The organism is Parviterribacter multiflagellatus, assembly GCF_056863265.1.
The window spans coordinates 112400-166951 of the sequence record NZ_JBXPIZ010000002.1 but is presented as its reverse complement, the minus strand read 5'-3'; the positions used below and the strand labels follow the sequence as shown (position 1 = coordinate 166951).

Annotated in this window: 57 protein-coding genes (2 of these 57 only partly in view); 26 read left to right on the top strand and 31 right to left on the bottom strand. The window is 73.7% G+C overall.

Annotation, left to right across the window (positions count from 1 at the left end; translation table 11 throughout):
• Nucleotides 1–221 carry the start of a hypothetical protein gene (locus AC1UE5_RS04305; protein WP_482920846.1) on the bottom strand. 3181 nt of this gene lie to the left of the window's left edge, so only the first 221 of its 3402 coding nucleotides appear in the window; the start codon lies at nucleotides 219–221; its stop codon lies beyond the left edge, outside the window.
• A gap of 52 nt (nucleotides 222–273) precedes the next feature.
• Entirely contained in the window at nucleotides 274–1071 is a 798-nt protein-coding gene (locus tag AC1UE5_RS04300) for a neutral zinc metallopeptidase (RefSeq protein ID WP_482920845.1), read from the bottom strand.
• Between the two features lie 168 nt (nucleotides 1072–1239).
• Between AC1UE5_RS04300 and AC1UE5_RS04295 the strand changes: the two genes are divergently transcribed.
• Together AC1UE5_RS04295 and AC1UE5_RS04290 are read left to right on the top strand one after the other, a co-directional pair.
• Nucleotides 1240–2796, top strand: coding sequence for an APC family permease (locus tag AC1UE5_RS04295; protein ID WP_482920844.1), 1557 nt, complete (start codon nucleotides 1240–1242; stop codon nucleotides 2794–2796).
• Nucleotides 2793–4763: a primary-amine oxidase gene (locus AC1UE5_RS04290; protein WP_482920843.1), complete on the top strand. Its 1971-nt coding sequence runs from the start codon at nucleotides 2793–2795 to the stop codon at nucleotides 4761–4763. The genes AC1UE5_RS04295 and AC1UE5_RS04290 overlap by 4 nt, the downstream gene beginning before the upstream one ends.
• Before the next feature lie 108 nt (nucleotides 4764–4871).
• On the opposite strand, the gene AC1UE5_RS04285 is transcribed toward AC1UE5_RS04290, so the two are convergent.
• Nucleotides 4872–6008, bottom strand: coding sequence for a PucR family transcriptional regulator (locus AC1UE5_RS04285; protein ID WP_482920842.1), 1137 nt, complete (start codon nucleotides 6006–6008; stop codon nucleotides 4872–4874).
• 93 nt (nucleotides 6009–6101) lie between these two features.
• Between AC1UE5_RS04285 and AC1UE5_RS04280 the strand changes: the two genes are divergently transcribed.
• Nucleotides 6102–7139, top strand: a complete 1038-nt coding sequence (locus tag AC1UE5_RS04280; RefSeq protein ID WP_482920841.1) for an aldo/keto reductase — start codon at nucleotides 6102–6104, stop codon at nucleotides 7137–7139.
• A gap of 17 nt (nucleotides 7140–7156) precedes the next feature.
• On the opposite strand, the gene AC1UE5_RS04275 is transcribed toward AC1UE5_RS04280, so the two are convergent.
• The 4 genes from AC1UE5_RS04275 to AC1UE5_RS04260 are packed head-to-tail and all read right to left on the bottom strand — an operon-like array spanning nucleotide 7157 to nucleotide 9888.
• Nucleotides 7157–7549 (bottom strand): DUF2237 family protein, encoded by a 393-nt coding sequence (locus AC1UE5_RS04275; protein ID WP_482920840.1) that lies wholly within the window; start codon nucleotides 7547–7549, stop codon nucleotides 7157–7159.
• A 37-nt stretch (nucleotides 7550–7586) separates the two neighbouring features.
• Nucleotides 7587–8492 carry a helix-turn-helix domain-containing protein gene (locus AC1UE5_RS04270; protein ID WP_482920839.1) on the bottom strand — a complete coding sequence of 302 codons (906 nt, stop codon included), beginning with the start codon at nucleotides 8490–8492 and terminating at the stop codon, nucleotides 7587–7589.
• A 46-nt stretch (nucleotides 8493–8538) separates the two neighbouring features.
• Entirely contained in the window at nucleotides 8539–9435 is an 897-nt protein-coding gene (locus AC1UE5_RS04265; protein WP_482920838.1) for a GNAT family N-acetyltransferase, read from the bottom strand.
• A gap of 9 nt (nucleotides 9436–9444) precedes the next feature.
• On the bottom strand, nucleotides 9445–9888 hold the full coding sequence (locus AC1UE5_RS04260) for a MarR family winged helix-turn-helix transcriptional regulator (protein WP_482920837.1): 444 nt from the start codon (nucleotides 9886–9888) through the stop codon (nucleotides 9445–9447).
• A 58-nt stretch (nucleotides 9889–9946) separates the two neighbouring features.
• Here AC1UE5_RS04260 and AC1UE5_RS04255 point away from each other — a divergent pair, with 58 nt between their 5' ends.
• On the top strand, nucleotides 9947–10327 hold the full coding sequence (locus AC1UE5_RS04255) for a VOC family protein (protein WP_482920836.1): 381 nt from the start codon (nucleotides 9947–9949) through the stop codon (nucleotides 10325–10327).
• Here AC1UE5_RS04255 and solA read toward each other — a convergent pair.
• The 3 genes from solA to AC1UE5_RS04240 all read right to left on the bottom strand — a co-directional run bounded on the left by solA (nucleotide 10324) and on the right by AC1UE5_RS04240 (nucleotide 12394).
• Nucleotides 10324–11496 (bottom strand): N-methyl-L-tryptophan oxidase, encoded by a 1173-nt coding sequence (gene solA / locus AC1UE5_RS04250; RefSeq protein ID WP_482920835.1) that lies wholly within the window; start codon nucleotides 11494–11496, stop codon nucleotides 10324–10326. The genes AC1UE5_RS04255 and solA overlap by 4 nt on opposite strands.
• 219 nt (nucleotides 11497–11715) lie before the next feature.
• Nucleotides 11716–12168 carry a GAF domain-containing protein gene (locus AC1UE5_RS04245; protein ID WP_482920834.1) on the bottom strand — a complete coding sequence of 151 codons (453 nt, stop codon included), beginning with the start codon at nucleotides 12166–12168 and terminating at the stop codon, nucleotides 11716–11718.
• Between the two features lie 13 nt (nucleotides 12169–12181).
• Nucleotides 12182–12394: a hypothetical protein gene (locus tag AC1UE5_RS04240; protein WP_482920833.1), complete on the bottom strand. Its 213-nt coding sequence runs from the start codon at nucleotides 12392–12394 to the stop codon at nucleotides 12182–12184.
• A 147-nt stretch (nucleotides 12395–12541) separates the two neighbouring features.
• Between AC1UE5_RS04240 and AC1UE5_RS04235 the strand changes: the two genes are divergently transcribed.
• Nucleotides 12542–12742, top strand: coding sequence for a hypothetical protein (locus AC1UE5_RS04235; protein ID WP_482920832.1), 201 nt, complete (start codon nucleotides 12542–12544; stop codon nucleotides 12740–12742).
• Here AC1UE5_RS04235 and AC1UE5_RS04230 read toward each other — a convergent pair.
• From AC1UE5_RS04230 to AC1UE5_RS04215, 4 genes are all read right to left on the bottom strand, one after another.
• Nucleotides 12739–14313 (bottom strand): sensor histidine kinase, encoded by a 1575-nt coding sequence (locus AC1UE5_RS04230; protein WP_482920831.1) that lies wholly within the window; start codon nucleotides 14311–14313, stop codon nucleotides 12739–12741. The genes AC1UE5_RS04235 and AC1UE5_RS04230 overlap by 4 nt on opposite strands.
• Before the next feature lie 92 nt (nucleotides 14314–14405).
• Nucleotides 14406–15116 (bottom strand): alpha/beta fold hydrolase, encoded by a 711-nt coding sequence (locus AC1UE5_RS04225; protein WP_482920830.1) that lies wholly within the window; start codon nucleotides 15114–15116, stop codon nucleotides 14406–14408.
• Nucleotides 15113–15880 (bottom strand): MBL fold metallo-hydrolase, encoded by a 768-nt coding sequence (locus tag AC1UE5_RS04220; protein ID WP_482920829.1) that lies wholly within the window; start codon nucleotides 15878–15880, stop codon nucleotides 15113–15115. Before AC1UE5_RS04220 ends, AC1UE5_RS04225 begins: the two co-directional genes overlap by 4 nt.
• On the bottom strand, nucleotides 15880–17484 hold the full coding sequence (locus tag AC1UE5_RS04215; RefSeq protein ID WP_482920828.1) for a fatty acyl-CoA synthetase: 1605 nt from the start codon (nucleotides 17482–17484) through the stop codon (nucleotides 15880–15882). Before AC1UE5_RS04215 ends, AC1UE5_RS04220 begins: the two co-directional genes overlap by 1 nt.
• Before the next feature lie 284 nt (nucleotides 17485–17768).
• Between AC1UE5_RS04215 and AC1UE5_RS04210 the strand changes: the two genes are divergently transcribed.
• On the top strand, nucleotides 17769–18116 hold the full coding sequence (locus AC1UE5_RS04210; RefSeq protein ID WP_482920827.1) for a cupin domain-containing protein: 348 nt from the start codon (nucleotides 17769–17771) through the stop codon (nucleotides 18114–18116).
• A gap of 9 nt (nucleotides 18117–18125) precedes the next feature.
• Here AC1UE5_RS04210 and AC1UE5_RS04205 read toward each other — a convergent pair whose 3' ends face one another.
• A complete protein-coding gene (locus AC1UE5_RS04205) occupies nucleotides 18126–18476 on the bottom strand; it encodes a hypothetical protein (RefSeq protein ID WP_482920826.1) in 351 nt (116 codons plus the stop codon).
• Between the two features lie 74 nt (nucleotides 18477–18550).
• Nucleotides 18551–20023 (bottom strand): helix-turn-helix domain-containing protein, encoded by a 1473-nt coding sequence (locus AC1UE5_RS04200; RefSeq protein WP_482920825.1) that lies wholly within the window; start codon nucleotides 20021–20023, stop codon nucleotides 18551–18553.
• A 165-nt stretch (nucleotides 20024–20188) separates the two neighbouring features.
• Between AC1UE5_RS04200 and AC1UE5_RS04195 the strand changes: the two genes are divergently transcribed.
• The 3 genes from AC1UE5_RS04195 (at nucleotide 20189) to AC1UE5_RS04185 (ending at nucleotide 22304) form a co-directional block, all read left to right on the top strand.
• Entirely contained in the window at nucleotides 20189–21682 is a 1494-nt protein-coding gene (locus tag AC1UE5_RS04195) for an aldehyde dehydrogenase family protein (protein WP_482920824.1), read from the top strand.
• Nucleotides 21683–21743: 61 nt separating this feature from the next.
• Entirely contained in the window at nucleotides 21744–21929 is a 186-nt protein-coding gene (locus AC1UE5_RS04190) for a hypothetical protein (protein ID WP_482920823.1), read from the top strand.
• Between the two features lie 42 nt (nucleotides 21930–21971).
• Nucleotides 21972–22304 carry a hypothetical protein gene (locus AC1UE5_RS04185; protein ID WP_482920822.1) on the top strand — a complete coding sequence of 111 codons (333 nt, stop codon included), beginning with the start codon at nucleotides 21972–21974 and terminating at the stop codon, nucleotides 22302–22304.
• Here AC1UE5_RS04185 and AC1UE5_RS04180 read toward each other — a convergent pair.
• On the bottom strand, nucleotides 22291–23748 hold the full coding sequence (locus tag AC1UE5_RS04180) for an MFS transporter (protein ID WP_482920821.1): 1458 nt from the start codon (nucleotides 23746–23748) through the stop codon (nucleotides 22291–22293). The two genes, AC1UE5_RS04185 and AC1UE5_RS04180, sit on opposite strands and share 14 nt — an antisense overlap.
• A 105-nt stretch (nucleotides 23749–23853) precedes the next feature.
• Here AC1UE5_RS04180 and AC1UE5_RS04175 point away from each other — a divergent pair, with 105 nt between their 5' ends.
• Entirely contained in the window at nucleotides 23854–24057 is a 204-nt protein-coding gene (locus AC1UE5_RS04175) for a hypothetical protein (RefSeq protein WP_482920820.1), read from the top strand.
• Here AC1UE5_RS04175 and AC1UE5_RS04170 read toward each other — a convergent pair.
• Nucleotides 24044–24940: a type IV toxin-antitoxin system AbiEi family antitoxin gene (locus AC1UE5_RS04170; protein WP_482920819.1), complete on the bottom strand. Its 897-nt coding sequence runs from the start codon at nucleotides 24938–24940 to the stop codon at nucleotides 24044–24046. The genes AC1UE5_RS04175 and AC1UE5_RS04170 overlap by 14 nt on opposite strands.
• Nucleotides 24941–24976: 36 nt before the next feature.
• Nucleotides 24977–25945, bottom strand: a complete 969-nt coding sequence (locus AC1UE5_RS04165) for a carbohydrate kinase family protein (RefSeq protein ID WP_482920818.1) — start codon at nucleotides 25943–25945, stop codon at nucleotides 24977–24979.
• A 65-nt stretch (nucleotides 25946–26010) separates the two neighbouring features.
• Between AC1UE5_RS04165 and AC1UE5_RS04160 the strand changes: the two genes are divergently transcribed.
• The gene (locus AC1UE5_RS04160; protein WP_482920817.1) at nucleotides 26011–27231 is read left to right on the top strand and encodes an MFS transporter; all 1221 of its coding nucleotides are present in this window, start codon (nucleotides 26011–26013) and stop codon (nucleotides 27229–27231) included.
• The gene (locus AC1UE5_RS04155; protein ID WP_482920816.1) at nucleotides 27228–28076 is read left to right on the top strand and encodes a sugar phosphate isomerase/epimerase family protein; all 849 of its coding nucleotides are present in this window, start codon (nucleotides 27228–27230) and stop codon (nucleotides 28074–28076) included. The genes AC1UE5_RS04160 and AC1UE5_RS04155 overlap by 4 nt, the downstream gene beginning before the upstream one ends.
• Here AC1UE5_RS04155 and AC1UE5_RS04150 read toward each other — a convergent pair.
• From AC1UE5_RS04150 to AC1UE5_RS04125, 6 genes are all read right to left on the bottom strand, one after another.
• Nucleotides 28033–29073: a LacI family DNA-binding transcriptional regulator gene (locus AC1UE5_RS04150; protein ID WP_482920815.1), complete on the bottom strand. Its 1041-nt coding sequence runs from the start codon at nucleotides 29071–29073 to the stop codon at nucleotides 28033–28035. The two genes, AC1UE5_RS04155 and AC1UE5_RS04150, sit on opposite strands and share 44 nt — an antisense overlap.
• A complete protein-coding gene (locus tag AC1UE5_RS04145) occupies nucleotides 29063–29896 on the bottom strand; it encodes an ABC transporter permease (RefSeq protein WP_482920814.1) in 834 nt (277 codons plus the stop codon). Before AC1UE5_RS04145 ends, AC1UE5_RS04150 begins: the two co-directional genes overlap by 11 nt.
• A complete protein-coding gene (locus tag AC1UE5_RS04140; RefSeq protein WP_482920813.1) occupies nucleotides 29889–30755 on the bottom strand; it encodes an ABC transporter permease in 867 nt (288 codons plus the stop codon). The genes AC1UE5_RS04145 and AC1UE5_RS04140 overlap by 8 nt, the downstream gene beginning before the upstream one ends.
• Nucleotides 30752–31993, bottom strand: a complete 1242-nt coding sequence (locus AC1UE5_RS04135; protein WP_482920812.1) for an ABC transporter substrate-binding protein — start codon at nucleotides 31991–31993, stop codon at nucleotides 30752–30754. The genes AC1UE5_RS04140 and AC1UE5_RS04135 overlap by 4 nt, the downstream gene beginning before the upstream one ends.
• A gap of 27 nt (nucleotides 31994–32020) precedes the next feature.
• Entirely contained in the window at nucleotides 32021–33094 is a 1074-nt protein-coding gene (locus tag AC1UE5_RS04130) for an ABC transporter ATP-binding protein (RefSeq protein ID WP_482921480.1), read from the bottom strand.
• A 293-nt stretch (nucleotides 33095–33387) separates the two neighbouring features.
• On the bottom strand, nucleotides 33388–34416 hold the full coding sequence (locus AC1UE5_RS04125) for a LacI family DNA-binding transcriptional regulator (protein ID WP_482920811.1): 1029 nt from the start codon (nucleotides 34414–34416) through the stop codon (nucleotides 33388–33390).
• 221 nt (nucleotides 34417–34637) lie between these two features.
• Between AC1UE5_RS04125 and AC1UE5_RS04120 the strand changes: the two genes are divergently transcribed.
• The 3 genes from AC1UE5_RS04120 to mgrA are packed head-to-tail and all read left to right on the top strand — an operon-like array spanning nucleotide 34638 to nucleotide 37518.
• Complete coding sequence (locus AC1UE5_RS04120) at nucleotides 34638–36098, top strand: NAD(P)/FAD-dependent oxidoreductase (RefSeq protein WP_482920810.1); 1461 nt, start codon at nucleotides 34638–34640, stop codon at nucleotides 36096–36098.
• A 10-nt stretch (nucleotides 36099–36108) separates the two neighbouring features.
• Nucleotides 36109–36471, top strand: a complete 363-nt coding sequence (locus AC1UE5_RS04115) for a cupin domain-containing protein (RefSeq protein WP_482920809.1) — start codon at nucleotides 36109–36111, stop codon at nucleotides 36469–36471.
• Between the two features lie 18 nt (nucleotides 36472–36489).
• Nucleotides 36490–37518: an L-glyceraldehyde 3-phosphate reductase gene (gene mgrA / locus AC1UE5_RS04110; protein ID WP_482920808.1), complete on the top strand. Its 1029-nt coding sequence runs from the start codon at nucleotides 36490–36492 to the stop codon at nucleotides 37516–37518.
• Here the strand turns inward: mgrA and AC1UE5_RS04105 are convergent.
• Nucleotides 37515–39593, bottom strand: a complete 2079-nt coding sequence (locus AC1UE5_RS04105) for a CocE/NonD family hydrolase (protein WP_482920807.1) — start codon at nucleotides 39591–39593, stop codon at nucleotides 37515–37517. The genes mgrA and AC1UE5_RS04105 overlap by 4 nt on opposite strands.
• A 104-nt stretch (nucleotides 39594–39697) precedes the next feature.
• Between AC1UE5_RS04105 and AC1UE5_RS04100 the strand changes: the two genes are divergently transcribed.
• The 4 genes from AC1UE5_RS04100 (at nucleotide 39698) to AC1UE5_RS04085 (ending at nucleotide 43219) form a co-directional block, all read left to right on the top strand.
• A complete protein-coding gene (locus AC1UE5_RS04100; protein ID WP_482920806.1) occupies nucleotides 39698–40531 on the top strand; it encodes an SDR family oxidoreductase in 834 nt (277 codons plus the stop codon).
• 19 nt (nucleotides 40532–40550) lie between these two features.
• Nucleotides 40551–41579 (top strand): GGDEF domain-containing protein, encoded by a 1029-nt coding sequence (locus AC1UE5_RS04095; RefSeq protein ID WP_482920805.1) that lies wholly within the window; start codon nucleotides 40551–40553, stop codon nucleotides 41577–41579.
• Between the two features lie 39 nt (nucleotides 41580–41618).
• Entirely contained in the window at nucleotides 41619–42224 is a 606-nt protein-coding gene (locus tag AC1UE5_RS04090) for a biotin transporter BioY (protein ID WP_482920804.1), read from the top strand.
• Nucleotides 42225–42310: 86 nt separating this feature from the next.
• Nucleotides 42311–43219 carry an alpha/beta fold hydrolase gene (locus AC1UE5_RS04085; protein WP_482920803.1) on the top strand — a complete coding sequence of 303 codons (909 nt, stop codon included), beginning with the start codon at nucleotides 42311–42313 and terminating at the stop codon, nucleotides 43217–43219.
• Here AC1UE5_RS04085 and AC1UE5_RS04080 read toward each other — a convergent pair.
• A complete protein-coding gene (locus AC1UE5_RS04080; protein ID WP_482920802.1) occupies nucleotides 43216–44265 on the bottom strand; it encodes an LLM class flavin-dependent oxidoreductase in 1050 nt (349 codons plus the stop codon). The genes AC1UE5_RS04085 and AC1UE5_RS04080 overlap by 4 nt on opposite strands.
• Before the next feature lie 86 nt (nucleotides 44266–44351).
• Between AC1UE5_RS04080 and AC1UE5_RS04075 the strand changes: the two genes are divergently transcribed.
• Nucleotides 44352–47441: a TolB-like translocation protein gene (locus AC1UE5_RS04075; protein ID WP_482920801.1), complete on the top strand. Its 3090-nt coding sequence runs from the start codon at nucleotides 44352–44354 to the stop codon at nucleotides 47439–47441.
• Here AC1UE5_RS04075 and AC1UE5_RS04070 read toward each other — a convergent pair.
• Nucleotides 47422–47808, bottom strand: coding sequence for a potassium channel family protein (locus tag AC1UE5_RS04070; RefSeq protein WP_482920800.1), 387 nt, complete (start codon nucleotides 47806–47808; stop codon nucleotides 47422–47424). The genes AC1UE5_RS04075 and AC1UE5_RS04070 overlap by 20 nt on opposite strands.
• Before the next feature lie 28 nt (nucleotides 47809–47836).
• Complete coding sequence (locus AC1UE5_RS04065) at nucleotides 47837–48589, bottom strand: lipoate--protein ligase family protein (protein ID WP_482920799.1); 753 nt, start codon at nucleotides 48587–48589, stop codon at nucleotides 47837–47839.
• Between the two features lie 40 nt (nucleotides 48590–48629).
• Here AC1UE5_RS04065 and AC1UE5_RS04060 point away from each other — a divergent pair, with 40 nt between their 5' ends.
• Entirely contained in the window at nucleotides 48630–48899 is a 270-nt protein-coding gene (locus AC1UE5_RS04060; RefSeq protein ID WP_482920798.1) for a DUF7218 family protein, read from the top strand.
• A 61-nt stretch (nucleotides 48900–48960) separates the two neighbouring features.
• Here the strand turns inward: AC1UE5_RS04060 and AC1UE5_RS04055 are convergent, their stop codons facing one another.
• The gene (locus tag AC1UE5_RS04055) at nucleotides 48961–49722 is read right to left on the bottom strand and encodes a universal stress protein (protein WP_482920797.1); all 762 of its coding nucleotides are present in this window, start codon (nucleotides 49720–49722) and stop codon (nucleotides 48961–48963) included.
• Nucleotides 49723–49855: 133 nt separating this feature from the next.
• Between AC1UE5_RS04055 and AC1UE5_RS04050 the strand changes: the two genes are divergently transcribed.
• The 5 genes from AC1UE5_RS04050 (at nucleotide 49856) to AC1UE5_RS04030 (ending at nucleotide 54334) form a co-directional block, all read left to right on the top strand.
• Entirely contained in the window at nucleotides 49856–50896 is a 1041-nt protein-coding gene (locus AC1UE5_RS04050; protein ID WP_482920796.1) for an LLM class flavin-dependent oxidoreductase, read from the top strand.
• A 10-nt stretch (nucleotides 50897–50906) separates the two neighbouring features.
• Complete coding sequence (locus AC1UE5_RS04045) at nucleotides 50907–51263, top strand: response regulator (RefSeq protein WP_482920795.1); 357 nt, start codon at nucleotides 50907–50909, stop codon at nucleotides 51261–51263.
• A gap of 223 nt (nucleotides 51264–51486) precedes the next feature.
• A complete protein-coding gene (locus AC1UE5_RS04040) occupies nucleotides 51487–52359 on the top strand; it encodes an SDR family NAD(P)-dependent oxidoreductase (RefSeq protein ID WP_482920794.1) in 873 nt (290 codons plus the stop codon).
• Nucleotides 52356–53714, top strand: coding sequence for a cytochrome P450 (locus AC1UE5_RS04035; protein WP_482920793.1), 1359 nt, complete (start codon nucleotides 52356–52358; stop codon nucleotides 53712–53714). The genes AC1UE5_RS04040 and AC1UE5_RS04035 overlap by 4 nt, the downstream gene beginning before the upstream one ends.
• Nucleotides 53711–54334, top strand: coding sequence for a TetR/AcrR family transcriptional regulator (locus tag AC1UE5_RS04030; protein WP_482920792.1), 624 nt, complete (start codon nucleotides 53711–53713; stop codon nucleotides 54332–54334). Before AC1UE5_RS04035 ends, AC1UE5_RS04030 begins: the two co-directional genes overlap by 4 nt.
• On the opposite strand, the gene AC1UE5_RS04025 is transcribed toward AC1UE5_RS04030, so the two are convergent.
• Nucleotides 54300–54552, bottom strand: partial view of an alpha/beta hydrolase gene (locus AC1UE5_RS04025; protein WP_482920791.1) — the final stretch only. The gene runs 791 nt beyond the window's last position; the window shows 253 of its 1044 coding nt (coding positions 792–1044); its start codon lies off the right edge, out of view; its stop codon occupies nucleotides 54300–54302. The two genes, AC1UE5_RS04030 and AC1UE5_RS04025, sit on opposite strands and share 35 nt — an antisense overlap.

Here is a 54552-nt window from a genome sequence, read left to right as displayed (position 1 = left end):
GCGCAGTGCTCGGTGCCGGGCGCCACCCGGCAGTAGTGCGCGGTGTGGCGGGACGGGGAGCCGCCCGTGAACTCGGTCCACACGACGTGGACGGTGCCGTCGGGCGCCGCGACGGCCGACGGGGCGCCGCCGGTGCCGACACGCGTCTTGGCCTGGGCCGTGGCGGCAGGGGCGAGCACCACCGCAGCGATCAGCGCCGCGACGGCGCTCCGGGTCGTCATGACGAGCGACCCTATGTCGCCGTCGTCACAAAACGCAAGTCGCAGGTGTGCGTCAGCGCAGCGCGCCCGCGGCGAACGCCTGGCAGTCCGCCGGGCGGAGCGTGTCGCGGCCGGTCGCGAACCAGCGCTCCTGCTGACCGGCCGAGCCGTGGGTGTCGCTGCCGGTGAACGCGCCGGGCGGCGCGTCGAGTCCGGCCGCGCCGGCCCAGATGCCCGCCAGGCACTCGGCCTGCAGCTCGACCCGGACGTCGAGGTCCTCCGCGTGGCCGGGCGCGCGGAGCGCCTCCCGGTCGACCTCGGTGAACGTGCCGCGCAGCGCCTGGACGTGGTGGCCGATCTCGTGCGCGACGACGAGCGCCCAGATCGTCCGCGCGTCCTCGGCGCCCCAGTCCTCCTCCATCGCGGCGAAGTCCTCGTCGAGCAGGAACACGCCCTCCGAGCAGTAGTAGCCGATGACGTCCTCGTCGTCGTCGCCCGGGCACGTGCTCGTGTCGCCGAACGCCACCTCCGTCGGCTCGTACTCGGCGCCCGCCTCCGCGAACGTCCGCGCCCACATCGCCTGCGCCGACTCGGCCACCCGCCGCGCGATCGTCCGCGCGTCGCCCTCCAGCAGGTCACCCGGTGGCGCGAGGTCCGGTGCCACGACGTCCTCCGCCAGCACCGGCTCGATCGCGTACCCGCGGCCGTCGTCGCCGCCACCGAGCGCGGCCCAGGTGATCCACGCGGCCACGAGCGCCGCGAGCGCGGCCGCCATCGCGATCTGCGTGCGCCGGCGGTCGGCGGACTGCGGCAGGGGCGCGGGCCGGGCAGGAGCCCGAGCGGGGTCTGGTCGCTCGGGGAACTCCAGCACGGGCAGGGATCCTCGCGCGTCGTGCCGCGGACGGCAACTCGGCTCTTCGTCCGTTGCCCGCGACGGCAGCGCCGGCGGGTCGTCCCGCCCGCCTGTCGAACGCCGGCCGCGCCGGTGTGGACCGCGGATCCATCGAAGCGGCCGCGCCGCTGGCGTTGTCTGCCCGGCATGGCCGTCACCGCCGAACCCCCGGCGGGGCGTGCGCCCGGCACCACCGCCGACGCGACCACCCCCGCCGCGAGCCACAAGACGCTCGCGCCCAACGCCCTCGGCCTCTCGGCCGTGCTCTTCTGCATCGTCACCGGCGCCGCGCCGCTGGCGGCGATGATGTTCAACGTCCCCGTCACGGTCCTGGGCGCCGGCTCAGGCGCGCCGGTCGCGTTCGCGATCGCGACGGTGGTGCTGACGATCTTCAGCGTCGGCTACATCGAGATGAGCCGCCGCGTCACCGCCGCCGGCGGCTTCTACACGTTCATCACCCGCGGGCTCGGCCCGGTCGCGGGCCTCGGCAGCGGCATCCTCATCGGCCTCTGCTACGTCGTCTTCTCCGCCGCGGTGGTCGGCACGCTCGGCTACTTCGCCGCGACGTCGTTCCAGGAGTGGTTCGGGATCGACCTGCCCGGCTGGCTGTACTCGTTCATCGGCCTGGCGATCATCTCGGCCTTCGGGTGGTTCCACATCGAGCTGACCGCGAAGGTGCTCGGCGTCGCGCTGATCGCGGAGGTGCTCGCGCTGCTGGTCCTCGCCGTCGGCGTGATCGTCAGCGGCGGCGACGACGGCCTGTCCGCGGAGCCGCTCAACCCTGCGTCGCTGTTCGACAACGAGTCGGCGATCGCCACGTTCGGAGCCGCCGCGGTCGGCATCGCGCTCTTCGGCGCGTTCTGGTCGTGGGTCGGGTTCGAGATGGCGCCCAACTACGCGGAGGAGTCCAAGGACCCCAAGCGGATCGCGAAGGCCGCCACGTACGGCTCGGTGATCGGGCTGGGCGTCTTCTACGTCTTCATCTCGTGGGTGTTCGTCACCGGCTGGGGCGTCGACGGCGCCGCGCCGGCGGTCGCCCGCCAGTTCGAGGGCGAGTACGCGTCGGCCTTCTACCCGCTCACCGACCGCTACGTCGGCGGCGCGCTCACCACGGTGCTCGAGCTGCTGATCGTCACGAGCTCCTTCGCGTGCGCGATGGCCTTCTACAACACCGCCGCGCGGTACCTGTTCTCGCTGGCGCGGGAGGAGGTCCTGCCCGCGCCGCTGGGCCGCACGCATCCGCAGCGCCACAGCCCGTACTTCGCGTCGATGGTCGTCACCGGCCTGGTCGCGGCGTATGTCCTGGGCTTCACGGTCTACGACTCGTCGACCGAGGCGTCGCTGCTCAAGCTCGGGACGTGGAGCCCGCTGCTCGGCGTGCTCGGCATCCTCGCGGTGCAGGCGATCTCGTGCGTGGCCATCGTGCGGTACTTCCGGACCGCCGCCAGGGACGGGTTCCACTGGTGGAAGACGCTGGTGGCGCCGGTGATCGGCTTCGCCGCGCAGGTCGGCGCCTGCTACCTGCTCATCTCCAACCGCGGGGAGCTGGCCGCCGCCGAGGACGTGCTGTTCGTCAAGGCGATCCCGTGGATCGCGCTCATCGTCTTCCTCGCCGGCGTCGGGCTGGCGCTGTGGCTGAAGTGGAAGGCGGCCCATCGCTTCGTCCAGATCGGCCAGTTCGAGCACGCGGAGGCTCACGCATGAACCCGGTGACCGCACCCGCCGCCGTCCATCCCCTCGAGCCGCTCGCGGCGGCCGAGATCGAGCTGGCGGCGCAGATCCTCAAGGAGGAGCGCGGCCTGACGCCGGACGCGCGGTTCGTGTTCATCCACCTCCACGAGCCGCCGAAGGAGGCGGTCCGCGCGGGCGTCGCGGCGCCGCGCGAGGCGTTCGTGCTCATCCGCGACCGTGCCGAGCGCGCGACCTACGAGGGCGTCGTCTCGCTGTCGGAGCGCCGCGTCGTCTCGTACGAGCGCAAGGACGGCGTGCAGGCCCCGATCTCCGCCGAGGAGTTCGGGGCCTGCGAGGCCGTCGTCCAGGCCGACCCGCAGTGGCAGGAGGCGATGCGCCGGCGCGGGGTCGAGGACTTCTCGCTCTGCATGGTCGACCCGTGGGCCGCGTCGTACACCGGCCCGGACGACGACCCGGGCACGCGCCGCATCGCGCGCCCGCTGACGTGGCTGCGGTCGCGGTCCGGCGACCACGGGTACGCGCGGCCCGTCGAGGGGCTGATCGTCACGGTCGACCTCGACGCGATGGAGGTCGTCGACGTCGAGGACCACGGCGTCGTGCCGTTCCCGCCCATGGCCGGCAACTACGTGCCGGAGCAGGTGGCCGAGGACGGGGACGCCAACGTGCCGGCGTTCGCCGCGCCGCGCGCCGACGTCAAGCCGATCGAGATCACGCAGCCGGAGGGCGCCTCGTTCACCGTGTCCGACGGGCACCTGGTCGAGTGGCAGAAGTGGCGCCTGCGCGTGGGCTTCAACGCGCGCGAGGGCCTCGTGCTGCACGACCTGGCGTACCGCGACGGCGACGAGCTGCGCTCGATCGTCTACCGCGCGGCGCTCAGCGAGATGTACGTCCCGTACGGCGACCCGGCGCCGACGCACGTCAACAAGAACGTGTTCGACATGGGCGAGTACGGCATCGGCTGGCTCGCGAACCCGCTCACGCTCGGCTGCGACTGCCTGGGGGAGATCCACTACTTCGACGGCGTCGTCAACGACCAGGACGGCGGCGCGGTGACGATCCCCAACGCGATCTGCATGCACGAGGAGGACTACGGCATCGGCTGGAAGCACACCGACTTCCGCACGGAGGAGGTCGAGGTCCGCCGCCTGCGGCGCCTGGTGCTGTCGACCATCGTCACCGTCGGCAACTACGAGTACGGGTACTTCTGGTACCTCTACACGGACGGCACGATCGAGTACGAGGTCAAGCTCTCGGGCGTGATCTCGACCGGGGCGATCGCGCCCGGTGAGACGCCGAAGCACGGGACGCTCGTCGCGCCCGGGCTGTACGGGCCGCACCACCAGCACTTCTTCTGCGTGCGGATGGACATGGCCGTCGACGGCGACGCGAACCGGGTCGTCGAGGTCGACTCCGAGGCGCTGCCGCCGGGCCCGGAGAACCCGGTCGGCACCGCCTGGGTGACGACCCGCAACGTGCTCGAGGACGAGGCGTCGGCGCAGCGGCTGATCGACCCGTTCCGCGCGCGGAGCTGGAAGATCGAGAGCGCGACGCGGACGAACGCGGTCGGCGACCCGACCGCGTACCGACTGCTGCCGGGCGACAACGTGCTGCCGTTCGCGCACGCCGAGTCGCAGCAGGCGCCGCGGAGCGGGTTCGCCCACAAGCACCTGTGGGTGACGCCCTACGACCCGCGGGAGAGGTTCGCCGCCGGCGACTACCCCAACCAGCATCCGGGCGGCGAGGGGCTCCCCGCGTTCACCGCCGGGAACCGTCCGGTCGTGGACCGCGACATCGTGGTCTGGTACACGTTCGGGGCGCACCACGTGGTGCGGAGCGAGGACTGGCCTGTGATGCCCGTGACCCACATCGGCTTCAAGCTGAAGCCGTCCGGCTTCTTCGACGGCAACCCGTCGCTGGACATGCCGCGCAGCGTCTCGCGCTCCTGCCACCACGGGCACGGCGCCGGGGGCGCCGCCTGATGACCGCGCACGTCGGGGGCCTGCCCGTGGAGGAGGCCCTCGTCGCTGCGCCCGCCGTGCTCGCCGCCGCCGGGCTGTGCCTGACCGCCGCCCGCGCGCGGTGGCAGCTCAGCCGGGCGGCTCGGCGTCGAACAGCCGCCGCAGCCGCAGCGCCGCCTGCAGCTCGGCCCGGCGGTCGGTGATCGCGCAGCCCAGGACGTCCTCCGCGCGCCGCAGGCGGTAGGTGACCGTGCGGGGCGCGACGCCGAGCCGCGCCGCGGTCGCCGCCAGCCGCTCGCGCTCGGCGAACCACGCGTCGAGCGTCTGCGTCAGCCGCGCGTCGGTCAGGGCGCCGAGCTCGGCCCGGACGACCTCCCGGGCGACCTGCGCGTCGCCCAGCGCGAGCGCCTCGAGCGCCGCGGTGCGGAGGTCGGCGACGCCGCCGCGGGCCTCCGCGACGCGGAGCGCCAGGCGCGCGTGCTCGTGGGCGCGGCGGAAGCCGGCGGCGCCGTGCTGCGGGCCGCCCAGCCCGGCCGGGCCGGCGTGCGCGCCCGCTCCGGCGAGCCGCGCGCGCACCTCGTCCGCCGCCGCGCCCGCCAGCCACGCCCACGTGCGGCCGTCGGCGAGCCGCAGCACGAGGTAGGGGCTGCCGAGCGCCCGCGCGAGCGCCGTCAGCTCCTCGTCGGCGCGGGGGCCGGTCGCCACGACCGCGACGTGCGTGCCGGTGCCCAGCGGGTACCCGCCGAGGTCGACCGACGCGTCGCCGGCCAGCGCGGCCTGCACGGCGCGCAGGCGCCGCAGGCTCGGGTCGGCGCCGAGGCGTGTCTGTTCGTCGGCGTACTCGCGCGCGACGAGCGGCATCACGACCTCCATGTAGCCGTAGACGGCGCGCGTCGCGGCCCGCAGCGCGCCGCTCTGCGCGTCCGCGACGTCGATCAGGTGCTCGACGAGCGCCTGCTGGCCCAGCCGGTACGTGCGCAGCAGCGCGTCCCGCGCGGCGCCGTGGTGGACGGCGACGTCGGCCTCCAGGCGCGAGCCGGGCCCGAGCGCGCGCGGGAGCGTCGCGGGGGCGCGCACGGCGGCGAGCATCAGCTCCGTGTTCTCCTGCGTGCTCTGCTGCACGGCGCGCTCGTAGGCCGGGTCGTCCGTGACGAAGAACTCCGGCACCTCGCGGTGCTGGCGCTCCATCAGGTCGTCGACGATCGCGGGCAGCCGCCGTCGCGCGCGGGCGGCCAGCACCGCCAGGTCGCGGCTCGAACCGTCCATCGCCGGGCAGGTTCGCACCGCCGCGCTCGTGCGGGAACCGACACCGCGGCCGATCCCGCTTGGACCGTCCGGCGGGGTCGTACGGTGGCCTGCATGCAACAGCGACAGCTCGGAGCGAGCGGCCTGCAGGTGTCGGCGCTGACGCTCGGGACGATGACGTTCGGCGGCGGCGGGAAGTTCGGCCTGGTCGGCAACACCGACGCCGCGGGCGCGCGGCGGATGGTCGACCTCTGCCTCGACGCGGGCGTGACGCTGATCGACACGGCCGACGTGTACAGCCGCGGGCTGTCGGAGGAGATCGTCGGGCAGGCGGTCGCCGGGCGTCGCGACGACGTGCTGCTCGCGACGAAGGTCCGCTTTCCGATGGGCCCTGGCGCCAACGACCGCGGGCTCTCGCGCCACCACGTCATCCGCGCGTGCGAGGGCTCGCTGAAGCGCCTCGGGACCGACTACATCGACCTCTACCAGCTGCACGAGTGGGACGGCCTGACGCCGCTGGAGGAGACGTTCGACGCGCTGCGAACGCTCGTCGACGCGGGCAAGGTGCGCTACGTCGGCGTCTCGAACTTCACCGCCTGGCAGACCATGAAGGCGATCGGCGCGGGCGGCCCGCACGTCGTCTCGACGCAGATCTACTACTCGCTGCAGGAGCGCTCTGCCGAGACGGAGATCCTCCCGGCCTGTCTCGACCAGGGCCTCGGCGTGCTCGTCTGGTCGCCGCTGGCGGGCGGGCTGCTGTCGGGCAAGTACCGGCGCGGGCAGGCGGGGCCCGAGGGCGCGCGCCACCTGACCGACTGGGACGAGCCGCCCGTCCACGACGAGGACACGCTCTACGACACGATCGAGGTGCTCGTGGACGTCGCGGGTGCGCACGGCGTGTCGGCCGCGCAGGTCGCGCTCGCCTGGCTGCTCAGCCGCCCCGGCATCACGTCGCTCGTCGTCGGCGCGCGCACCGAGGAGCAGCTCCAGGACAACCTCGCGGCCGCCGCGCTCCAGCTGTCGGACGAGGAGCTCGAGCGCCTCGACGACGTCTCGCGCGGCCCGCTCCCGTACCCGCTCTGGCACCAGGCGCTGACGGCGGCCGACCGGCTCTCGCCGGCCGACCTCGCCTACCTGCGCGCGCACCTGTAGCGGTCGCGCGCGGGCCGTCAGCCCTGCAGGTCGCGCGGGTCGGGCGGCACGTCGACGGCGTGCTCCCGCAGCGCGGCCAGCGGGACGACCTCCAGCGCCGCGGCGCTGGTCGACGCGAGCACGACGAACGACGCCGCGCCGTCCTCGTAGGCGCGGCGCCAGTTCGCCACCGTCACGCACCAGCGGTCGCCCGGCGTCAGGCCCGGGAAGCCGTACTGCGGCATCGGCGTCACGAGGTCGTTGCCGATGCTCCGCTGGTGCGCGAGGAACTCGGCGGTCACGACGGCGCAGACGACGTGCGAGCCGACGCCGGCCGGGTCGGGACGGCAGCAGCCGTCGCGGAAGTAGCCGGTCACCGGATCCACGCCGCAGGGCTCCAGCGGGCCGCCCAGCACGTTGCGTTCGCTCACCGCCGGGAGGATCGCAGGACGCCGGGCGGCCCGTCGTTCATCGCCGCGGGTGCGCGCGCAGCGCCTGCGCGTACCACTCCCACGCGTCGACCAGCGCGTCCGCCGCGGGCGCCTGGGTCTGCGGCCAGCCGTTCACGATGCCGACGAGCGTCCAGTAGCGGGCGATGCGGCGGTCGGTGAACGCCTCGATGCGCTCGGCCGCGGCGACGCGGTCCTCCGTCGGCTGCGTGCCGCCGGCGGTCTCGATCCGGGTCAGGATCTCCGCGGCCTCGGGCGAGGCGGGGTCGAGCCCGGCCGCGACCGCCGCGCCGGCGTGCTCGCCGACCGCCTTGCCGACGGCGAACTGCTGCACGTCGGGCTCCGGCCCCTCGGCCTTGGCCCGCTCGGCCATCCGCCGGCTGGTGGCGACGAAGTCGGGGTCGCGGAGCAGCTCGGCGACCTCGACCCAGGCGGCGACCTGGTCGGGCGTCGGGTCCTCGGGCAGCTCGGGCGCGCCGACGCGCAGCTTGTCCGCGACCTCGCTCTCCTGGTCGCCGAACACGGCCTCGACGTACTCGTCGACGATGCGGCGCCGCTCCTCGGCGGTCATGGTGGTCAGGTCCGTCATGCGCTCCAGCTCCTCTGGCTCGGTGGATCGGGCGACGGCGGCCAGCACCGCGCGCTGCAGGCGCAGCGTGCGGATCTGCGCGTCGAGCGCACGGGCGTGCTCGGCGGCGACGTCCGCGAGCGTCGTCTCGGCGGACAGCACCCGCCGGACGTCGTCGAGGCCGACCCCGAGCTCGCGCAGCGTCCTCACGAGCCGGGCGCGCGGGACGGCGTCGGGCGCGAACACCCGGTAGCCGCCGTCCGTCCGCCCGGCCTCGGGAAGCACGCCGTTGTCCGCGTAGAACCGGAGGGTCCGCACGGACAACCCGGTGCGCCTTGCCAGCTGGCCGATCGTCATCGCCTTCAAGCCTGCGGTCTCCACCAGGTGGAGAGTCAAGCGGGTTCTACGAGAAGCGCTTCGCGAACCACAGATCCGCGTACGGCTCGGCGTTGAACGGCGGCACCTCGGCGTAGCCCGCCGACCGGTACAGGCGTACGGCCTCGGTGAGCGCGGCGTTGGTCTCTAGGCGCGTGCCGGGCGCTTGGGCGGCGCGGGCGCGGTGCTCGAGGTCGGCGAGGAGGCGGCGGCCGAGGCCGAGCCCACGCACGTCGGGGCTCACCCACATCCGCTTCAGGTCGCTCGGCTCGCCGGGGTGGTGCTTGACCGCGCCGCACGCGACCGGGTCACCGTGCAGGTACGCGACGACGAACTCGCCGTGCGGAGGCCGGGTCTCGTGGGGGAGCGCGGTGGCGCCGCTGCGCGGGTCGAACGGGCGGTCTGAGCGCTCGCGCAGCTCGGCCACGTACGCGTCGAGGCACGCGAGCGCGTGCGGGTGCTCGGGGTCGACCGCGCGCAGCTCGACGATGCCGGCGGTGAGGAGCCGCTCGACCGTCCGCATCGCCTCGACGAGCCGCGTGCGCTGCGTGGGCGCGAGCGGGGTGAGGAACGAGCGCGCGAGGTCGTCGCTGCGAGCGTCGTACAGCGCGCGCTCCTCGGCGCCCGCGGGGGTGAGCCGAACGATGCGCGCGCGGCGGTCGCCGGGGACCTCCTCGACGGTGACGAGCCCGTCCGCCTCCAGCCGGCGCAGCAGCCGGCTGACGTAGCCCGAGTCGAGGTCGAGCCGCTCGCGCAGCGCCCGCACCTCCACGCCCTCCGCGCCGACCTCCCACAGCATCCGCGCGGCGCCGAGCGGCCGGTCGCGGCCGAGGTACCGCTCGTGCAGCGCGCCGACCTGTGCGGTGACGGTCCGGTTGAAGCGCCGCACCTCCGCCACCTCCGCCGCTGCCCCGTCCGCATCCATTCTCTGACCTTAGTCAGAGACCGATCGGTCGGCAAGCAGCGCGCGCAGCGTCGCCTTCAGGCGCACGCGCTCATCAGGGTCGAGCGGCGCCAGGAACTCCGCCTCGGCCGCCGCGACCGCGCGGCGGGCGCGGGGGAGGAGCCGGCGGCCCTTCGCCGTCACGTGCAGGGCGAACGCGCGGCGGTCGTCGGGGTCGCGGCGGCGCTCCACCGCGCCGAGGCGCTCCAGCTCGTCGATCACTGCGACCGTGGTCGTGCGGTCGACGCCCTGGCGCTGGCCGAGTCGGCGCTGGGAGAGCGGGCCCTCCGCGGCGAGGATCGCCAGCGCGCCCACGGCCTTCGGCGTGATGCCCAGCGGCGCGAGCGCGTCGAGCGCCAGCCGCCGGTTCGCGTCGTGCGCTCGGCCGAGGAGCGGGCCGAGCAGGTCGCCGGTGGGGTGGTCGTCGTGCGGCAATATGGGTAGGCTAGCTGATGGTCAGTACCACTGACGATCTTCGAAGGAGTGGTTCTTCGTGACCAGCGTGTCGGTCCGGTACATCGTCGACGACGTGGAGGCGGCCAGCGGCTTCTATCAGGAGGTGCTCGGCTTCGCGCCCGTCGCGCAGCCCGCGCCCGGGTTCGCGATCCTCTCGCGCGGCCCGCTCCGCCTCCTGCTCTCCGCGCCCTCCGGCCCCGGCGGCGCGGCCCAGCCCGCCGCGGACGGCGGGCGGCCCGAGCCCGGCGGGTGGAACCGCATCCAGCTCGAGGTCGACGACCTCGCCGCGACGGTGGAGGAGCTGCGCGGCCGCGGCGCGCGGCTGCGCAGCGACGTCGTCACCGGCCGCGGCGGCGCGCAGGTGCTGGTCGACGACCCGTCCGGCAACCCGGTCGAGCTCTTCCAGCCCGCCGGCTAGGCGGACAGCAGCCGCGCGAGCGCGAAGGGGGAGAGGTCGATCGCGCTCGCGCCCGTCGTGGCGAGCTGCGCGACGGCCTCGCCGATCGCGGTGGAGTGCTTGAAGCCGTGGCCCGAGCAGGGCGAGACGACGAGCAGCGTCTCGTCCTCCGGGTGCGTGTCGATCGCGAAGCCCGAGTCGGCCGTGGTCGTGTAGAGGCACGACCGCGCGCGCACCGCCTCGGGCAGCAGCCCCGGCAGCCGGCCGGCGAGGTAGCGGGCGTGCATCGCGCGCGACTCGTCGGCTCCCACCGCGACGACCCGGTCCTCCGGCGCGCGCAGCGTCCGCGCGAACTGCTCGGACGCGACCTTCACGCCGCCCTCCGGCCCGTCGAGCGCGGGGAAGCCGTAGAAGAACTCCTCCGGCCCGTCGCCGGTGATCCAGATGTAGACGGGCAGGTCGCGGTGCGCCTCGTACGCGCCCGGCGCCAGCGCGAACCAGTGCAGCACCTGGCGCGAGACGGCGAACAGCGACGCCAGCTCGGGCCGCAGCGACGTCAGCCACGCGCCGGCGGAGAGCACGATCCGGTCCGCGTGCACGACCTCGCCGCCGGCGCACACGACCTGCCCGCCGCCCACGCGCACGACTTCCGTGTCGCGCCGCAGGTCCGCACCGTGTGCCGACGCAAGACGCAGCTGTGCCGAGACCGCGGCCTCGGGCCGGACGAACCCCGCGGTCGGCTCGTACACGCCCCGCTCGTCGCCGCGCAGCGCGAACGTCGGCAGCGCCTCCGCGAGCGCCGCCGCGTCGAGCTCCTCCACCCGCACGCCGGCTGTGCGCCCGGCCGCCACCGTCGCCGCGAGGAAGTCCTCGGCGCCGTGCTGGCCCCGGCCGCCCGGTGCGCTCAGCACCACGCCGCCGCACGACGTGAGGATGTCGACGCCGCCCGCCTCGGCCGACAGCTCCTCCCACAGCGCGTGCGACCGCACCGCCAGCGGCACGTACGCCGCGCCCTCGCCGATCGCCAGGCGCGTGATGCGCGTGTCGCCGTGGGTGGAGCCGTGGGCGTGCGGCGGCGACCAGCGGTCGAACCCGACCACCCGCGCGCCCGTCCGCGCAGCGTGCCACGCCACGGCGCTGCCCATCGCGCCGAGGCCGACGATCGCGACGTCGTAGGAGGGCGGCGTCAACGCCGCACGCGGTCCCGGATGCGCGTCACGGCGGGAGAGCCTGACACGGCGCCGGGCGCATCACGTGGGTTGGCACGTGTCCGCTCACATCGATCCCTCAAGTCCGCGCGGCGGCGACCGATCCCTCCGGGTGCAGATCGACCAGGCGGCGTCAACGCCGCCAATTTGTGAAGCCGCCGGGCCACAAGCGACCCGGGACTCCCTTTCAACACGCACGATCTAGCAGCGGTTCCGAGCCGGCCCCTGGGCCGGCTCTTCCGCGTTCCAGAGCGCCGCGCTGCGCGCCTCCGCGGCCGTGTCGTGGATGCGCTGCAGGTTGCGGCCGCCGCGCGCGAAGGTCGCCGCCACCGCCGCCGGGACCTCGTCGGGCCCGAACCGGCGCGCCAGCCACCGCGCCGGCCGGACGTGCGTGAGCCCGGTCGCGCGCGTCGCCCGCGCGGGCGCACGCCGGCACGCACCGTCGACCCGCCCGAGCCAGTACGCGCCGTCCCCGTCGCGCGTCCACACGAGCGCGCCGTCCGGGAGCGCGGCGAACCGCGCGATCCGCCGCTCGGCCGTGTCCCCGATCCCGACGAGACCGTGCTCGACGCCGTACTCGGCGCCCGCGCCGGCGGGCACGTCGTCGCGCTCGCGGGCGCGCATCGGCGCGCGGTGGATCGGGTCGGCGGCCATCGCGGCCGCGACGCTACTTCACGTGGACGTCGACGCGCCCTCGCCGAGCCTGCTCGGCGACGCGGTGCGCGGTGTCGGCGATGGACAGCACGAGGTCGTGCTGCGGGCCCTTGCCGGCGTTCAGCTCGGGAACCGGCGCCGGGTTCGCCTGCGCCGATTCGCGCAGGGCGGCCATCAGGTTCGAGAGCGGGGCCGGCGGGAAGATCTGCTGCGGTCCGTAGGACATGTCGGTCACCTGGGTGGTCGGCTGTCTGAGCCCGAGTGAACCACCGTCACACCGGTTCTTGGTGCGATCTGGACACGCGTCCGGGTGGCTGCGCGCCCGCTTCCGGGTACGCCGACCCCGAGACCGCGACCAGAGGAGGTCAGAGCCATGGCCGCAGACGATCCCGGCACCCGTCCGCTCCAGCCGGAGGAGGGTGCGACGGACGCGCGACGCGACCGCGACTTCGAGGACGTGGAGCAGCACGTCGACGAGGTCGACCGCGACCGGCCGGAGGCGCACCTGGGCGACCAGGTCGACCGTGAGGCCGACGCGGAGCGGCAGACGCTGCAGGGCGGCGAGGGGAGCTAGACCGCCGGCGCGCCGGCGGGCTCCGGCGCGGCCTCCGGGTCGCCGTTCGCGGCGGGCAGCGTGAACCAGAAGCGGCTGCCCTCACCCGGCTCGGAGTCGACCCCGATCGTCCCGCCGAGCCGTCTGACGAGCCGCTCCGCCAGCGCGAGCCCGATCCCGACGCCGCCGGGCCGGTCCGCGGGCTCCACGCGCGCGAACATCGTGAAGATCCGCTCCTGCTGCGCCGGCGGGATGCCGATGCCGTTGTCCGCGACGACGATCCGCCACGGGCCGGCATCACGCTGCGGCCGGTCGGCGCTGATCTCGATCCGCGGCGTCCGGTCGCCGGTGAACTTCAGCGCGTTGCCGACCAGGTTCTGCAGCACGTTGACGAGCAGGTCCGCGTCGGCGAGGACGGTGGGGAGCGCGCCGGCGTCGTACACGACCTCGGCCTGGCGTTCCTCGATCCCGGCGTGGAGGTTGTGCAGGACCATGTCGAGCGCACCCGCGACCGAGACCGGCTGGAGCGTGACCTCGAGCTGACTCGAGCGGGCGTAGCGCAGCAGGCCGTCGATCAGCCGCCGCATCCGCTCCGACCCGCCGGTGATGTGATCGAGGTACTTGCGGCCCTGCTCGTCGAGGACGTCGCCGTAGCGCCGCTGGAGCAGGTCCGCGAACCCCGACAGCGTCTGCAGCGGCGCCGCGAGGTCGTGCGCGGCGACCGACGCGAACCGCTGCAGCTCGGCGTTGGCCGCCGCCAGCTGCTCCGCGCTCGCGCGCAGCCGCTCCTCGTGCTGGCGGCGCGTCGTCAGGTCGCGGGTGATCTTCGCGAACCCGGTCAGCGTCCCGTGCTCGTTGCGCAGCGCGGTGATGAGGACGTGCGCCCAGAACTGCCGGCCGTTCTTGCGGACGCGCCAGCCCTCCTCCTCGAACCTGCCCTCGCGCGCGGCGACCTCGAGCTCGTACCCGGGGTGGTTCCGGTCGCGGTCCTCCTGCGTGTAGAAGACCGAGAAGTGGCGGCCGGCGATCTCGTCCTCGGTGTAGCCGTTGATGTGCTCGGCGCCCGCGTTCCACGTGCGGATGTGGCCGCCCGCGTCGAGGAGGAAGATCGCGTAGTCGCGGACGTTCTCGACGAGCATGCGGAACTGGCCGAGCTCCTCGTTGGCGGCGCTCAGCTCCAGCGCGCTGGCGCGCAGCTGCTCCTCGTTGAGGCGGCGGCTCGTGAGGTCACGGGTGACCTTGCCGAACCCGACGAGCGTCCCGCTCGCGTCGCGGAGCGCGGTGATGATCACGCTCGCCCAGAAGCGCGAGCCGTCCTTGCGGACGCGCCAGCCCTCGTCCTCGTAGCGGCCGGTCGCGGTCGCCACCTTCAGCTCGTACGCGGGGTAGTCGCGCGCGTTGTCCTCGTCCGTGTAGAAGCGGGAGAAGTGCGAGCCGATGATGTCGTCGGCGGTGTAGCCCTTGATGCGCTCGGCGCCGGCGTTCCACGTCCGGATGCAGCCGTCCGGGTCGAGCACGAACATCGCGTACTCGGTCTGCGAGTCGATCAGGAGCCGCAGGTGCTGGGAGAAGTCGGGGCGAGCGTCGGGCATGGAGCGGGGTCAACCTGCCCGGACGTGGCCGTTGCGAACCTCCGCCTGGACGGGTGTCCGTTTCGCCGTGCCGGCGCGGTGCCCTGCACGTCCTAACCCGGGACGGGTCCGCGCGTTGCGGCGGCGCGTGCGGCTTCGAGCGCCTCGACGAGCGCCGCGGGCTGCGCGAGCGCCGCGCAGTGGCCCGCGTCGACGGCGGTCGTCTCGACGCCGAGCCGCTCGCGGGCGAGGCGGGTGACGAGGTCGAGGGGGAGCAGCCGGTCGCGCGCCCCGGCGATGACGGCGGTGGGGACGTCGGGCCACGCGTCGAGCGGCCAGACCTCGCCGAACGGCTTGTCGGCCATCTCGCCGTCCTCGCCGGCCAGGGCCTGCTCGGTGAGGTGGTCGGGGACGTCGTGGAAGAACGCCGAGCGCACGTCGAAGGGCGCGTCGGGGTCGCGGCCCTCGCGCAGGGCCAGCGCCCGGCTCGCCTCGAGCTGGCCGCTGCTCGCCCACCAGCCGCCGGGGGTCTCGCCGGGCGCGGGGATCATCGGGCACAGCAGCACGAGCAGCCGCACGTCGAGCCGGTCGACCGCGGGCGGGGCGTAGAAGCCGGCCATCGACTGGGCGACGAGGACGACGTCCCGGGCGCCGGCCGCGGCGGCGACGATCGCGTCCGCGTGCTCGCTCAGCCCGCCGTCCGGATCGGTCATGTCGAGCTCGGGCGCGATGACCGTGTGGCCGCGCTGCTCCAGCAGGGGCGTGATGCGGTGCCAGAACCAGGCCTTGCCGCCGGCGCCAGGGACGAGGACGTAGGTGCTCATGCTCCCTGTGACGGCGCCGGCCCGCGAAGCTCATCGCTCCAGCCCTCGAAGGCCAGCTCGACCGGGCCCGCGTAGCGCGCCCGCGCGCGGTCCTCGAGGCCGTCCTCGCCGGGGAGGAGGTGGGTGAGGAGGAGCCGGCCGGCGCCCGCCTCGGCGGCCAGCGCGCCGGCCTGGCCCGCCGTGAGGTGGCCGTGCTGCGCGGCCAGCTGCTCGTCGCGCGCGAGCGTGGCTTCGAGGACGAGCAGGTCGGCGTCACGGGCGAAGTCGACGGTGGGCCCGCCGTCGGCGCCGTAGACGACCGCCGCCTGCCCGTCCTCCACACGCGCGGCGAAGCACGGCTGGGCGTGGGAGGTCACACCGAACGTGAGCTCGAGGTCGCCCACCTCGAGGCGGCTCGAGCTGTCGTACTCGGCGACGTCGAAGGCCGCGTCGAACCGGTCGCGCGCGCCGAACGCCGCGTCGAGCTGCGCGAGCACCTCGCGGCCGCCGCCGCGCGGGACGAGCAGGCGCGGGCGCCGCTCCCCGAACGCCGCGCGCGCGACCTCGCCCGACAGCGGGAGGAGGTCGAGCACGTGGTCCATGTGCGGGTGCGAGACGACGATCGCGTCGAGCCGCGCCAGCACCCCGCGCCGCCACAGCCGCTCGACCGTCCCCGGCCCGCAGTCGAGCAGCACGGTCGCGCCGCCGTCGTCGCTGACGAGGTACGACGGGCACGCGCCGAGCAGCGGCGCCGCCCCCGCGAACCCGACGACCTCGAACCGCATCAGGTCGGCGTCGCCGCGCGGCCGCCGGGGATCGCGTCGGCCAGGTGCGCGTGCTGCTCGCGCAGCTCGCGCTTGAGCAGCTTGCCGCTCGGGTTCTTCGGGAGCGCCTCGACGACCGCGACGGCCTTCGGGACCTTGAACGGGGCGAGCCGCTCGCGCGCGTGCGCGCGAAGGTCCTCCTCGGTCAGCGTCGCGCCGGGCTTGGCGACCGCGATCGCCACCACCGCCTCGATCCACGTCGGGTGCTTGACGCCGACGACCGCGACCTCCGCCACCGCGTCGTGCTCGTACAGCGCCTCCTCGACCTCGCGCGACGCGACGTTCTCGCCGCCGGTCTTGATCATGTCCTTGATGCGGTCGACGACGGTCAGGTAGCCCTCGTCGTCGAGCACGCCGAGGTCACCGGAATGGAACCATCCGTTCCGGAACGCGTCAGCGGTCTTCTCCGGGTCGTCGAGGTACTCGAGGATCGCGTGCGGTGAGCGGTGGACGATCTCGCCGACCTCGCCGACCGCGACGTCGTTGCCCTCGGGGTCGACCACGCGCGTCTCGACGTTGAGCGCCGCGCGCCCGGCGCTGCCTGCCTTGCGGACCTGGTCCTCGGGCTGGAGCATCACCGCGACCGGCGCCATCTCGGTCTGCCCGTAGAAGTTCCACAGGCGGACGTCGGGGAGGCGCTCGCCGATCTCCTTCAGCACCTCGACCGGCATGATCGCCGCGCCGTAGTAGCCCTTGCGCAGCGAGCTGAGGTCACGCCGGTCGAAGTCGGGGTGGCGGAGGAGGCCGATCCACACCGTCGGCGGCGCGAACAGCTTCGTCACGCGGTGGCGCTCGATGTGCTCCAGCACGACCGCCGGGTCGGGCGCGGGGACGATGATCGACTGCGCGCCGAGCTGGATGTCGGGGACGAGGAAGCAGTGCTGCTGGGCGCAGTGGAACAGCGGCATCGCGTGCAGCTCGACGTCGTCGGTCGTCATCCCGCCGTCCACGATGCAGCTCGTGTACTGCGCGATCAGCGCGGCGTGCGACAGGACCGCGCCCTTCGGTCGCGACTCCGTGCCGGAGGTGTAGAGGATCTGCGCAGGCGCGTCGGGCCCGAGCGGGATCGCCGGCTCGCTCGCGTCCTCGTGCGCGAGCAGCGCGTCGAACGGCTCCCACCCGTCCGGCGGCGCGCCGTCGCCCGCCACGACCCGCGCGACGTCGCCGCCGGCCGCCGCGAGCGCCTCGGTCGCCACGTCGAGCAGCGCGTCCTGGGCGATCAGCACCTTCGCGCGCGAGTGGCCGAGCACGTAGCCCGCCTCGGCGCCGTTGAGCATGAAGTTGATCGGCACGAGCACCGCGCCGGCGCGCGCGACGCCGAAGATCGCCTGGGCGTAGCGGACCGAGTTGCGCGACAGCAGCGCGACGCGGTCACCGGGCGCGACGCCGCGGGCGCGGAGCGCGTTCGCGATGCGGCTCGCGTCGCCGTCCAGCTCGGCGAACGTCCGCGTCGTCTGCGCGTCGCTGACGGCCATCCGCTCCGGGTACCGAGCGGCGGACCGCCGCAGCAGATCGGCCAGCGAGTTGCGCCGCGCGAGCGCGACGGTCTCCGTCAGGTCGGACATGGGCACCTCTCCTCCGGGGTGGGATCGCGGCCCATTCTGACGCACCGTCGAATGCGCCTCGACCTGCGCGCGCGACGCCGCGCCGCGGGTACGGTTGGCGGGCGATGGGGAGCGAACCGGCACTGCGCGCGGTCCTCACGGCCGGCTGGCTCGTGGCCCCGGCGGCGGGCGCTCGCGGGCGCGCGGCTTCTCGGCGGTCTCGGCCGGGCCGCGGCCTGGCGCGGATGGAAGGGCAGCGGGAGCTTCGCCGGCGGTGAGCGCGGACGCGCCGGTAGTGTCGCGCGATGGCGGCGGACCCGACGCAGACGGACCCCGACAAGTACCGCGTGCTCTTCGAGAACGAGCGCGTGCGCGTCCTCGAGTACCACGACCGCCCGGGCGACCGCACCTCGCCGCACGCGCACCCGGACAGCGTGATGGTGACCCTGAGCGGGTTCGACCGGCGGCTGATCCATGGCGACCGGAAGGCGGAGGTCCGGCTGGAGGCGGGACAGGCGCGGTGGATCGCGGCGCAGGAGCACAGCGGGGAGAACATCGGCACGACCGACACGCGCTCGATCTTCGTGGAGCTCAAGGAGCCGCGCCCGGCGAGCGGTTCTGGTGGTGCGCCGCTCGGCCCGGCCGGCGCGTGACCTGGCGGCCTACTCCGCCGCGGTGACGCGGTAGCGATCCCGGTTCGGGCCGCCGCCGGTGCACGCCCAGCGGTACGGGAAGTCGTCGGTCGTCGGGCGGCAGGTCCAGCGGATGCCGGCGTGGCGAACGGTCCGCCGCTCGGTGAACGCGCTCACGTCCTGACCCCAGTAGCGGCGCAGCAGCCCCTTCGCGGTCGCGCACTTCAGCGTGCCCTTGGCGACCTTCACCAGTGCGCCGCCGTCGGTGAACTGCCGGCCGACGACGCCGCAGTCGCGCGCGGCGGAGGCCGCCGATGCGGTCGCGGCGGGCAGGACGGCGAGGACCGCGGCGAGCGCGACGAGGGGGAGGAGCCGGGACATGCGCGCGACCCTACCGGGACGTCGAGACCCCCGCGTTCGTGCGGATCGGGACGGCGGCGAGGCGCGGGCGTCAGTCAGGCCGCCGCGCGCCGCAGACGCGCGACGTGCGCCTGCGCGATCGGCCGCGCGGGATCGTCGGCGTCGAGCAGCGAGAGGAGCAGCTCGGCCGCCTGGCGGTCGTCGCCGCCGCTCCCGCCGTCGGTGCACCAACGCAGGAGCAGCTCGGTGTTGCCCGCGGTCATGATCGCCCGGCGCACCGTCGCGTCGAGCCGCGAGCGCCGCTCCACGACGAGCTCGACCTCCGACTCGGGCAGCAGCGCGTCCGGGTACGCCTCCAGCGCCGCGCCGACCGCGCCGTCCTCCAGCGCCCGCTCCACCGCGACGAAGTCGACCACCACGTCCGACGCGAGCCGGTACGGGCGCGCGAGGACCGCGCCCGCGAGCAGCCCGCGCAGCCGCGACAGCTCCGCGCGCACGGTGACCGGCTTGCCGCGCTCGCCGTACAGCTCCAGCGCCAGCTGCTCGGCCGTCAGCCCGCGCGGGTTGAGCGCGAGCAGCGCGAGGATCTCGGCGTGGCGCGCGCTCAGCGGGAGCGCCTCGCCGCCGACGATCGCCACCGGCCGGCGGCCCAGCAGCTCCAGCCGCACCGGCGCGACCGGCGGCGCGGGCACCGCAGGCGAGACCGACGGCGCCGACTCCCACAGCAGGAGCGCGTCCTCGCCCGGCAGCGGCTCGGCGACCGCGACGCGCCCGTTCTCCAGCACGATCTCGCCGCCGCCCCGCGGCACCACGACGCGCCCGCTCACCCAGTCGTGCGGCACCGCCATCACCACGCGGCCCGCCGCCGTCACCAGCGCCGACGGCCGCGCGTGCCCCGCGATCCGCCCGAGGTACCGCTCCCGCAGCAGCGCGTCCCGCCGGGCGACCTGCTCGCGCAGGAACGCCTCGGCCATCCCGGCTGCGGCGGTCACCAGCGACAGCGTGTGCGGGTGCGCGGTCTTCAGGTGCCCGGTCAGGTCGATCACGCCGACGATGTCGCCGGTCTCCGGGTCGTGGATCGGCGCGCCGCTGCACTGCCACGGGTGCACACGCCGGCTCCAGTGCTCGGCCGAGAAGATCTGCACCGGGTGGTCGACCGTCACAGCGGTCCCCAGCGCGTTCGTCCCTGCGCCGGCCTCCGACCAGTCCGCGCCGCAGACGAGGTGCATGTTCTCGGTCGCCTCGATCACGCGCCGGTGGCCCTCGATCCACAGCAGCACGCCGCGCGCGTCGCTGATGACGAGCATGTGGCCCGCGGCGGTCGTGGCGTCTGACAGCAGCGTCCGCAGCACCGGCAGCACGGGGAAGAGCGGGTGCGCGTGCCAGCGCGCGTCGATCTCCCGCTCGTCCATCACGATCGGCGGCAGGTGCCGGTCAGGATCGAGCCCGGCCGAGCGCTCCCACGACTGCGCGACGACCGCGCGCACCGCCGAGCGGATGTCGCGGCCCTCGGTGAAGGCGGCGTGCGAGCGCTGGAGCGCCCGGGCGTGCGTCAGCCGATCCGACAACGGATCGACCGCCAGCCAGCTGCTCCTCCGCGACGCAACCATGACCCGCCCCGCAGGCTACCGCCGCAACGTTCGTGCAACCGCGCCGGATGCAGCGTTGATGCAACGTTCGCGGGCGTAGCGTCGCGGCCGTCCCGCAGGACCTCAGAGGAGAGGAACCGCCACATGGCCACCGCTGCCCCCGCCGCATCCGAGCGCCAGTTCGCCGGAGGTCACCGCCAGCTGCTCATCGACGGCGAGTTCGTCGACGCCGCCGCCGGCGCCACCTTCGAGACCGTCGACCCCGGCACCGGCGAGATCCTCGCCACCGTCGCGCGCGGGGAGGCCGAGGACGTCGACCGCGCCGTCGCCGCGGCCCGGCGCGCGTTCGAGGACGGCCCGTGGTCGCGCATGACGCCCTCCGAGCGCGGCCGGATCATCCACCGCATCGGCGACCTGATCGCCGAGCACGGGGAGGAGCTGGCCGAGCTCGAGGCGCTCGACAACGGCAAGCCCAAGGCGGTCGCGCTGGCCGCGGACGTCGCGCTCGCAGCCGACCTGTTCTGGTACATGGCGGGCTGGGCGACGAAGCTCAAGGGCGGCACGATCACGCCGTCCGTGCCGTACCTGCCGGGCGCCGAGTTCCACGCGTACACGCTGCGCGAGCCGGTCGGCGTCGTCGGCCAGATCATCCCGTGGAACTTCCCGCTGCTGATGGCGGCGTGGAAGCTCGGGCCGGCGCTCGCGACCGGCTGCACGGTCGTGCTCAAGCCGGCGGAGCAGACGCCGCTGTCCGCGCTGCGGCTGGGCGAGCTGCTGCTGGAGGCCGGCGTGCCGGACGGCGTCGTCAACGTCGTCACGGGCTTCGGGGAGCCGGGCGCCGCGCTGGCCGCCCACCCGGACGTCGACAAGGTCGCGTTCACCGGCTCCACCGAGGTCGGCAAGCTGATCGCGCAGGCCGCGGGCCGGACGAACCTCAAGCGCGTCTCGCTCGAGCTCGGCGGCAAGTCCCCGAACATCATCTTCGACGACGCCGACGTGGACGCCGCGATCGCCGGCGCCGCGCAGGGCATCTTCTTCAACCAGGGCGAGGTGTGCTCGGCGGGCTCGCGCCTGTACGTGCACGAGCGCCACTTCGACCAGGTCGTCGAGGGCGTCAGCGCGGCGGCGAAGGCCATCAAGGTCGGCCACGGCCTCGACCCCGAGACGGAGATGGGGCCGCTCGTCTCTCAGGAGCAGTTCGACCGCGTCACCGGCTACCTGCGCAAGGGCGTCGACGAGGGCTCGCGCGCGGTCGCCGGCGGCAACGCGTACGACCGCCCGGGCTGGTTCGTCGAGCCGACCGTGCTCGTCGACGCGCAGCCCGAGCACGCGATCGTCCGCGAGGAGATCTTCGGCCCGGTCATCGCCGCGATGCCGTTCTCCGAGGTCGACGACCTCGCCCGCCAGGCCAACGACTCGCACTACGGCCTCGCCGCCGGCGTGTGGACGCGCGACGTGAGCAAGGCCCACCAGCTCGCCAAGCGCATCAAGGCGGGCACGGTCCACGTGAACACGTACCACGTGTTCAGCGCCGAGCTGCCCTTCGGCGGCTTCAAGCAGTCCGGCTGGGGCCGCGAGATGGGCGAGGAGGTCCTCGGCAACTACCTCGAGACCAAGTCGGTGATCGTCGGCCTGTAGCCCGTACCACTGGGGAGGTGTCGCCTCGACCAAGCGTCCATGGGGCCTTGCCGCAGGCCCCGTGGACGCCGATCCCCAAGGCATGGAACAGGTCGAGAGACTCACAGACACGGACGTCGTGTCGCTCGACGAGCGCATCGCCAAGGTGGTGGAGCGTTGCGGCGGCGAGTGCGTCGTCAAGCGCTACACGCACTGGTTCACCGGCCGTCTGCCGGTGCACGAGGCGCTCGTCCTGCGCGCCGGCTAGTACGGGCGGTTACGAGCCGCGCGCGCGGGCAGACTGCGCGCCATGGCTCGACTGACCCCGCTCCTGCTCACCGCCGCCGTCCTCGCCGCGCCCGCCCCGGCGCTCGCCTCGCAGGACGTCCCCAAGCTGCCCGACAGCACCAAGGGGACGACCTCCTGCGGCGAGAGCTCGCGCAACGGCGCGACGTTCCGCGTCTACGTGACGAAGGGGAAGCTGAGCTGCCGACGGGCCCGTGCCGTCGTCCGCCGCTCCAACCCCACCACGGTCAAGGGGTGGGAGTACTTCGACTGGACGAAGGGCGGCAACGGGCCCTGGTCGGACGTCTACGTCAGCGCGAGCGGCCGGACGGTGATCGGCGCGATCATGCGGGGCTGAGCGCGGGCTCGCCCTGCGCCGCGGCGTCCGCGGACGGCTTCGGCGCGCGCGTCGTGGTGAGGCCGAGGACGAGCGCGACGAGCACGAGGCCGGCGCCCACGAGGAACGCGAGGTGGTAGCCGCCGTTGAGCGCGTCCGCGGTCGCCTCGCCGGCCTTCGTGAGGGCGTCGGTCCGCTCCGTCGCGACGGTCGCCAGGACGGCCAGGCCGATCGCGCCGCCGGCCTGCACGGTCGTGTTGACCAGGCCGCTCGCCAGGCCCGCGTCCTGCGGCGTCGCGCCGGACATCGCGAACGTCATCAGCGCGGGGAACGTCATCCCGGCGCCGACGCCGAACAGCACCATCGGCGGCAGCACGTCGGTGAGGAAGTTCCCGTCGACCGGCGTGCGGGCGAAGAGCAGGAGCGCGACGCCGATGATCGGCAGGCTGCTCAGCATCGTCGTCCGGGCGCCGAGGCGCATGATGAGCTTCTCGCTGAAGCCCAGCGACAGCAGGCCCATGATCACGCTGCCGGGGGCGAACGCGAGGCCGACCTCGAGCGGGTCGTAGCCCAGGATGCGCTGCAGGTACAGCGCGCCGAGGAAGAACATCGAGAACATGCCGCTCACCAGCAGCGCCATGACGAGGTTCGTGCCCAGGACGTTCGGGGCCTTGACGACGCGCAGCGGCATCAGTGGGTTCGCGATGCGGCCCTGGCGAACGACGAACGCGACAAGGGCGACGATCGCGATCGGGCCGAGGACGAGCGGGCGGGTGGTCGTCCAGCCGTGCTCGCCCGCGTCGAGGATCGCGTAGACCGCGAGCATGAGGCCGCCGGTGACGAGCGCCGCGCCGGTCCAGTCCGCGCCCTCGCCGAACCCGACGCCGGGCTTGTCGTCGACGAGCCGCTTGGCCGCGATGGCGACGCCGAGGCCGATCGGGACGTTGATGAAGAAGATCCAGTGCCAGTTGATGAGCTCGGTCAGCGCGCCGCCGGCGAGGAGGCCGATCGAGCCGCCCGCGGACGCCACGAAGCCGTAGACGCCGATCGCCTTCGCCTGCTCCCGCGGCTCGGGGAACATCGTCACGATCATCCCGAGGACGACCGCGCTCGCCAGCGCGCCGGACGCGCCCTGCACGAACCGCGCCCCGATCAGCATCCCCTGCGTCTGCGCGACGGCGCACAGCAGCGAGCTGATGGTGAAGACGACGATGCCGGCGAGGAAGACGCGGCGCTGCCCGATCAGGTCGCCGATCCGCCCGGCGAGCAGGAGCAGTCCACCGAACGCGATCAGGTACGCGTTCACCACCCACGCCAGCCCGCTCTGGGAGAACGTGAGGTCGTCCTGGATCGATGGGAGCGCGACGTTCACGATCGTCGCGTCGAGGACGATCATCAGCATGCCGGCGCACAGGACGTACAGCGCCAGCCAGCGGCGGTCGGGAGTGTTCGCGGTGGGGGTCATGGTGGTGTAGACCGGCGGGGCGCCCGGAACTCATCGCCGCGCCGGCGGTTCGAATCCGAACACGCGCGTTTGCGGGCGAATCGCCGTGGGGATGGATCTCGTGCCATGACGCACATCACCCTCGACGACGGCAGCGTGCTCCGGGTCGCCACGACGGCCGACACCCTCCTGCAGGCGCTCGGCGGCGGGAGCGGGAAGGTCGGGGTGCAGGACGGCGACACGTGGGAGTGGCGCTGGGTCCCGGTCGCGTCCATCCGCGCGATCGACGGCCGCCCGTGGCTCGGTCGCCGCTCGCTCACGCCGCGCTGAGCAGCGCCCAGATCGTCGCCGCGGTCTCGCGCTCCTCGCCGCGCCGCGTGACCTGCTGCCACGTGAAGCGCTGGTTGCGGATGCCGGCGCGGGTGAGCGCCGCGTCGCGGCGGCGGTCGGCGATCGCGGCGGTGACGGTGCCGTGCGTGGCCATCCCGTCGGTCTCGACCGCGACCCGCTGCTCCGGCCAGAAGAAGTCGAGCGTGTAGTCGCCGAAGCGCGCGTTCACCTTCGGCCGCGGGATGCCATGGCGCGCGCAGAGCTCGAGGAACCGTCGCTCGAGCTCCTGGTTCGTCGGGGCGCCGTCGAAGTGCGCGACGGCCCGTGCGAGCTTCCGCGCGCCCGGTCGCCCACGCATCTCGGCTTGCACGGTGGCGAGGTCGAAGATCCGCTGACGCTCCGCTCCCTCGACCGCCCGGTCCACGATCCGCTGCGGGGCGGTCGCGGCGAGGTCGACGAGCGTCCGCGCCGGCGTCGTGACCGGGATCCCGTCCACCACCGTGCGCGGGACAGTCGTCGAGCGATGCACGATGAACCCGTCGCGCCGCTTCGCGGTGCCCCGGCCGGGCGACGTCACGTGGATGAGGCTCCCGCCACCCTCCAACATCCCGTGCAGCTCGGCGGCGGTCCGGTGACTCGCCGCCGAGCCAGGTCCCGCGGCGAGTGCGGCGGCGATGATGCGCCCTCGCGGCGTCACGAACGGATGACCGACGGCGTAGATGCCACGGTGAACGGGGTGGAGTGAGCGCCCCAGGCGCTTCCCCACGACCTGCCGCGAGAACCCCGCGTCCAGGATCTGCCACCGCGCGACGACCCCGTGCTGCCGCGCCGCCTTCGCTGCCAGCCACCATTCGAGCGCACTCGACACACTTTCGACTCCCATGCGGGGTCGAAGGTGTGCCGGGTTGGAGGTTCGCCCCTAGGTGATGGAGAGGTGGGGCGGGTCCGCGCCCGCGCGGGTGCAGGTGAGCGCCGCGACGCGGACGGCGAACGCCGTGGCCTCGTGGAGCGCCGCGGCATCCGTGAGGTCGGCGCGGCCGCGGCCGTGCGCGTGCCACCAGGCGAGGAACGCGCCCGCGAACGCGTCGCCCGCGCCGATGGTGTCGACGACCTCGATCGGGGGCGCCGGGACCGCCACCGTGTCGTGGAGCGTCACGATCTCGGCGCCGTCGCCACCGAGCGTCACGAGGCCGACCACGCCCGAGCCGCGGGCCAGGAGCCGCCGCATCGCGTCTGCCGGCGCCTCGGCAGGCAGCAGCCACGCCAGGTCCTCCGCGCTCGCCTTCACGACGTCCGCGCGCGCGAGCACCCGATCCAGCCGCGCGCGGTACGCGGCCTCGTCGCTCACCGTGGACGGCCGCACGTTGGGGTCGAGGAGCACGACCGTGTCGTCGCCCGCGCGCGCGACGAGCTCCTCCAGCACGCGCGCCATCGGCTCCAGCACGAGCCCGAGCGTCCCGACGCACAGCGCGGCGACGTCCGGCGGCAGAGCGGCGGAGGTGAGCCCGGGTGCGGACGTCCCGTTGAAGTAGAAGCGGTAGGCCGCCGCGCCGTCGCCGTCGAGCTCGGCCAGCGCGAGGGTGGTGGGATCGTCGGTCGGCACGACTGCGCCGAGCGCGACCCCGTCGGCCTCCAGCGCCGCCCGCAGCGCGACCCCGAACCGGTCGCTCGACAGCCGCCCGAGGTAGGCGGCCGGGCCGCCGAGGCGCGCGACCGTCCGCGCGACGTTGAACGGCCCGCCGCCGAGGTGGGGGACCAGCGCGCCGTCGTCGCCGCGGGGCACGAGATCCACCAGCGCCTCGCCCGCCACGACGATGGGGCCGCGCGCGGGGGAGGAGGGGGGAGCGGGGTCCATCGCGCCGGCCATGATGCCTTCCGGGTCGCTCACAGGTATTGTGGTAGCGCTATCAGAATGGGTCGAACGGTACCGACACACGCGGCGGGAGGGAAGAGGTGAGCGGCGAGGCCCGCGCCCGCGGCGGCTACGCCCGCACGCTCGCCGTGCCCGGCGCCCGCCGGCTCCTGATCTCCTCCATCGTCGGGCGCCTCCCGCTCGGGATGACGCTCGCGATCCTCCTGCTCGTCCACGACGAGACGGACAGCTTCGCGGACGCGGGCGCCGTCGTCGCCGCGTTCGGCATCGCGGCGTCGCTCGCCGGCCCGCTGCTCGGGCGCGCGGTGGATCGCCACGGCCAGACGAAGGTCCTGCTCACCGCCGCCGTCGCGGACGCGGTCGCGCTTGCCGCGCTGCCGGTCGCGACCGCGCTCGACGCCGGCACGCTCGCGTACGTCGCGCTGGGCGCCGCCACGGGCGCGCTGCTGCCGCCGATCGCGCCGTGCCTGCGCAGCCTGTGGCCCGAGATCGCGCCCGACGCCGAGGCGGCCGAGGCCGCGTTCGCGCTCGACGCGACCGTCCAGGAGGTGATCTGGATGACCGGCCCGCTGCTCGTCGGCGGGCTCGTCGCCATCGTCAGCCCGGCCGCCGCGGTGCTCGCGATGGCCGTCGTCACGGTCGCCGGCACCGCGTGGTTCGCCGCCGCGCCCCTGTCGCGCGGGTGGCAGGGCCACGGCAGGACGCGCGGCCGCGACCGTAGCGGCGTCCTGTCGCAGGGGATGCTCGTCGTGCTCGCCGCCGGCTTCGGCAGCGGCATGAGCATGGGGACGCTCGAGGTCGGGCTGCCCGGCCTGGCGGAGGAGCTCGACGCCGAGAGCGCCACCGGCGCGCTCCTCGCGATGGCCAGCACCGGCTCGCTGATCGGCGGCCTCGCGTATGGCGCGCGCACGTGGAGGGCCAGCGTCCAGCGCCGGTTCGCCACGCTCCTCGCGACCGGCGGGCTGCTCATGCTCGCGCTCACCACGCCGACGACCGTCCTGGCCGCGCTCGCGCTCGCCGCGCTCTCCAGCCTCGCCTGGGCGCCGTCGCTGAGCTGCGGCTACACGCTCGTCGGTCGCCTCGCGCCCCGCCACGCGGTCGCGGAGGCCTTCACCTGGAGCGGCGCGGCCATCGGCGGCGGCATCGCCGCGGGCGTCGCGCTCGGCGGCGTCCTGGTCGAGCACGCCGGCGCCGACGCCGCGTTCGCGCTCGGCGCCGCCACCGCGCTCGCCGCCTCCCTGATCGCCTTCGCCGGACGACTGCCCACCCTGACCCCCGCAGGAGAACCCGCCCGCCCATGACGCTCACGCCCGACCAGCTCTGCGCCACGAACTTCAGCTACCTGCGGTGCACGCTCGACCGCTGGCTCGACGACATGACCCAGCTCGGCGTCCGCAACGTCGAGCTGTGGGGCGTGTCGCCCCACCTCTACGTGGAAGACACCACGCCCGCGCAGGTGGAGCAGATCCGCCGCAAGCTCTCCGAGCGCGAGCTCCATCTGACCTGCTTCTGCCCCGAGCAGGTCATGTACCCGATCAACATCGCGGCGGCCGACCCGACCCTCCGCGAGCGCTCGATCGACTACTTCCACAAGTGCGCCGACGTCGCCGCCGCGCTCGAGGCCCCGATCCTCTTCCTCACCTCCGGCTGGAACACGCTGGGCGAGGACCTGGAGGCCGCGTGGGAGCGCTCGCGCGACGCGCTCGGCGACATCACGGCGAAGGCCGAGGCGCTCGGGCTCACGTGCGTCCTCGAAGCGCTCCAGCCCGTCGAGTCGCACATCGTCACCACGTCAGCGGACATCGCGCGGATGCGCGCGGAGGTGCAGGCGCCCAACCTGAAGGTCGCCCTCGACACCGGCGCGATGGTCGCGGCCGGCGAGACGATCGCCGACTACACGAGCAAGGGCGACCTGCACCACGTGCACTTCGTCGACGGGAACCCGACCGGCCACCTCGCGTGGGGCGACGGCACGCTCCCCCTCGCCGACTACCTCCGCGACCTCGCGGCCGCCGACTACTCCGGCTTCCTCAGCCTGGAGACGATCAGCGACCGCTACTGGCTCGACCCGCTCCCGCCGGTCAAGCAGTCCTTCGAGACCATCACGAAGGCGATGGAGGAGGCGCGCACGACGAGCGCACCATGAGCCGCGTGGGCACGCGGACGACGTCGCTCGCCGGCGGCGCGTCCGCGTCCCCGTCGAGCGCCAGCACCAGCCGGCGCATCGCCTCCGCGCCGAGGCGCTCGGTGTCCTGCAGCACGACGGTCAGCTCCGGCGACGCCCAGTCGAGGTCGTCGAAGCCGAGCAGCGAGAGGTCGTCGGGCACGCGCAGGCCCAGCGCCTGCGTCGCCCGCAGCGTGCCGACGGTGATCGACGCCTCCGAGGTCAGCACGGCCGTCGGCGACCACGAGGACAGCAGCGCCGACGCCGCGCCGAAGACCGCGTCGGCGTGGTAGTCGCCGACGCGCAGCAGCTCCGGCCGGAACGGCACGCCCGCCTCTTCCAGACCGGCGCGGAAGCCGCGGTAGCGCTCGACCGCCGACGACTTGTCGAGCGGGGAGGAGAGGTAGGCGATCTCGCGGTGCCCGAGGCCGAGCACGTGGCGCGTCGCGTTCAGCGCCCCCGCGTAGTTGTCGGACACGATGCAGGCGCCGGGGACGCCGTCGACCACGCGGTCGACGGTCACCACCGGGATGTGCCGCGCGACCTCGAGCAGCGCCGCGTTCGCGCCCGCCGCCGGCGTGACGATCAGCCCGTCCACGCGCCGCGACGCGAACGCGCGGATCAGCGCGTCCTCGGTCGCTGGCAGCTCGTCCGAGTTCCCCACGAGCGTCAGGTACCCGCGCGCGTGCGCGGCGTTCTGCACGGCGCGCGCGACGCTCGTGAAGAACGGGACCTGGATGTCGGAGACCACCACGCCGATCACCTGCGTCCTGCCGGTCGTCAGCGAGCGCGCGTTGAGGTTGGGCGCGAACCCGAGCCGCGCGACCACGTCGAGCACGTGCGAGCGCGTCGCCGCGCCGACCGCGCCGGGCGAGTTCAGCGCGCGGGAGACGGTCGCCTTCGAGACGCCCGCCTCCCGCGCGACGTCGGCGATCGTGACGCGGCGCGCGGGGGAGGCGGGGGACGGCTCAGCGGCCACCGGCCAGCGCCTCCGACACGTTCTCGCCCCGCCGCTGCATGAGCCACACGGCGCCCGCGACGCCCGCCGCGACGATCACGAACATGATCGTCGAGATCGCGTTCACCGCCGGCGACACGCCGAACCGGACGTCGTTGAACACGGCCATCGGCCACGTCTCGGACTCGCCCGACGCGGTGAAGACGCTCAGCACGTAGTCGTCGAACGACATCGTGAACGTCAGCAGCGCGCCCGCGATGATCGCCGGCGCCAGCCGCGGCAGCGTGATCTGCAGGAACGTCCGCAGCGGCGGCGCGCCGAGGTCGAACGACGCCTCCTCGAGCTGCGCGCCCATCGACGTGAAGCGCGCCCGCACGATCAGCACGACGATCGCGCTCGACCACACGACGTGCGCGAGCAGGATCGTCTTCCACGACAGCTCCGGGAAGAGCCCGACGTTGTCGTGCGCCTGCACGAAGAAGATCCGCGACGCGACCGCGATGACGATCTCCGGCACGACCAGCGTGAGGAAGATCAGCGCGCTGAACGGCACGCGCCACCGCGAGCGCGTCCGGCCGAGCGCCAGCGCGGCCGCGGTCCCGAGGATCGTCGCGCACACCGCGTTGAGCGCCGCGATCTTCAGCGACAGCTCGAGCGCGTTGACGTAGCGCGGGGTCTCGAACGCCTCGGTGAACCACTTCGCGCTGAAGCCGGTCCAGTTCGACACGTCGCTGTTCGCGTTGAACGCGTAGACGATCACGACGGCGATCGGGGCGTAGAGGAAGGCCAGCACGGCGACCCCCCAGCCCGACATCAGGCGCTTGCGCGTGCGCTCGTCATGCACCGTACTGCTCCTCCTTCATCGCCGAGACGACGTAGATCACGACGAACACGGCGAGCACGACCATCAGCACCAGCGACAGCGCGGAGCCGAACGGCCAGTTCGACGCGCCGATGAACTGCCCCTGGATGACGTTCCCCACGAAGAGGAACCGGCCGCCGCCGAGCATCTGCGGGATCACGTACTCGCCGCACATCGGGATGAAGACGAGCAGCGTCCCGCTCAGCAGGCCGGGCCGGGTGAGGGGGAACGTGATCTCCTTGAACGCCTTCCACGGCGTAGCGCCCAGGTCCTTCGCGCCGTCCACGAGCGACCAGTCCATCCGCTCGAGCGACGCGTAGACCGGCAGCACGAACAGCGGCAGGTAGCCGTAGACGAGGCCGATCAGGACGGCCTTCCACGTGTAGAGGATGTCCAGCCCGAGGGGTCCCGCGATGCCGCCGTCGCCGTCCAGGATCAGCTTCCACGCGAACGTCCGGATCAGGAACGACGTCCAGAACGGGACGATCACCAGCAGCAGGACGAGCGTCTTGCGGCGGCTGCTCACGTGCCGCGCCATCCAGTACGCGAGCGGGAACCCGACCAGCACCGTCGCCAACGTCCCGCCCGCGGCGATCAGCACCGTCTGGCCGATCACGCGCAGGTACAGGTTGTCGAAGACGGCGCTGAACTGCTCGGTGTGGAAGCCGTAGACGATCTGGTCGCCCGCGAACGAGTCGGACTGCCGCGCGAACGCGAACGTCACGAGGATCGCCAGCGGCGCGACGAACAGCAGCAGGTAGTAGCCCAGCAGCGGCGACGCGAGCCAGGCCGGGTAGCGGGGCGCGAAGCCCCGCGTTCCCGCGGACCGGCGCAGGCTCATCGCGTGGCGCGGAACTTCTCGTACGCCTGCTGGCGCAGGTTCAGCACCTTCGGCGTCGGCGAGATGATGAACTTGTAGTTCGCCAGCTTCGCCTCGGGCACGTTGACGAGCGGGTTGTCGCGGAACTCCTTGGCCTCCGGCAGCTCCCACGTCTTCGCGTTCGCCGTCGGGTAGCCGGTGAACTTCATCTCGGCCATCGCGACCTGCGGATCCATCAGGTGGTTGAGCCACGCGTGCGCGGCGACCGGGTGCGGCGCCTCGGCGGGGATGCACCAGCTGTCGGCCCAGCGCTCGGCGGGGCCGTCGGGCGCGACCGACGTGAGCTTGTCGTTGGCCTCAGCCATCTGGATGAGATCGCCGCTCCAGCCCTGGCCCATGATGATCTTGCCGGCCTCCGCGTCGGCCTTGTAGGTCGAGGCGTCGAGCGTCTTGATGTGCTTGGCCAGCGGCTCGAGGAACTTGACCGCCTTGTCGTAGTCGGCGGGGTCCTCGGAGTCGGGGTCGAGGCCGAGGGAGATCATCACGCCGCCGATGATCAGCGTCGTGCCCTCGAGCATGTTCGTGCGGCCCTTGGACGAGTACTTCGGCAGCAGCTCGAAGAACTCGGCCCACGTCTTGGGCTGCTCGGTGAGGACGTCGTTGCGGTAGAAGAACCCGGTGAAGCCCCAGTTCTTGACGATGGAGAACTTGTTCCCCTTGTCGTAGGCCTGGTCCATCCACTGCGGCTGCATGTTCGCGATGTTCGGCAGCAGCTTCTTGTCGAGCTCGTAGAGGTGCCCGGCCTGGCCGAGCGCGGCGATCGAGTTCTGGCCCGGGACGATGATGTCGTAGTTGCCGCCGCCGGCCTTGACCTTCGCCTCCATCTCGTCGGAGGACGCGTAGTACGTCTCCTTGACGGTGACGCCGGCGTTGGCCTTCTCGAAGCCCTTGATCGTCTTCGGATCGAGATACTCGGAGAAGTTGTAGATCAGCAGGTCCTTCTCGATCGGCTTGCCGGCGAGCTTGGACGCGGTGTCGCTCGCCGCTGCCGCGCCGCCGCCGCTCGACCCGCCGTCGCTGCCGCCGCAGCCCGCGAGGGCGAGGAGGCCGAGACCACCGAGGCCGAGGGCCTGGCGGCGGTTGAGGCGGACGCCCTCGTCGGCCGCGGCGCGCTGCGCGAGGCGGGCGAGGCGGTCCATGCGGGGCTTGAGGGCGGCGGGAGCGAGCAGGCGCAGCTCGCCCTGGTTGGGCTTGTCCATCGTGGGGTTCCTCCTCCTCGGTGTGGGTCAGGCGGCGAGGACGACCGGGGCCGCCTCGGACCAGCAGAGGGCGACCTGGTCGCCCGGAGCGATGTCGTCGATGTCCGCGTCGGTGCCGGCGCGGGGGACGACGGCGGTGAGCGGGGTGCCATCGTCGAGCTTCGTCACGAGCTGGATCGCGCTGCCGAGCTGCAGGCGCGTGGTGACGGTGGCGTCGACGCGGTTGGCGGGGGCGTCGCCCGGCGTCACGATCCGGATCTTCTCCGGCCGGATGCCGAGCTTCACCGCGGCGCCCGCGTTCGGCCGGTAGCCGTTCACCCGCGCCGCCAGGTCGGCCGCGCCGGTCTGCACCCGCGCGACGTCGCCGTCGACGCCGCGGACCGTGCCGTCGAGCAGGTTCATCTCGCCGATGAACTTCGCGACGAACGTCGTGGCGGGCTTGTCGTAGATCGTCTCGGGCGCGTCGAGCTGCTCGATCCGCCCGTCGCACATCACCGCGATGCGGTCGCTCATCGACATCGCCTCGCTCTGGTCGTGCGTGACGTACACGAACGTGATGCCGACCTCCTGCTGGATGCGCTTGAGCTCGACCTGCATCTCCTTGCGGAGCTTGAGGTCGAGCGCGCCGAGCGGCTCGTCGAGGAGCAGCACGCGCGGCTGCATCACGAGGGCGCGGGCGAGCGCGACGCGCTGCTGCTGGCCGCCGGAGAGCTCGCGGGGCTTGCGCGCGCCCTTGTCGCGCAGGTGCACGAGCTCGAGCGCCTCCGCGGCCTTGGCGCGCCGGGTCGTCTTGTCGATCCCGCGCTGCTTGAGGCCGTACGCGACGTTGTCGAGCACGGACATGTGGGGGAACAGCGCGTAGTGCTGGAAGACGGTGTTGACGTCGCGCCGGTAGGGAGGAACGCCGACCGCGTCCTCGCCGCCGATGAGGATCTCGCCGCACGTGGGCTGCTCGAACCCGGCGATCATGCGCAGCGACGTCGTCTTGCCGCAGCCCGACGACCCGAGGAGCGAGAGGAACTCGCCCTGGTGGATCTGCAGGTCGAGGCTGTCGACCGCGGTCACCTCGCCGAAGCGCTTGGTGACGCCGCGGAACTCCACGTCGACCGCGCCGGCGACCGCCTGCGCGGAGGGACGGGTGGTCGCGCCTGCAGGCGCGCTCGCGCCGCCGCGCGCCGTCACGGCCGTCGCGTCGTCGCCGCCGCGTGATCCCACGTCGTTGCTCGCCGAATTGCCCACGTAGCGGGCTCACCTCCTCGTGGCCGCCGCGTGCCGCGGCGGGCCGGTCTCCTGGTGCGAAACCGGTTGCTGCAACCGGTTTCGGAGCGGCACCGTAACAGCGCCTTCACCGGACCGCAAGCGAAATTGATAGCGCTCTCAGAGAGCGCTATCAGTCACGGCGTGTCGCCGCTCTTGACCGGGGCGCCGCAGGAGGCGCGGACGATCAGGCGGGCGGGGAGCCGGACCTTGCGCGGCGGCGCGTCGTCGCCGGCGAGGCGGGCGAGGAGGAGGCGGCCGGCCTCCTGGCCGATCTCGAAGACGGGCTGGGCGACCGCGGTGACCGGCGGGTCGACGAGCGGCATCCACTCGGCGTCGTCGAAGCCGACGAGCGCCACGTCCTCGGGGATGCGCAGTCCGAGGTCCCGGGCGGCGTGCAGGACGCCCTCGGTCATGTAGTTCTCGGTCGCGAAGACGGCGTCGGGCCGGTCGGGGCGGCCGAGCAGGCGGAGCGCCGCGGCGTGCGCGTCGTCGCGGGTGAACGGGCCGCGCTCGATCAGGTCGTCCTCGACGGGGAGGCCGGCGCGCTTGAGCTCGGCGCGGTAGCCGCGCAGGCGGGCGCTGGTGGACGAGATCGTCGAGGGCGCGCAGACCACGCCGATGCGGCGGTGGCCGAGCCCGACGAGGTGGCGCACCGCGAGCGCCGACGCCGCCGCGTTGTCGACCGCGACCGAGTCCACGTCGAGGCCGCGCACGGTGCGGTCGAACACGACCAGCGGCTTCTCGGGCTTCTGCAGGGCCTGCTCGCCGCTGCTCACCGCGGGCGCCACGACGAGCCCGTCGACGCGGGAGCGCAGCGCTTCGACCGAGCGGGCTTCGCGTGCCGCGTCCTCATCGGAGTTGGCGAGCAGGAGCGTGTAGCCCTCGCGCTCGAGCGTGTCGGCCAGGCCGCGCGAGACCGTCGCGAAGAACGGGTTCTCGATGTCGCCGATGACGAGCCCGACGCTCTTGGTGGAGCCCGACGCCAGCGCACGAGCGACGTCGTTCTGGCGGTACCCGAGCTCCCGCGCCGCCGCCTCGACCTTCTCGCGCGACTTCGCGCCGACGTAGCCGTAGCCGCCGAGCGCCCGCGCGGCGGTGGCGAACGACACGCCCGCCCGCGCCGCGACGTCGCTGACGGTGGGGGTCGCGCTCTTGCCGGCCATCTGCGGCCGCAACCCTACCGGCGCTGCCGGACCCCCGCTGACGGGGCGGCGCAACTTCCACGGCGTCACCGGTCGCCGGGCGGGTGGGGAGTTGTGCCGCGTGACACGGCACAACTTCCATGGCGTCGACGCGCGAGGGACGGTTGGGAAGTTGCGCCGGCGGGCGATGCCGCATGAGCCCGGTGTGGTAGCGCTATCACAATCGTGGTACGGTGCCGCCCATGCTGGAGGAGACCACCGTCAACGGCGCCGCGCCTGCCGCTGCGGCGCCGGCCCCCGCGGCCGCGCACGGCGACGCCGCGCGGTACGCCTCGATCAGCCTGTGGCTGGAGCAGGCCGGGGACCTGACGCCGCGCGCGCCGCTGCCGGGCCCGATCGACGTCGACGTCGCGATCGTCGGCGCGGGGTTCACCGGGCTGTGGTCCGCCTACTACCTGAAGAAGGCCGACCCGTCGCTGCGCATCGCGGTGCTGGAGAAGGACGTCGCCGCGTACGGCGCCTCCGGCCGCAACGGCGGCTGGTGCTACGGCCACCTCAACGGCTCGCTGGAGCGGTACGCGGCGGAGTCGTCGCGGGAGCTCACGATCGCCATGAAGAAGGAGAACGAGCGGACCGTCGACCTGATCGGCGAGACGCTCGCGGCGGAGGGGATCGACGCCGGGTTCGTCAAGAGCGGGACGATGATCCTCGCGCGCACCTATGACCAGGCGAAGGGCCTCAGGGCCTCGCTCGACCACGACCGCGCGTGGGAGTTCGGCGAGGACACGCACCGGTGGCTGAGCGCCGATGAGGTGCACGCGCGGGTGCCAGGGCTGAACAAGGACGTGCTCGGCGCGAAGTACGAGACGCAGTGCGCGCGCGTCCAGCCGGCGAAGCTCGCCCGCGGCCTGGCCGAGGTCGTCGAGCGGCTCGGCGTGACGATCTACGAGCAGACCACCGTCACGGCCATCGAGAAGGGCCGCGTGCGGACCGACCGTGGCGACGTCTCCGCCGAGGTCGTCGTGCGCGGCACCGAGGGCTACACGGTCCACATCCCGACCGAGGGCCGGCAGATCCAACCGATCACCTCGCAGGTCATCGCCACCGAGCCGCTCCCGCCCGAGGTGTGGGCGGAGCTCGGCTGGGAGGGGCGGGAGCTGATGGCGGACGCGGTCCACCTCGGCATGTACTGCCAGCGCACGACCGACGACCGGATCGCGATGGGCGGCCGCGGCGGGTTCCAGCCGCGCAGCCGCGGCCTCGACGAGGACGAGATCCGCGATCCCTCGATCTTCGAAGCTCTGCGGAAGGCGCTGCACGACCTGCTGCCCGCGACCCGCGACGCCAAGCTCACCCACGCGTGGGGCGGCGTCTGGGGCGCCAACCGCGACTGGGCGCCGACCGTCAGCTACGACCGCGCGCGCGGCGTGGCGGCCGCCGGCGGCTACGGCGACGGCGTCTGCGCCTCGAACTTCGCGGCCCGCACGATCACCGACCTGGTGCTCGGGCGCGACAGCGAGCTCGTCACGTACCCGTGGGTCGGCAAGCGCTCGCCCAGCTGGCCGCCCGACCCGCTCCCCCGCATCGGCGCCCGCGCCATGCACACCGCCTACGGGCTCGTCGACCGGGCCGCCGCCCGCAGCGGCCGCGCGCCGCGGTGGTCGGCGCTCGTCGACCGCATCTCCAAGCTCGACCAGAAGTAGAGGACCCCGCATGAACACCCCGCACGGCCCCGCGCTGGTGGCCAACCCCGACCTGCTCACGCTCGAGCTCACCACGCCGCACGAGCTCGACGACGTCCGCGAGGGCGACCCGCGCGCGCACCTGTGCGAGCTGTACGCCGACGACGTCGTCGAGAGCGGCGTCTGGGAGGTCACGCCCGGCGAGTTCGCCGGCGACAAGATCGGCGCGAGCGAGATCATGCTCGTCCTCAAGGGCGAGGCGACCATCACGTCCGAGGACGGCACCGCGATCGAGCTGCGGCCCGGCGTCTCGTTCGTCACCCCCGACGGGTGGCGCGGCCGGTGGCACGTGCGCGAGACCGTGCGCAAGATGTACGTGATCTGGAAGCACTAACGGGCTATATCTCCGCCAGTGACCTACGTTCCCGCAGAGGACCGCTACGAGGACAAGATGCCGTACCGCCGCACCGGGCGGTGGGGCCTCAAGCTGCCCGCCGTCTCGCTCGGCCTGTGGCACAACTTCGGCGACGACAAGCCCCTCGAGACGCAGCGCGCCATCCTGCGCCGCGCGTTCGACCTGGGCGTGACGCACTTCGACCTCGCCAACAACTACGGCCCGCCGTACGGGTCGGCCGAGATCAACTTCGGCCGCCACCTGCGCGAGGACTTCAAGCCCTACCGCGACGAGCTGATCATCAGCACGAAGGCGGGCTGGGACATGTGGCCCGGCCCGTACGGGTTCGGCTCCTCACGCAAGTACCTGCTCGACTCGCTCGACCAGTCGCTGCAGCGCATGGGGATCGACCACGTCGACATCTTCTACTCGCACCGGTTCGACCCCGAGACGCCGATCGACGAGACGATGAGCGCGCTCGACGCGGCCGTCCGCGCGGGCAAGGCGCGCTACGTCGGGATCTCGTCCTACTCGGGCGCGCGCACGCGTGAGGCGGCGCAGATCCTGCGCAGTCTCGGCACGCCGCTGCTGATCCACCAGCCGAACTACTCGCTCTTCAACCGCCGCATCGAGGGCGACCTCCTGCCGGTGCTCGAGGAGGAGGGCGTCGGCTGCATCGCGTTCTCGCCGCTCGCGCAGGGGCTGCTGACGAGCCGGTACCTCGACGGGATCCCCCAGGACTCCCGCGCGGCCCAGGGCAAGTCGCTGGCGCAGGAGTTCCTCACCGACGAGAACCTCGCGCACGTCCGCGCGCTCAACGACATCGCGAAGGAGCGCGGGCAGACGCTCGCGCAGATGGCGATCGCGTGGACGCTCCGCGACCCGCGCGTGACGTCGTCGCTGATCGGCGCGTCGAGCGTCGCGCAGCTCGAGGACTCCCTCGGCGCCGTGCAGAACATCGAGTTCTCCGACGAGGAGCTCGCGCAGATCGAGCCGCACGCCGTCGACGGCGGCATCGATCTGTGGGAGGAGCCCTCGACGCTCTAGCAGCCGCGGTAGGTGCGGGCGGAGCGGAGGGTGCGCCCCTTCGCCGTCCGCACCGTGACCGTCACGCGGAACGTGGCGGCCGGCAGGGAGCGGAGGGTGAGCCTCCGCTTCGTCACACGACTTCCGCGCGACTTCGCGCGCAGGACACGGACGCGCCTTCCGTCGACCCGGACGTCCACGGAGCGGACGCGGTCGCCGCGACGCACCCGCGGGAACGTGACCGTGATCGCGCGCCGCGGCGTGCAGCGGCTGCGCGCCGTGGCGGGCCGCGACGGCGTGCTTGAGGGCGCGGGCGGCTGCGCGGCCTGGCCGGAACCGCCTCCGGCGGGCGGCGTGCCGTAGGGCGTCGTGCCGTCCGGACCGCTGCCGGTCGGGCCCGGCTCGCCCAGCACCGGGACGGTCAGCGCGTCGGAGCCGTCGAACCGGACGGTCACCACGCCCGGGATCGTGTTCCCGCGGTTGAGCGTGTTGCTCGAGGACAGCTGCAGCCGGAGCCGGTGCCCGGCCGCGAACCGGTGGACGATGCCGGGCAGCTCGATCTCCACCGGCTGCGTCACGTCGCCGACGCGGACGGCGGAGAGCAGGTTGCGTGGGAGCGTCGCCGTGCCGTCGGGCGCGACGTCGAGGAGCTTGGCGAAGACCACGAGCTTCGCCGTCGGGTCGACGTCCTGGAGCGCCGCGTGCGCGGGCGCGTCGAGCCGGACGCGCAGCCGGGGGACGCCGGCGACGTCGAGGTCGCGCTCGAGCGGGGCGCTGGTGAAGGCCGTCGTCGTCCCGGGCAGGTCGGGCGTCGGGATCTCCACCGCGCCGTTCCCGCTGCCGGTCAGCCCGACGGGGAGCGCGCCGAACACCGCGGTCCCGGCCTGACCGGCGCCTGCGGTGAGCTCGCCGCCGGCCGACAGGTGGAACGCGCGGTCCGTCCCGACCGGGTACGACGGCGCGCTGCCGACCGCCGGCGCGGCGTCGCCGCTGCCGCCGAACGCCCAGTCGCGGAAGAACGAGACGTCGAGCGAGGGTCGCTCGCCGGCGCCGGTCAGCCAGTACGTCAGCCAGGCCAGCGCCATGCGGCTCTCGTACGCGGCCTCGAGGTTCGCGGGGTCCCACTCGGACGTGCCGACCGAGCCGCCGCTGTGCCCGGCGCTCCGCCACACCATCTTCACCGGCGTGCCGCGGGACTTCAGCGCCTGGTAGGTCGCAACGGCCTCCTGGAGGTTGAAGAGCGTGTCGCTCTGCCCCTGGATGAGGAGCGTCGGGACGCGGATCCGGTCCACGTACGAGGCGACCGACGCATGGCGCAGGAACGCGGTGGTCGACGGCTGCGGGTAGCCGAGCGCCGCGGAGCCGATCAGCGCGGGGCAGACCTCGTCCGCGAAGTTGGGGCAGACGCCGAGATGGCTCGGGTCCGCGAACGCCTGCTGGATCCCCTGGCCGATGCCCAGGCCGGTGAAGAGCAGCGGCCAGTCGAGCTTCGCGACGCCGGGCGTCACAGAGCTGACGCTCCTTGGGGGCAGATCGGCGTTGTTCGGGGTGAGGCTGTAGGCGAGGTCGTTCCACGTGATCTGCGGGACGAGCGCGTCGAGCCGCCGGTCGATCCCCGCGATGGCGAACTGGATCTGGCCGCCGTACGAGCCGCCGATCATCCCGACCCGCGGGTCGCCGGGCCCGTCGGTCTGGGCGACCAGGCCCGTGTTCGCGAGGTACGTGATGAGCTGGCTGCCGGCCTTGCCGTCCCAGTCGGGATCGTCGAGCGTGATCTTGCAGCCGCTCCCGCCGAACCCGAGCCCGCTGTAGGCGAGCGCCACGAACCCGCGCCCTGCGAACGACGTCCCGAGCGTCCCGAAGTCGTCCTTGGAGCCGCCGAACCCGTTCGTCATCATCACCGCCGCCTTCGCGGGCGCCGACGCCGAGACCCCCTCCGGGACGTAGAGGTCGCCGACGACCTTGCACGCCGTCCCGCCGTCCGGCCCGACGTGCACCGTCGTCTCGAACGGCGTCTTCGTGACCGCGCCGGCGGGAGCGGCGATGGCGAGGAGCGCGGCCGCGGTGACAGCCAGCGCACAGGAAAGGCGACCCATGCGGGAAGCGAACCACGTGCGGTCTGCCACGTGCGCCGGTTCGGGTGGCGTCGGCGCCCCGAGCGACCGAGGAGGAGGCGAAGTCCAATAGCGTCCCGCGCGATATGGCCGCATCCCTGAAGGACAAGACGCTGTTCATCTCCGGTGCCAGCCGCGGCATCGGGCTCGCGATCGCGCTGCGCGCCGCCCAGGACGGGGCGAACGTCGCGCTGATCGCCAAGACCGCCGAGCCGCACCCGAAGCTCGAGGGGACGATCTACACCGCCGCGGAGCAGATCGAGGCGGCCGGCGGCAAGGCGCTGCCGATCGTCGGCGACATCCGCGACGAGAACGCGGTCGCCTCGGCGGTGGAGCAGGCGGTCGCGAAGTTCGGCGGGATCGACGTCGTGGTCAACAACGCGTCCGCGATCAACCTCTCCGGCACGCTGGACCTCGAGCCCAAGCGCTACGACCTGATGCAGGACATCAACGCGCGCGGCACGTTCGTCGTCTCCCGCGCGTGCATCCCGCACCTCAAGCAGAGCGACAACCCGCACATCCTCACGCTCTCGCCGCCGATCAGCCTGGAGAAGAAGTGGCTGGGCGGGCACATCGGCTACACGGTTGCCAAGTACTCGATGAGCCTGCTCGCGCTCGGGTTCGCGGAGGAGTTCCGCGGCGACGGCATCGCCTCGAACACGCTGTGGCCGCGCACGCTCGTCGCGACGGCGGCGGTGCAGAACCTCCTCGGCGGCGACGCGGCGATGGCCAAGGCACGCAAGCCCGAGGTCTACTCCGACTCGGCCTACGCGGTCATCACCAAGCCGAGCCGCGACTTCACCGGCCAGGAGCTGCTGTGCGAGGACGTCCTCAAGGCGGAGGGCGTCACCGACTTCGACCAGTACTCCTACGTGGAGGGCGCGACGCCGCAGGTCGACCTCTTCGTCGACCACATCTGACGCACGCCCGGCTGCAGCGGTGCTCCGCGGGCTCATGCTCGCGGCGCCCGCGGCCGATGGAACGGCTGCGACCCACATGCCGCACGCCCGCCGCTCCAGCCGAACCTCCCGCCTCCGCGACCGCCTCCTCGCGCGCCCGCCCGAGTCGCTGATCCTCGGCCTCCTGCTGCTGGCGGCGGCGATCAGCCTCGCGATCGCGGTCGTCAACCCGATGAGCGACGAGGCCCCGGTCACGCTCGGCCTGGTGCTCATCCCGGTCGCGCTCCTGCTCGGCGGCGGGACGATCGCGCTGGGCCGGCGCCTGCCGCCGCGCGGGTTCGTCGCGATCGCGGGCGTGACGGCGATCCTCAACAGCGTCATCGTCGCCAAGTCCGCCACGAGCGGCGGCGCGATGGTCGACGCGCTCGCGTACTTCTGGCTCACGGTCTACGTCGCCGCGTTCTTCCCCGCGTACGCACGCGCCTTCGTCGCCCTCGTGCTCGTCGGCTACGGCGTGGGGCTGCTGATCGCCGACATCCCGGCGATGCTCTCGCCCTACCTGATCACCTCGCTGTCGATGGTCGTCGCCGCGGCGCTCGTCACGCGCCTGAGCCGCGCGGTGCGGCTGATGGTCGAGCACGACGTGCTCACCGGCACGCTCAACCGCGGCGCGCTGCTCATCGCGGCGCAGAAGGAGATGGGGGCGGCCAGGCGCCGGCGCGAGCCGTTCGCGGTCGTCGCCGTCGACCTCGACGGCTTCAAGCTCGTCAACGACCGGCTCGGCCACGCGGCGGGCGACAAGATGCTCGTCGACGTCGCCACTGCCTGGCGCACGGTGCTCCGCGCCCAGGACGTGCTCGGCCGGATGGGCGGCGACGAGTTCGTGCTCCTGCTGCCGGAGACCGACGAGGCGGGCGCGGCGCAGGCGGTGGAGCGGATGCGCGCGGCGCACGACGCCGCGTGGTCGGCGGGTATCGCGGTGTGGGAGCCCGACGAGGCGTTCGAGGTCACGCTCGAGCGCGCCGACGCCCGCCTGTACGCGGCGAAGCGGCCGATCCGCGCCGCGTAGTAGCGTCCGCGCCTCGTCAGACCTGAACGAGGAGCCTTCTTGAGCACTGCTGCCCATGTCTCTCCGCGTCCGGTCGTGCTGGCCGACGTCTTCGGCCGCACCCGGACGCTCGACGCCGCCCTGATCCTCGGCGGCGCCCTGCTGGTCGCGCTGTTCGCGCAGATCGAGATCGCCGTTCCCGGCTCGCCGGTCCCGGTCACGGGCCAGACGCTGGCCGTCGTCATCGTCGGTGCTTCGCTGGGGGCGTCCCGCGGCGCGTCGGCGCTCGGCCTGTACCTGCTGCTCGGCCTCGCGCTGCCGTTCTACTCCGGTGGTGACTCCGGCTTCGACGTCGTGTGGGGCGCGAGCGGCGGCTACCTGCTCGGCTTCATCCTGGCTGCGTACCTGATCGGCAAGGCCGCCGAGCACGGCGCCGACCGCAAGCCGCTGCTCGCGTTCGCCGCGTTCTGCGGGGCGCAGCTGTCGGTCTTCGGCATCGGCGTCCCGTGGCTGAAGGTCGCCGCCGACATGAGCTGGGGCGACGCGATCCACTACGGCTTCACGGTCTTCATCGTCGGCGGCCTGATCAAGGCCGCGGTCGGCGCGGGCGTGACGCCGGCCGCGTGGCGCGGTGTCCGCAAGCTCGAGGACCGCTCGGCGCACTAGCGCTCTCGGGAGCGTGCGGAGGCGTGTGAGCCTCCGCACGCACCCGTTGACCCGCGCGGATCGCGGGGAACCACGACCAGGCGCGCATGCCGCCCTTCCCCACGCAGACCGTCGAGCTGCACGGCCAGCCGGTCTCCTTCGTCCGCTTGGGCGAAGGGCCCGCGATCCTGCTGATCCACGGCATCACGTCGTCCTCGCGCACCTGGCACGCGGTGCTGCCGGGCCTCGCGGCGGCGGGCCACACGGTGATCGCGCCGGACCTCCTCGGTCACGGTCAGAGCGCCAAGCCGCGCGGCGACTACTCGCTCGGCGCCTACGCGTCCGGGCTGCGCGACCTGCTCGCCGTGCTCGGCGTGCCGCGCGCGACGGTCGTCGGCCACTCGCTCGGCGGCGGGATCGCGATGCAGTTCGCCTACCAGTTCCCCGACCGGATCGAGCGGCTCGTGCTGGTCGACAGCGGCGGGCTGGGGGAGGAGGTGTCGATGGCGCTGCGCGCCGCAACGCTTCCGCTCGCCGAGTACGTCCTGCCGTTCCTGTTCGGCCCCGTCCCGCGCGTCGCCGGCCGCGGCGCCGGCGCGGTCCTCGGCAAGCTCGGGGTGCGCGGGAGCGCGCAGCTGCGCGGCATCGCCGAGGGCCTGAACTCGCTCGGCAGCGCCGAGGCGCGCCACGCGTTCGTCCACACCGCCCGGTCGGTCATCGATCCGCGCGGTCAGCGCGTCGACGCGCGCGACCGGCTCTACCTCGCCGCCGAGATGCCGACGATGGTCGTCTGGGGCGAGTGCGACTCGATCATCCCGGTCGACCACGGGCGGGGCGCGGCGGAGCTGATGCCCAACAGCCGCTTCGAGGTGTTCCCCGGCGCCGGACACTTCCCGTTCAACGACGACCCTGCGCGGTTCGTCGACGTGCTGACCGACTTCGTCGCCAGCACGGCGCCCTTCGAGGCGGACGAGGACCAGATCGCCCGCCTCCTGCGGCGCGAGCCCGCGGCCTAGGCGGGCGTCTTCGCGGCGGCGTCGCGCGCCGCGATCTCCTCGCGCACGACCGGCGCGACCTCGGTCGCGAACAGCTCGATCGCGTGGAGCACCGCGTCGTGCGGCACCGTGCCGAGCGACATGTGCGCCAGGTAGCGGTCGTGGCCGAAGAGGTCGTGCTGGAGCAGGATCCGCTCGACCATCTGCTCCGGGTCGTCGACCGCGTACGCGCCGCGCAGGCTCCGGCCGTGGTCGAACTGCTCGCGGCTCATCGGCGGCCACCCGCGCTCGCGGCCGATGCGCGCCATCATCCGCGCGTAGTGCGGCCACAGCGTGTCGGCGGCCTGCTCGGCCGTGTCGGCGAGGAAGGCGTGCGTGTTGATGCCGACCTTGAGCCGCTCCGGGCCGTGGCCCGCGGCGGCGCCTGCCTGGCGGTAGAGGTCGACGAGCGGCTTGAAGCGCTCCGGCTGGCCACCGATGATCGCGATCGTCAGCGGCAGGCCGAGCGTGCCCGCGCGCACGACCGACTCAGGCGAGCCGCCGACGGCGATCCACACCGGCAGCTCGTCCTGCACCGGGCGCGGGTGGAGGACGACGTCGCTCAGCGGCGCGCGGTGCTTGCCCGACCACGAGACAGGCTTCCCGCCGCTGTCGCGCAGCTTCAGCAGCAGGTCGAGGTGCTCGGCGTACAGCTCGTCGTAGTCGTCGAGGTCGTAGCCGAAGAGCGGGAACGACTCGATGAACGAGCCGCGGCCGGCCATGATCTCCGCGCGCCCGCCGCTCAGGTTGTCGACGGTCGCGAACTCCTCGAAGACCCGGACCGGGTCAGCGCTCGAGAGCACGGTGACGGCGCTGGAGAGCCGGATCCGCTCCGTGCGCGCGGCCGCGGCGGCGAGCGTGACGGTCGGGGCCGAGACGGCGTAGTCCGGGCGGTGGTGCTCCCCGATGCCGAAGACGTCGAGGCCGAGGCGGTCGGCGAGCTCGACCTCCTCCATGAGCTCCTGGTAGCGGCGCCGGACGTCGCCGCCCGGCGCGACGTCGGCGAAGGTGACGAGTCCGAGTTCCATGCCGCGCAGTCTAGCGAAGTAGTTGCACGTACAACGATACTGGGTTGACACTGACCTTCGCGCGCGTGTCGTAGAGGGTCACCGGCGTGCCACGAACCCTGAAGATCGCCCTCGCCGCCGTCGCCTCGGCCGCGGCGCTCGCCCCATCCGCCCAGGCCGCGCTGCCCGCGCCGATCACCACGCTCGCCAGCCGCCCACCCGGCTTCGGACCGCTCGGTCCCGGCACCGAGAACGACACCATCGCGCACGACGTCTCGGCCGACGGCCGCCACGTCGTCCTCATCTCGTGCGCCGACGGGCTGATGACCGGCGACGACGACCGCTCCTGCGGCATCTACCGGCGCGACCGCGTGGCCGGCACGACCGTGCTCGTCTCCACGCTCGGCGACGAGGAGGTGGAGGCGCAGATCGACGACGCCGGCCAGGCCATCGCGTTCGCGACGCGGTCGGCGCTGGTCCCGGCCGACACGAACGGTCGCTACGACGTGTACCGCTGGCAGCTGGGCGTCCCGGGCTTCGAGCTCGTCAGCCGCACGCCGGGCGGGGCGGCCGGCGACGACGAGTCGTACGACCCGCGGATCAGCGCCGACGGGACGGCCGTCGGCTTCACGTCGGAGGCCAGCAACCTCGTGTCCCCGGCGCCGGCGGTCTCGCAGGCGTACGTCCGCAAGGGCGCGACCCTTGCGATCGTCTCGCGGGTGAGCGGAGCGGGCGGCGCACCCGTCGCCGACCGTGCGTACCTCACGTCGCTGAGCGCCGACGGCACGGCCGCGGCGTTCGTCACCGAGACGGGCCTCGCGGGTGTCGACGACGCGAACGGCGAGGACGACGTCTACGTGCGCCACGGAACCACCACGACGCTCGCCAGCGGGTACACGGGCGCCGGGGGCGACACCGGCGCGGACGAGGCGTCCGGCGGGCTGCTGTCGGCGAACGGGCGCCGCGTGGCGTTCGAGACCGGCGCGCAGGTGATCCCGGGCGTGCCCCCGGGGATCGAGCGCGTCTACGTCCGCGATCTCGACACGCACACGGTGACGCTCGCGTCGCGGGAGACGGGCGCCGGCGGCGCGGTGCCGACGGCCTACTCGGAGGTGGTGGGGATCTCCGGCGACGGCACGAAGGTGCTCTTCGAGACGACCGCGGCGCTCGACCCGGCCGACGTGCCCGCGCTGGGGCTCAAGCGCTCGGACCTGTACCTGCGCGACCTCACGGCGAGCACGACGCAGATGGCGAGCCGCGCTCCCGACCTCCCGCCGTCCGACCTGGCCCAGGCCGGGATCGGCGCCCTGAGCGCCGACGGCGCGACCGTGGTGTTCGCCGCGCGCCCCCTGGATCTGGCGCCGGCGCTCGACCCCGACTTCCAGCAGGTGTTCGCGAAGAGCCTGCCGAGCGGCGCGCTCGCGCACGTCGACGAGCCGGCCGCCGGCTTCCCGCTGCGGGGCGAGATGCACCACGCGGGCTCGCTCGCCGACTTCGACGCGCTCAGCGCCGACGGCACGCGGCTCGCGTTCACCCACCAGGGCAACGCGATCTCCCCCGAGGACGACGACGCGGGCGAGCAGGGGTACGTGCGCGTCCTCGCGACCGGCGAGAACCTCCTCGTCACGCGCGCCGACGGCCCGAGCGGCGCGGCCGTGCCCGCGAGCGGCGGGGTGTCGGACGTCGTGGTGTCGGCCGACGGCACCAAGGCGGCCTTCAGCCTGCAGAACGCGTCGTTCGACCCGGCCGACACGATGCCCGCCTACTCGGTCTACGTCCGCGACCTCGTGACCGGCAAGACGACGTTCGCCGGCCAGGGCAACCCCGCGTCGCAGTGCTTCGTCGCCGGGATCGACGGGGACGGCAGCAAGGTGAGCATGCGGTGCCTCGGCCTCGACCTGCTCGGGGAGGGGAACGGCAAGGTCGACATGTACGTCCGCGACCTGGAGACGGGCCAGACCGTGCTCGCCTCGCGCGGCGACGGCCCGGCGGGGGCGATCGGCAACCAGGACTCCAACGGCGGCGGGTCGTTCTCGGCCGACGGGCGCTACGTGACGTTCGAGTCCGCGGCGACGAACTTCGAGGGCGGCGGCGAGGCGGTCTACGTGCGCGACCTCGTCGAGGGCCGGACGATCCTCGTCAGCCGCGCGAACGGCGCGGCGGGCGCGCCGATCGTGGATGCGGGCGGCATGTCCGACGCCGGCATCTCGGCCGACGGGCGCCGTGTCGCGTTCACGACCACGACCGAGGTGACGGCCGACGACACGGTCGACGCCCGCGACCTGTACGTGCGCGACCTGGGCGCCGGGACGACGACGCTCGCGTCCCCGCGCGTCGGCGGCGTGCCGGGCGGGGCGAACGACCGCGTCGACGGCGCGGCGCTGTCGAAGGACGGCAGCACGGTCGCGTTCGGGGTCGAGCTCGCGGGCGGCCAGCAGGTCCGCGGCTACGTCCGCGAGCTGGGCTCGGGCGCCGTGACGCTCGTGACGCGGGCCACCGGCCCCGACGGCGCGGTGGCCGAGGAGGACGGCGACGACCCGCAGATCGCCATCGACGCGACCGGCGCGTGCGCGGCGTTCGACTCCAACGCCCGCAACGTCGACCCGTTCCCGGCGACGAGCGACTTCACCCGCCAGGTGTACGTCCGCGGCGCGTGCGGCGTGCCGGCGGGCGGTCCGGGGCCCGGTGGCGGCGGGGCCGGCGGTGGCGGCGGCGCGCAGCCGGGGCCGGTGGCCGACCGCGTCGCGCCGGTGGTGCGCGGGGCGAAGCTGAGCCGGACGGTGTTCGCCGTGGGCGACAAGCCGACCGCGCTGGCTTCGGCGTCCACGGCCGGCGGCACGCGGCGCAACGCCAAGCGCACGCCGAAGGGCACGACGCTGAGCTTCCGCCTCTCCGAGACGGCGACGGTGGGCGTGGCCGTCGAGCGACGCACGCGCGGGCGGCGCAGCGGACGCGCGTGCGTGAAGAGCACCAAGCGGCTCGTGCGGCGCAAGGCCAAGCGGTGCTGGCGGCACACCGGCGTGGCGACGCTCACGCGCGCCGGGCTGAAGGCCGGCTCGCAGCGGCTCGCGCTGAGCGGCCGGTTCGGGCGGCGCAAGCTGGCCGCGGGCAGCTACCGGCTCGTGCTGGTGGCGCGCGACGCGGCGGGCAACCGCTCGAAGCCGGTCACGCTCGCGTTCACGATCCGCTCCCGCTAGCGCGCGCGGCGCGGGCGGCCTGCTCCTCCTGGGCGAGCGCCAACGAGGCGCTCGCCAGGGAGGAGAAGAACGCGACGAGCATGCCGATCCCGACCAGCGTGTAGACGACGGTGAAGAGCTTGGCGCCGTCGGTCGTCGGTGCGAGATCGCCGAAGCCGACGGTCGCCAGCGTCATCACGGAGAAGTAGAAGGCGTCGACCACCGACCAGCCCTCGGCGAGCGTGTAGAAGATCGTCCCGACCAGGAAGAGGCTCAGCGTGAGGAGCAGGCTCGCGCGGCCGGCCGGGTCGCGGACGAGGCGCCGCATCGCGCGGAGCGGCAGGAAGAGCCCCGCGAACGGGGTCGGCCTGCGGGGTTGCAGCGGCATCGTCTCGTGTCATTCGCCTCGTTCCCCGTCAGCCCTCCAAGCGGTGCCGCGCGCGCAGCGTCTCCGCGTGGGCGAGGGTGGCGGCGGTGAGGGACGCGGGGGCGAGCGCGCCGTGCGCCGCGGTGAGGCGGGCGACCACGGCGTCAGCCACGCCCGTTGCCGTGACTCCGGGCGCGACGTCGTCGGCGGCGCCCGCGGTCGCAGGGTCCCACGCGAGGTCGAGCGCGGCGTAGACGTCGGTGAGCGCGGCGCGCAGGCGGGCGCCGCCCTCGGCCACGACGACGGCGCTCATCGACGCCGCCCCGCGGATCGAGCGCTGCGCGGTCCCGGCGAGCTTCACGGTCGTCCCGCGCGCGTGGACGCTCCAGCGGCCCGGGCAGTACTCGCCGTCCAGCTCGCCGATCACCGGCGCCGGCACGCCGGCCGCCGCCAGCGCGTCGACCACGAGCTGCGTGCCGTCCCGGAACCGCTCCTCGATCCCCTCCGCGACGCGGTCGGTCGGGACGATCAGCTCGACGATCACCGACCCCGCGTCGTAGCCCGCCGCGTGGCCGCCGCCGAGCCGCAGCACCGGCGTGAACCCGTGCGCGCGGGCCGCGGCGGTCGCGTCGGCGTAGCCGGGGAGGAGCGCGTCGAGGCGGCCGAACGCCATCGTGGGACCCGGGAGGAAGACGCGGGCGGTCGCGCCGCGCTCGCCGGCGCCCACCTCGCGCAGCAGCGCGTGCGTGATCGCCATGTCGAGCAGCGGGTCGTCGGGATGGGCGTCACGGAGAAGCTGCACAGGCGCGCACATCTTGCCGCGCACCGGGTAAGGGACCCGTATGGCCACCAAGAACCACGGCTCGTCCGTCAAGAACGACAAGCAGTACGAGGCCATGCGCGACCAGGGCATGAGCAAGGAGAAGGCGGCTCGGATCTCCAACGCCAACTCGAGCGGCGGCGGGAACCAGGCCAGCAAGCGCGGCGGCAACGCCGGCAAGTACGAGGACCGCACGAAGGACGACCTCCTGAAGGAGGCCAAGAAGGTCGGCATCGAGGGCCGCTCCAAGATGGACAAGGGCGAGCTCATCTCCGCCCTGCGCAACCACTGAGGGTCGGCCGCACCGCGCCGCGTGGGGGCACACGGCGCGGCGCGGTGGGTGGGGAAGCGATCTACGCGGTGGGCACCGCCACGCCGCGGGGGACGACCAGCACCGGGCACGGCGCGTGGTCGACCAGATGGCGCGACACGGCGCCGACGAGCACCGCGCGCAGCGGGCCGAGGCCGCGCGAGCCGGTGACGAGCAGGTCCGCGCCCTCCGCGGCCTGGCCGAGCGCCGGGGCGACCGGGCCGTCGAGCAGCCGCACCTCGGCATTGAGCTCGACCGGCAGCGTCGCCAGCACCCGCGACAGCTCGGTGTGCAGCTGCTCGCGCAGCTCGTCGTTGACGCGGTCGTCGACCGGCGGGATGCCGCCCGCGTAGGGCGCGAGCACGGGCTCGAACACGCTCAGGATCTCCAGGCGTGCGCCGTGCTCGCGGGCCAGGCGGGTCGCGTAGCGCAGCGCCTCCTTGGCCGGCTCGCGGTCGTCGTAGGCGAGCGCGATGCGGTCGAGTCGGACGGGGCCGGTGCCGCCGTCGCCGCGCCAGTCGGCGGGCACCGCGACGACGGGGCAGGGAGCGCCGTGGAGGAGGCGCTCGCCGACGGAGCCGGGGACGGCGCGACGGACCGTGCCCCGGTGCGTCGTGCCGACGACGAGCAGCTCCGCGTCGTGCTGCTTGGCGAGCGCGTGCAGGCCGGCGGCCGGCTCGGTCTCGGGGCCGATCGTCGACTCCACGACCTCGGCGCCCGTCACGGCGGCGAGGGCGTGTGCGAACCGGACGGCGGCGGCGCCCGAGTCGGTGCCGTCGGCGCCGGCGATGTAGGTCGTGGTCATGGCAGGCCTCCTGTGCGGTGTGGCCTCGACGCTAGGTCGGCCTTCCAGCCCGGCCATCCGGGGCGCGCGGCAGAGCGGGTGCGTAGTTCGCCGCACGCCGCGCTAGTTCGATGAGCGTCGTACCGTGGACCGCATGCCCATCCCTCTCTCGATCCTCGACCTCGCGCCGATCCGCGAGGGCGGCACGGCGGCGGAGGCGCTGCGCGAGACGCTCGACCTGGCGCGGCGGGCCGACGCGCTGGGCTACCACCGCTACTGGCTCGCCGAGCACCACAACATCCCCGGGGTCGCGTCGTCGGCGACGGCCGTGCTGATGGGGCAGGTCGCGGCGGCGACCGAGCGCATCCGCGTCGGGAGCGGCGGGATCATGCTCCCCAACCACGCGCCGCTGACGATCGCCGAGCAGTTCGGGACGCTGGCCGCGCTCCATCCCGGGCGGATCGACCTCGGCGTCGGACGCGCGCCGGGTTCCGACCTGCTGACGTCGTACGCGCTGCGGCGCAACCAGAAGGGCGGCCAGGAGTTCCCGCAGGAGCTGCAGGAGCTGCGCGACTTCCTCGCGCCCGCGCGCGCCGACCAGCCGGTCATCGCGCGGCCGGGCGCTGGGGCGGACGTGCCGATCTTCGTGCTCGGCTCCTCGACCGTGGGTGCCGAGCTGGCGGCGGCCGAAGGGCTGGCCTACGCGTTCGCCGCGCACTTCTCACCGCGGATGATGCTGGAGGCGCTGGAGCTGTACCGGAGCGGCTTCACGCCGTCGTCGGGCGCGCCGGGCGCGCGACAGGAGCCCTACGCGATGCTCGGGACGTACGTCGTCGTCGCGGACACCGACGAGGAGGCCGAGCGGCTCTTCTCCTCGACCAGGCAGAAGCACACGTCGTTCATCCGCTCCAAGCCGATCCCGCTCCCGCCGCCGGTCGACGACCTCGACGCGACGTTCTGGTCGCCGATGGAGCGCAACACCATCAACGGGCAGCTGCGCGAGGCGGTCGTCGGCTCGCCCGCGACGGTGCTGCGCGGGCTGAGCGAGTTGGTCGAGCGGACCGGCGCGGACGAGCTGATCGTGGCGACCGAGACGTTTGATCCCGCCGCGCGCGTGCGGTCGTACGAGCTGCTGGCGCAGCTGGCGCCCGACCTTCCGTCCGCTCGTGGTTCCGCCGCGCTGACACGGGGGTAACCTCCTCCCGGTGCGGCTCTACGTCGTTGATGACCTGGAGCCCGCCCGGCTGATCGTCCGGGCGATCGCCGAGGACGTGGGTTACGACGTCGTCGGCGAGGCGGAGGACGGCGCGGCGGCCTGCTCCGCGGTTCCCCGCCTGCGCCCCGACGTCGTCGTGATGGACTGGCGCATGCCGATCATGGACGGCCTCGAGGCCACCCGCGTGCTTCTCGGAACGCTCCCGGACCTGAAGGTCATCGCCTACACCTCGATCGGCGACGAGCAGGTCCGGCAGGGCTTCCTGCGCACCGGCGCGGTGGCGCACGTCCGCAAGGGCGACATCGCGGCGCTGGTCGAGGCGCTCGAAGCCGTCAAGCCGCGCTAGCTGCGCGCAGGGCTCCACCGTCAACGCCTGCCCAGCCCGACCCAGCCGAACTGGATCGCCCTGGACAGGCGTTGCCGGTTCCGCCGGTCGCCGCCGCGGCTGACGGTGCGCTCCGAGCGCCTCGGTGCTTGCTCTTCGAGCAGCGCTGGTGGTACGGTTCCGTACCGACGCTGGTACGCGCGGGTACCAGCGCGCTCGTTGGAGTCCAGGAGGGAACCGCACGTTGAGCCGTCGCAACCGCAAGCCCGTCGTCCAGGTCTCGGGCCGCACCGCCGTCGTCACCGGGGCCGGGTCGGGCATCGGGCGTGCCGTCGCGATCCGGCTCGCGCAGCACGGGTGCCCTGTCGCGATCGCCGACTGGAACGCGGACGGGCTCGAGGAGACCGCAGCGTCGATCCAGGGGCCGGTGCTCCCCAAGAAGCTCGACGTCCGAGACCGGCAGGCGGTCATGGCGTTCGCCGCGGAGGTCGACGAGTGGAAGCCCGCCCCTCTCGGGATGGTCTTCAACAACGCGGGCGTGACCGCGATGCAGGGCGTCGCCGACGCGTCGCCCGAGGACGACGAGTGGGTGTTCGACGTGAACTTCCACGGCGTCGTGCACGGCGTGCGCTCGTTCCTCCCGATCCTGCTGCGGCAGGACAGCGGCGCGATCGTCAACACGTCGAGCGTCTTCGGGCTCGTCGGCTTCCCGCACCAGAGCGCCTACTGCGCGTCGAAGTTCGCCGTGCGCGGCTTCACCGACGCGCTGCGGCAGGAGCTGCGGGGGACCGGCGTGCGCGCGGCCAACGTGCATCCGGGCGGCGTGAAGACGAACATCGTCAAGAACGCGCGGTTCCGCAGCGACCACCGCGGCCAGTGGACGAACCTCGACCAGGCGGCGAAGGAGTTCGAGCTGATGGCGCAGACCACGCCGGAGAAGGCGGCCAAGATCATCCACGAGGGCGTCGAGGCGGGGAAGGCCCGCATCCTCGTCGGCCCCGACGCGACGGTGTTCGACGTGCTCGCGCGCGTCGCGCCGACCCGCTACTACGACGTGCTCGACGGCGCCCAGCGGCTCGCCGCGCCGCTCCTCGCCAAGCGGGCGGCGAAGGCATGAGCGCCGCGGTGAAGGACGCGGTGCTGCCGCCCGGCTCGCGCGCGCCGCGGCCGTTCCAGACCGTCGGGCTGACGCTCCGCCAGCGCCCGTACCTGGAGCGCATGCGCCGCCGCTACGGCGACATCTTCACCGTCCGCATCGCCGGCTTCATGCCGATGGTCGTCGTCACACGGCCGGACGACATCAAGCAGGTCTTCACGACCGACGCCAAGGTGCTGCACGCGGGCGACACGAGCCCGCTGCGGCCGGTGCTCGGCAAGCACTCGCTGCTCGGCATCGACGAGGACCGCCACCTCGCGCAGCGGCGCCTGCTCCTGCCGCCGTTCAAGGGCCAGCGGATGAAGGCGTACGAGGGGCTGATCGCGGAGATCGCGGCGAAGGAGATCGACGCGATGCCCGAGGGCGTGGCGATGCCGGTCGCGCCGATGATGCAGCGCATCACGCTGCGGGCGATCCTGCGCGCGGTGTTCGGCGCCACGGGGCGGGAGCTGGCCGAGCTGGAGGAGCTCCTTCCGCCGTGGACCGAGCAGGGCTCGCGGATGGCGATGACGCCGTTCCTCCAGAAGGACCTCGGGCCGCGCTCGCCGTGGGGCCGGTTCCTGCGGCTGCGCGCGCGGATCGACGCGATCCTCGACCGGCTGATCGCGATGGCGAAGGGCGACCCGGAGCTGGAGGAGCGTGTGGACGTGCTCGCGCTGCTCGTGCAGGCGACGCACGAGGACGGCACGCCGATGACGAACGAGGAGATCCGCGACCAGCTCGTGACGATGCTCGCGGCCGGCCACGAGACGACGGCGCACCAGCTGTCCTGGACGGTCGAGCGGCTGACGCGCACGCCGCACGCGCTGGAGGCGCTGGTGGCGGAGGTCGACGCTGGCGGGGCGAAGACGTACCTCGACGCGACGATCCGCGAGTCGCAGCGCACGCGTCCGGTGATCTTCTTCGCCGGCCGCACGACGATGCAGCCGTACAGCGTCGGTGGCTACGACCTGCCGCGCGGCGTCCAGCTCGCGCTGGCTGCGGCGATGACGCACTTCGACCCGCGGCTGTTCGACCGGCCCGAGGAGTTCCGCCCCGAGCGGTTCGTCGACGCGCGCCCGGAGACGTACTCGTGGATCCCGTTCGGCGGCGGCATCCGGCGGTGCATCGGCGCAACGTTCGCGCACATGGAGATGGACGTCGTGCTGCGGACGCTGCTGGCGCGGGTCGAGCTGCAGCCGACGACCGCGGCGCCCGAGGGCTGGGCGTTCCGCGGCGTCGCGATGGCCCCCGCGGACGGTGGCCGGGTCACCGTCCGGCGGCGGCGGGACGAGCGGGCGAACGCGCCGGCCGAGGAGCTCGCGGCCGCCGCGTGAGCACGCCGGCGGCGGACATGCTGAGCACGGCCGGCTCGGGCTCGCACCGGGACCGGCTGCTGCTCGCGATGGCGGAGGCGATCCGCGAGCAGGGCTTCCAGAAGACGACCGTCGCGGACGTCGTCGCCCGCGCGCGGACGTCGCGGCGGACCTTCTACCAGCACTTCGAGGACCGCGAGGCGTGCTACCTGGCGCTCTTCCAGGTCGTCAACGAGCGGGTGCTGCAGACGATCGCGGAGGCCGCCACGGGCGAAGGGCCGTGGACGGAGCGGATCGACCGGACGCTGGAGGCCTACCTCGGGGTGCTCGCGTCCGAGCCGGAGCTGACGCGCTCCTACGTGCAGGACCTGCCGTCGCTCGGCGCGGCCGGCGCGGCCCAGGCGCGGCAGGTGATCGACCGCGCGTCGCGCCAGCTGTGCCGGCTGGTGGAGGAGGCGCGCGAGCACGACGCGACGATCCGCCCGCTCTCGCTGGAGGCCGCGACGGTGATCACCGGCGGGTTCCGCGAGCTGACCGTGCTCGCGCTGGAGCAGAACCGGCCGATCACGGACCTGCACTCGGTCGCATCCGACCTCGTGCGACGGATCACGATCGTGGGCGAGGAGCGAGGGTCGTCCTGATCGCGCCGGCCAGCTCCGCGAGGGCCTCGCGGGCGGGCGCGCCGGCGCCGGTCATGTTGACGAACCCGTGGATCTGGCCGGGGTGGCGGCGGAGCGTGGTGGGGACACCGGCCTGCTCGAGCTTGCGGGCGTAGGCCTCGCCCTCGTCGCGCAGCGGGTCGAAGCCCGCGGTGAGGACGTAGGCGGGCGCGGTCTGCGGCGGGATGTCCTGGTGGAGC

Coding starts and splice junctions, on each gene's coding strand:
- AC1UE5_RS04205 (WP_482920826.1), bottom strand. CDS start 18,476: ATGTCCCGGCTCCTCCCCCTCGTCGCGCTCGCCGCGGTCCTCGCCGTC.
- AC1UE5_RS04185 (WP_482920822.1), top strand. CDS start 21,972: ATGGCTCGACTGACCCCGCTCCTGCTCACCGCCGCCGTCCTCGCCGCG.
- AC1UE5_RS04290 (WP_482920843.1), top strand. CDS start 2,793: ATGAACCCGGTGACCGCACCCGCCGCCGTCCATCCCCTCGAGCCGCTC.
- AC1UE5_RS04270 (WP_482920839.1), bottom strand. CDS start 8,492: ATGACGATCGGCCAGCTGGCAAGGCGCACCGGGTTGTCCGTGCGGACC.
- AC1UE5_RS04210 (WP_482920827.1), top strand. CDS start 17,769: ATGGCGGCGGACCCGACGCAGACGGACCCCGACAAGTACCGCGTGCTC.
- AC1UE5_RS04155 (WP_482920816.1), top strand. CDS start 27,228: ATGACGCTCACGCCCGACCAGCTCTGCGCCACGAACTTCAGCTACCTG.
- AC1UE5_RS04050 (WP_482920796.1), top strand. CDS start 49,856: ATGCCCATCCCTCTCTCGATCCTCGACCTCGCGCCGATCCGCGAGGGC.
- AC1UE5_RS04125 (WP_482920811.1), bottom strand. CDS start 34,416: ATGGCCGGCAAGAGCGCGACCCCCACCGTCAGCGACGTCGCGGCGCGG.
- AC1UE5_RS04035 (WP_482920793.1), top strand. CDS start 52,356: ATGAGCGCCGCGGTGAAGGACGCGGTGCTGCCGCCCGGCTCGCGCGCG.
- AC1UE5_RS04280 (WP_482920841.1), top strand. CDS start 6,102: ATGCAACAGCGACAGCTCGGAGCGAGCGGCCTGCAGGTGTCGGCGCTG.
- AC1UE5_RS04225 (WP_482920830.1), bottom strand. CDS start 15,116: ATGAGCACCTACGTCCTCGTCCCTGGCGCCGGCGGCAAGGCCTGGTTC.
- AC1UE5_RS04240 (WP_482920833.1), bottom strand. CDS start 12,394: ATGTCCTACGGACCGCAGCAGATCTTCCCGCCGGCCCCGCTCTCGAAC.
- AC1UE5_RS04295 (WP_482920844.1), top strand. CDS start 1,240: ATGGCCGTCACCGCCGAACCCCCGGCGGGGCGTGCGCCCGGCACCACC.
- AC1UE5_RS04245 (WP_482920834.1), bottom strand. CDS start 12,168: ATGGCCGCCGACCCGATCCACCGCGCGCCGATGCGCGCCCGCGAGCGC.
- AC1UE5_RS04285 (WP_482920842.1), bottom strand. CDS start 6,008: ATGGACGGTTCGAGCCGCGACCTGGCGGTGCTGGCCGCCCGCGCGCGA.
- AC1UE5_RS04100 (WP_482920806.1), top strand. CDS start 39,698: ATGGCCGCATCCCTGAAGGACAAGACGCTGTTCATCTCCGGTGCCAGC.
- AC1UE5_RS04195 (WP_482920824.1), top strand. CDS start 20,189: ATGGCCACCGCTGCCCCCGCCGCATCCGAGCGCCAGTTCGCCGGAGGT.
- AC1UE5_RS04215 (WP_482920828.1), bottom strand. CDS start 17,484: ATGTCCGACCTGACGGAGACCGTCGCGCTCGCGCGGCGCAACTCGCTG.
- AC1UE5_RS04115 (WP_482920809.1), top strand. CDS start 36,109: ATGAACACCCCGCACGGCCCCGCGCTGGTGGCCAACCCCGACCTGCTC.
- AC1UE5_RS04220 (WP_482920829.1), bottom strand. CDS start 15,880: ATGCGGTTCGAGGTCGTCGGGTTCGCGGGGGCGGCGCCGCTGCTCGGC.
- AC1UE5_RS04135 (WP_482920812.1), bottom strand. CDS start 31,993: ATGGACAAGCCCAACCAGGGCGAGCTGCGCCTGCTCGCTCCCGCCGCC.
- AC1UE5_RS04060 (WP_482920798.1), top strand. CDS start 48,630: ATGGCCACCAAGAACCACGGCTCGTCCGTCAAGAACGACAAGCAGTAC.
- AC1UE5_RS04080 (WP_482920802.1), bottom strand. CDS start 44,265: ATGGAACTCGGACTCGTCACCTTCGCCGACGTCGCGCCGGGCGGCGAC.
- AC1UE5_RS04055 (WP_482920797.1), bottom strand. CDS start 49,722: ATGACCACGACCTACATCGCCGGCGCCGACGGCACCGACTCGGGCGCC.
- AC1UE5_RS04265 (WP_482920838.1), bottom strand. CDS start 9,435: ATGGATGCGGACGGGGCAGCGGCGGAGGTGGCGGAGGTGCGGCGCTTC.
- AC1UE5_RS04105 (WP_482920807.1), bottom strand. CDS start 39,593: ATGGGTCGCCTTTCCTGTGCGCTGGCTGTCACCGCGGCCGCGCTCCTC.
- AC1UE5_RS04235 (WP_482920832.1), top strand. CDS start 12,542: ATGGCCGCAGACGATCCCGGCACCCGTCCGCTCCAGCCGGAGGAGGGT.
- AC1UE5_RS04085 (WP_482920803.1), top strand. CDS start 42,311: ATGCCGCCCTTCCCCACGCAGACCGTCGAGCTGCACGGCCAGCCGGTC.
- AC1UE5_RS04070 (WP_482920800.1), bottom strand. CDS start 47,808: ATGCCGCTGCAACCCCGCAGGCCGACCCCGTTCGCGGGGCTCTTCCTG.
- AC1UE5_RS04120 (WP_482920810.1), top strand. CDS start 34,638: ATGCTGGAGGAGACCACCGTCAACGGCGCCGCGCCTGCCGCTGCGGCG.
- AC1UE5_RS04140 (WP_482920813.1), bottom strand. CDS start 30,755: ATGAGCCTGCGCCGGTCCGCGGGAACGCGGGGCTTCGCGCCCCGCTAC.
- AC1UE5_RS04175 (WP_482920820.1), top strand. CDS start 23,854: ATGACGCACATCACCCTCGACGACGGCAGCGTGCTCCGGGTCGCCACG.
- AC1UE5_RS04230 (WP_482920831.1), bottom strand. CDS start 14,313: ATGCCCGACGCTCGCCCCGACTTCTCCCAGCACCTGCGGCTCCTGATC.
- AC1UE5_RS04170 (WP_482920819.1), bottom strand. CDS start 24,940: ATGGGAGTCGAAAGTGTGTCGAGTGCGCTCGAATGGTGGCTGGCAGCG.
- AC1UE5_RS04180 (WP_482920821.1), bottom strand. CDS start 23,748: ATGACCCCCACCGCGAACACTCCCGACCGCCGCTGGCTGGCGCTGTAC.